Raw genomic sequence first — 57,671 nt, 5'->3', positions numbered from 1 at the left:
ATGAGCGAGTCGGCGGCCATCCGCAAGATTGCCAAAGATGGTCCATGTATTTTCCTGGGACGCAGTGCGGATTATGCTCTGCGCAAATTAGATAACGTTTTCTCTATCTTCGTCTGCGCAGATGATGATTTCCGCGAGAAGCGTGGCCAGGAAGTCTATGATGGCAAGAGCCTCAAGGAACTGGACAAGGAAGATGAGAAGCGCGCCCGCTATTACAACTATTACACGGGCCGCACCTGGGGCGCTGGGGAAAATTACGATCTGGTCGTGAATACCAGCTCCGGTGACTTGGAAAAAATCGCAGATGGGCTGATTGCCTATATGCGTGAGATCAAAGGCTGATTGGGGGAGGCTTTTTTATGGAGGCAGTAGCAGTGGCAGAGAAAAAGAGCAGCATGTGGCCGCGTATTGCATATGCTTGCGGCACCTTTGGCCATGACGTATTTTACGCCATGTTGGCAACGTATTTCATGATTTTCGTGACGAGTAACCTGTTCTCGTCCAACAATCCCAGCCGGGATGCTTATATGATTGGTGTGGTTACGACCATCATCATGGTTCTGCGTGTGGCAGAACTCTTCATCGATCCGTTTATGGGCAATATCATCGACAAGACGAAAACCCGTTGGGGCCGTTTCAAGCCCTGGGTTATCGTGGGTGCGTTCGTAGCAGCCATCACGCTGGCCGCTCTGTTCACGGATTTCGGCGGCCTGACGGTTTCCAATCCGACGCTTTATTTGATTCTTTTTGCAATCGTTTACTTCATTATGGACGTGTTCTACTCCGCTAAAGACGTAGCTATCTGGTCCATGATTCCGGCACTGTCCTTTGATTCCCATGAGCGTGAGATCACGGCCACGGTTGCCCGTATCGGATCTGTGTTCGGCGGTCAGCTCGTTACGATCATGGTTATGCCGATTGTCCTGTATTTCTCCGTCAATCAGAATGGCGGTGCTGGCGATCCGCAGGGCTGGTTTGCCTTTGCCTGCATCGGCGGCGGTATTGCAACGCTGGGCGCAATCATCCTGGGCATTGGTACGAAGGAACAGGATTCGGCTCTGCGTGAAAACAAGGTTGATACTTCTTTTAAAGATGTGTTCAAGGTCCTGGCCAAGAATGACCAGCTGCTGTGGATTGCCTGCGCTTATTTGATTTTGGGCTTAGGTCAGAATATTGTCAATAACTTCAATCTTTACTATTTCATCTATGTTATCGGTGATGCAACGAAATTCTCCATCTTAGGTATCATCAACGTCGTAATCGGCCTGATGGCTGTGGCTCTCTTCCCGGTACTCACGACGAAATTCAGCCGCCGCAAACTGTTCTTCAGCTCTCTGGCTATCATGACGGCTGCACTGATTCTCTATGCACTGTCCGGCACCAATGTTTGGATGGCTCTGGTTGCTGCTGGTCTCTTCAACCTTCCGCAGCCCCTTATCTTCCTGGTGGTTCTCATGACCATCACGGACTCTGTGGAATATGGCCAGTTGAAACTCGGTCATCGTGATGAAGCGGTCTGCCTCTGCGTACGTCCGCTGGTGGATAAACTCTCCGGTGCCGTTACGGGTGGTATCGTAGGTCTGACGGCTGTATGGGTCGGTATGACCGGCGGTGCTACGGCTGCAGACATCACGGCTGGCAGCCTGCTGAAATTCCAGCTCATCATGTTCGCGATTCCGGTAATCCTGCTCGTGATTGCAGCCTTTGTTTATCGCGGCAAGGTTACGCTGACGGAAGAAGAACATGCCCGCATCGTGGAAGAACTGGAAGAAAAATGGGAAGACATGAATAAGTAAGATTACCCTTATGGTTCGTCGTGCAAGGCGCGTGGCGGGGAATACCTGCCCTGCGCTTCGGCAACGGGCTGAAAATATTTTTCCTCTTGGATGAGTCATTAAAAGTCAAAACTCGCTGCGCTCAAACAGCTGACTTTTAATGACTCTTTTTGTGGTGGAGGAAAAATATTTTCTTAACGCCCATTGCCTTACGCTCCGGTCAGGCATTCCCCGCCACGCTTGCTTCCGGTAATGGGAGCGCGTCTGAATTGAGTGAGCGAAAGACTGATAAGGAGCAGGAATTTTGCCGTTCTTTATCGAATTACATTTGTGATAAAAATAAATGTATCTTATATAAAAATAGTCATAGATTAGAAAGGACAGTACATATGACCAATGAGAAAATCCTGACGAAATTAGAATCCTTTGATCCTGAACTCTGCGGGCAGTTGAAGCGGGCGCTCAAGCAGCAGCGCATCACCTTGTCGTTGATACCGACCACGAATGCGGCTTCGCCGTTTGCTGCGTTCCTGAAGGGCAGTACGCTGGGGGATGAGATCATTGACCATCATAAGACGCATCATCGCAGTTCGCTGGAGCGGCTGGCGGTGGCGCGGGCCAAGGAGCTTTATGGGGCAGAGCATGCGATCGTGCGTACCGGCAGTCTGGCGATTGCTTCCCGTGTCGTGATGCTGGCGCTGTTGAAAAAGGGAGACACGGTGCTTTCCTTCAACCTGCGCAAGTCGGAGCATTGCACTGGCGATCTGCAGTATGATTTCGTGAAGTTTGGTGTGGAGCCGGATACGCTGGAGCTGAATTTTGCGAAGGTGCAGGCGCTGGCGCATAAGCATCGTCCGGATATGATCATCTATTCGCCGGTCAACTATCCGCGCAATATTGATTATGCCCAGCTGCGCAGGATTGCTGATGAGGTCGGGGCATATCTATGGATCGACCTGGGGCAGAATTCCGGGCTGGTGGCCGCGGGCAAGATCGCTTCGCCGGTTTCTTATGCAGATGTGGCGACCTTTGCGGCCAGCGATGCCCTGCATGGACCGCAGAATGGTATTATCCTTTGCAAGGAAAAGATCGCGGAGCTTCTGGACAGGACCGTGATTGAGACGGGGCATAGCTCCCTGAAGAAAAATGTACTGGCGTCCCTGGCTTTGGTATTCAAGGAAGCAGATTGCATGGAATATCAGGATTATGCCCAGCAGGTCCTAGACAATGCCCGGGGATTGGAAAATGGGCTGCTCAGTGCCGGTTGCAAGCTCTTGTGCAGTCCGACGGAAAATCATCTGGTGCTGGTGCAACTGCCGGAAGGTACGGACGGGGAAGATGTGGCCGATAAGCTGAAGGAAGCCGGGCTTTTGGTCAAGGCGGAGACATTGATGACTTCCGAGGATAATATCAGCTATCCGATCTTGCGCCTGTCCAGTCTGGACAGTGCGACACGTTTCCTGCAGGCGGAGGAAATGGAGGAGGTCGGCAGGATACTGGGCCAGTTCCTCAATTCGCCGCAGGATGAAGCGGCCATGCAGACCGTGAGCAAGTTCATCAAGAAACTGGTGGAGGATCTGCCACTGTTCGCCGAAGACTGGTTGCCGGAAATGGAGGCATTTGATGACGGCGATGCCGAGATGGCGATGCGGGCGATGATTCACTGGAATATTTAATTCGTGGTGATACTTTTCTTTGGCGCAAAGAAAAGTATCCAAATACCCTTGCGGGCACAGGCGAAAACGCGGACTGAAATCACATCACGTGATTTACGTCCGCAGGCGCCCCTCCATGGGCGCCGGAATGCGATACTAGGGGGAGGGGATATAATGGCTGAGCAGGTTATTCCGGAACGGGGACGGACGGTTAAGGCGGAGATCTTACTTTTTGTGATTCCAATCGTGGTTATCGGGCTTATGTTGATGGCGGGGATTATTTTCCGTTATGTGGGTTCTACCTTTGAGGAGCAATTGACGACCAGTTCCCTGCGGAATGCGCAGGAAGTGGCCAGCGGGGTATCGTCGTGGCTGGATGCGCGGATGCTGGAGACGCAGACAGCAGCTTCTCAGCCAGCGGCCAAGAATCTGCAGAATGCGCCGGAGCTGATGAATGAGAATAATGTCTACCGGCTCAAGCTGATGGAAAAGATTTATCCTGGTGTCTATGACAGTGTGAGCTGGGGGCCGTTTGATGGTTCGGGAGTGCTCTATGGGCAGACCAAATCCGGTTTCAAGGAGATGCATAATGCGGATAAAGCCTGGTATAAGGAGACCATGACGGGAGCCAAGGACAGCTTTATGGCCTCGCCAGTCATATCGCAGGCTACCGGCAAGATCATCGTCAATTCCATCGCTTTGGCCAAGGATAACAACGGCGCCAATGTCGGCATGGTACTGGCGGCTATCTATGTGGATGCCGTGATGGAGAAGGTTAGTAACTTCAAGCTGGGGGAAAAAGGCTATAGCCTGCTGGTTTCCAAAGAGGGTACCTATATTGTCAATCCCGATGAAGCGTCCATCATGAAGAAGAAGATTTCTGAGGACGATGATCCGGCCGTGCGTACGCTGGGGGAAAAGATGCTCTCCGGCGAGGCTGGTGTCTATAAATTCACCCGTGCTGATGGGGAAGATATGATTGCCTTCTATAATCCCATCAAGGCAACAGGTTGGGGCATGGCCACGGTGGCCTATCAGGATGAGCTCTTTGCGCCGGTGGCTACGGTGCTGAAGATCATGACGTTGATTTCTTTGGTGCTGATCGTGCTGATTTCCCTGGGCGTCTGGATCACGGTCAACCGTTCCATGAGACCGCTGGCTGTGATGATGGACGAGATGCGTCTGCTGGCGGATGGCGATTTCCAGGATCGTCCGGCGCAGATCACGGTCAGCAATGAATTAGGTCAGCTGGCCGGGGCTGTGCGCTCCATGCGGCAGGGCGTGCGGAAGGTGCTCTATAATGTCAGTGCTTCCGCCGAAAGCCTGTCGGCGGCGTCGGAAGAACTCAATGCCACCAGCGACCAGTCGGCACAGGCCTCCAATCAGGTGGCCGACAGCATCGTGAAAGTGGCGCAGGGCACCAGCGAACAGTTAGAAGCCGTAAGCTCCACCTCCGAAGCTATCGAAAATCTCAATGACAATATCCAGGGGATTGCCGGCAAGGCCGATGCCGCAGCTGCTAACAGCCGGGAAGCATCCGCTGTGGCCCGGGATAGTGGCAGGACGCTCAACGAAGCCATTGGCCAGATCAAGCGGATTGAAGAATCCACCAAGGAATCCACCAAGGTGGTTACGGCGCTGGGCGAACGTTCCAGCGAAATCGGCCAGATCGTGGATACGATTTCCAGCATTTCCGAGCAGACCAATCTCTTGGCGCTCAACGCTGCTATCGAAGCGGCCCGGGCTGGGGAACATGGCCGCGGCTTTGCCGTGGTGGCCGATGAAGTCAGGAAGCTTGCCGAATCCTCGCAGGAAGCTGCCCATCGCATTGCCACGCTGATCGAAGAGACACGCCGGGATACGGACAGTGCTGTAGCTGGTATGCAGGCGGGCAGTGAGGAAGTCCGCGTGGGCACGGAAAATATCATGTCCATGGGCGAGTCCTTCCGCAAGATCATCGAGATCGTGGAAAATGTATCGAGCCAGGTGCAGGAAATCTCTACGGCCATCACGGGTATGGCCGAGAGCGGGCAGCAGATCGTCAGCAACGTCCGCACCATCGGCGAAACAAGCCGCAGTGCTGCTGAAGAGGCAGAGACCGTATCGGCGGCCACCGAAGAACAGAGTGCCTCCGTACAGGAAATCGCCCATGCCAGCAACGAGCTGGCCAGGATGGCGATGGATCTGCAGAGAGAAGTGCAGAAGTTCAAGGTATAATAATGTTGAGGGAATGTATATGCTAAATCCCGAGGGGGATGTTCCTGCGCTAGTACGCGCTTCGCGTGTAAAACGCGCAGGAACATCCCCCTCGGGATTTGTGTTACGTTTTTGAATTCGTTGTATTTGGGCCGATTAACGGATTTCCGGTAGCAGACCGACTTTTTTCTTGGCCTTGGTCAGCGTCTTGCGGGCGATGTATTCGGCCCGTTCCGCGCCCTGCTTCATGAGTGCTTCGAGGTGCTTGCGGTCCTTCATCAGTTCGTTGTATTTTTCGCGTACGGGTTTGAGCTCATCGGCGACGGCCTGGCCGACTACGGCCTTGAAGTCGCCATAGCCTTTGCCGGCGAATTCGGCTTCGATTTCTGCCATCGTTTTTCCCGTAATAGCGGAATAAATGGTCATCAGGTTGCTGACGCCGGGCTTGTCCTCGCGGAAGCAGACCACGGCTTCGCTGTCGGTGACGGCGCTCTTGAATTTCTTGAGGATGACGTTTTCCTCGTCGAGGATGGAAATCGTCGCCTTGGGATTGGTGTCGGACTTGCTCATCTTGCTCGTGGGCTCCTGCAGGCTCATGACGCGGGCACCGGCCTTCGGGAAGTAGCCTTCGGGCAGCTTGAAAATCTCGCCGTAGTTATGGTTGAAGCGGGTGGCGATATCGCGCGTGAATTCGAGGTGCTGTGTCTGGTCAGCGCCAACGGGTACGTAGTCAGCCTGATAAAGTAAAATATCACCAGCCATAAGTGCCGGGTAGGTGAAGAGGCCGGCATTGATGTTTTCAGGATGCTTGCTGGATTTGTCCTTGAACTGCGTCATGCGGCTGAGCTCACCGAACTGGGAGCAGCAGCTCATGATCCAGCCCATCTCGGCATGGCTCTTGACATGGCTCTGGACGAAGACCAGGCTCTTTTCCGGATCGATGCCGCAGGCCAGGAGCAGGGCGAAAGCCTGCAAGGTCTGCTGCTTGCGCTTGGTGGGATCGATATGGATGGTCAGGGAGTGCAGGTCGGCGATAAAGTAATAGCAGTTGTATTCCTCCTGCATCTTCTGCCAGTTCTTGACGGCGCCCAGATAGTTGCCCAGCGTGAAGACGCCTGTGGGCTGGATGCCGGAGAGGATGATCTTTTTCTCAGTTGCGTTTTCCATGATATTAGCTCCTTTGTTTGCCGGGGAACTAAAAAATCCCCGACAGAAAATATTTCTGTCAGGGACGAATTCTTCGCGGTGCCACCCTGTTTCATGGTCATACCATGCACTTAGCGAGGTACTAGCATACCTCCGACAACTAACGGGTGTCCTCCGTCGCAGCCTACTAGGTCTCAAGACTTTTCAGTGCGCCCTCGGCGGTCCATTTGCCAGCTTGTGTTTTATCCGGATTGCAGCGCCCCGGACTCTCTGAGAAAGCATGACTGACGTTATCTCCGCGTCAACGGTTTCTTATGTGAAAATAATAGCACCAGGAGACTTGTTTTGTCAAGAAAGTGTGAAGGAAAATAAAAATACCGTGGCGAATAATACAGATTACAGGTAATTGCTAATCTTTTACTATGAAATCTTTGCGAGTCAAGCCGATAGGCGCAGGATCGCTTAGATTTCGTGTAAGGGCGTAGTGCAAAACAACGTTTTGCATGGAGTTTATTTCGCTGGGGAGGCGGCCAATTTGGATAGAAAACTGCGGGTACTGATTACGGATGATTCGAAGCTGCTGCGCAAGAAACTGCGCCAGGAGCTGGAATCCTTGGACTGTGAGGTGCTGGAAGCTCAGAATGGCAAGGAAGCAGTGATGCTCAATCTGGAAGAACAGATTGACTGTGTATTCTTAGATATCGTCATGCCGGAAGTGGGCGGCATCGAGGCTCTGCAGGTGATAAAGGAAGTGAATCCGGATCTGCCGGTGGTCATGCTGTCTTCGGCGGGTACGCCGCAGAAACTCATGACTACACTCAAGATGGGGGCCATGGATTTCATCCAGAAGCCCTATACCAGTGAGCAGATCAAGAAGGCTGTGGAGACGGTGCGAAGGAAGGTCGCTGCGAATGACCAGTAATTTCAGCATAGTCCAGTGTATCTTCAACCGGGGAAATTATTCGCAGGAGGAAATGCGGACGATACTTGCGAACGCTGAACTGGATGAATCATCTGCTGCACAATTGCTCGCAGATGATGCGATGGATGTCAGTCCTGTGCGTACGGCGGTGCTGAAGGCCATGGGGGACCGCTATATTCCGGCCTGTCAGTATTATGTCGATTATGTGGAGCTGTTCATCCATTCGTTGAAACAGCTGCTGCATACGGAGGCCGTGGTGGAGTCTGTGCTCTGCGAGGAGGATGAGGCGATGCCCTGTTATGCGACGTCTCAGCGTCTGAGCGGGGATATCAGCATCGTGGGCGGCTTTATCGCCACTGAGCCGGTCTATCTGAAACTGGCAGAGCGCTACAGCGAGGAAGAACTGCCGGAAATGGATGAGATGGCCAGGGACAGTCTGGAAGAATTCATCAATGTGCTCAATGGCATGTTCAGCGTGGAGCTCGGAGAGAAGAAAATCGAAACGGACCTGGAACTGCCCCGCTTCGGGGAGAATGTCACGCCGAAGGGCAGCCATCAATTGCGGCTCAGGGTGCATAGTTCCGTAGGCTCATTTCAGATAGTTATAGCCACAGATGAATTTTTTTGAGGAAAAATCGTCAGGAGAAGCCTGCTTGACCTATTTATGTATAGGCAAGTGGGCTTTTTACGTGGTATAATTATAAAGAGTATTAATGAAATAAAAGGGAGAGCTGAAATATGCTGGAATTGAAGAATATTTCCTTCCATGTGACCGAGGGCGACAGCCAGGTGGATATCATCCAGGACCTGAGCCTGGTCGTGGACAATCGGAAATTTGTGGTTATCACGGGGCCAAACGGCAGCGGCAAATCCACGCTGGCCAAGATCATTGCGGGCATTGAGCAGCCCACTTCTGGCCGGATCTATCTGGACGGGCAGGATATCACCGACAAGAGCATCACGGAACGTGCGCAGATGGGCATCAGCTTTGCCTTCCAGCAGCCGGTGCGCTTCCGGGGCTTGCAGGTTATCGACCTCCTGCGGCTGGCTGCCGGAAAGAAGATTTCCCATATCAAGGCCTGCGACTATCTTTCGGAAGTGGGGCTTTGCGCCAACGACTATCTGAACCGCGAGGTGAACAGCTCCCTGTCGGGCGGCGAACTCAAGCGCATTGAGATTGCGACGATTCTGGCGCGCAAGACCAATCTGTCCATCTTCGATGAACCGGAAGCCGGTATTGACCTCTGGAGCTTCCAGAACCTTATCCGCATCTTCGAGAAAATGCGTCAGGAAATCCAGGAAAGCTCCATCATCATCATTTCCCATCAGGAACGCATCCTGCAGATTGCCGATGAAATCATCGTATTGGCTGACGGCAAGGTGCAGGAGCAGGGGCCAGGCAATGTGATCCTGCCTAAGATCATGGATACCGAAGTCAGCATGCCCATGTGCCGGAAGTTTCAATAAAGGGGGATACACTTGATGGTAAAGATGGATGAAATTCAGAGAAGATTATTGCTCGAAGTGGCAGACCTCCATGATGTGCCGCAGGGCGCCTATAACCTGCGGGCCAATGGCAAGTCGGTAGGGCGCAGCAACAGTGCCAATATCGAAATCACCTCCAAAGAGGACGGCAGCGGCATTGATATCCACATCAAGCCTGGCACGAAGAATGAGAGTGTGCATATTCCCGTGGTCATGAGCGAGAGCGGCCTTAAGGAAACGGTCTATAACGACTTTTATATTGGCGAAGGGGCAGACGTGGTGATCGTGGCTGGCTGCGGCATCGACAACTGCGGTCATCAGGATTCGGAACATGACGGCGTGCACCGCTTCTTCGTGGGCGAGAATGCCAAGGTCAAATATGTGGAGAAGCATTATGGTTCTGGTCAGGGCGATGGCCAGCGCATCTTGAATCCGGTCACGGAAGTGACCATGGAAGCAGGTAGTTCCATGGAAATGGAAATGGTGCAGATCAAGGGCGTGGATTCCACGAGCCGCACCACGAAGGCCAATCTCAAAGCCGATGCCAGCCTGATCGTGCGGGAACGCCTGATGACGCATGGCACGCAGTATGCCTATAGCGAATACGAGGTGTGCCTGGATGGCGAAAACGCCAGCGCTGATGTGGTGTCCCGCGGCGTCGCCAAGGACAAGTCCTATCAGAAACTGGATCTGCGCATTGTGGGCAATGCGGCCTGCCATGGCCATACGGAATGCGATTCCATCATCATGGATGAGGGACGTATCCTGGCGGTACCGTCGTTGGAGGCCAATAATGTAGATGCCATGCTCGTGCATGAGGCCGCTATCGGCAAGATTGCCGGCGATCAGCTCATCAAGCTGATGACCTTGGGACTGACGGAAAAAGAAGCCGAGGAGCAGATTGTCAACGGGTTCCTGAAATAACCTGAAATAATTTTCGGCGAATTTTCTTATAATTCCCTTGTGTTATCGTGTATTTCGCGTTATACTATGTAGAAGATTCTATTTTTTGATAGGAGGGCTAGATGATGAAACACATCAAGACGGTCAACAAACCATCCATGCAGAAGACCCTGAAAACCGGCGGTTGCGGCGAATGCCAGGCTTCCTGCCAGTCCGCGTGCAAGACTTCCTGCACGGTAGGCAATCAGGTTTGCGAAAAGTAAGCAATTGCTTTATTATGGGCCTTCCCCCTGGGGGAGGGCTTTTTACTTTTATTTCTGCTTTGTGTTAGTTAGGAGTTATAATGAAAGCTAAGATTCATAAATTCGTGCAGAATGGTACCTATATATTATTGGATATCAACAGCGGTGCTGTGCACGTTATCGATAAAATGATCTACGATATCATGGATACCTTTGACGGGGAAAATGATGCCGCTGTTGTCGCTGCTTGGCAGGACAGCTATAAGAAGGCAGACCTGGAAGAAGCTCTGGATGAACTCCATGCGCTGATGGATGCCGGTGAACTCTTTGCTCCGGACATTGATGTGCCGCCGACGTTCAAGCAGAAGGGGCTCGTGAAGTCCCTGTGTTTGATGATTGCTCAGGACTGCAACCTGCGCTGCAAATACTGCTTCGGCGATGGTGGCAGCTACGGTCAGGAACGCGCCATTATGAGCCCTGAGACGGGTAAAAAGGCTGTTGACTTCCTTATAAAGAGCAGCGGTCCCCGCAAGCATCTTGAGATGGACTTCTTCGGCGGTGAACCGCTGATCAACATGAAGACCGTCAAGGCGGTGACGGAATACGCCCGCCAGCGCGAAAAGGAAACGGGCAAGAAGTTCAAGCTGACGCTGACCACCAATGGCCTCTTATTGAATGATGAAAACATCAAATGGCTCAATGACAATGACTTCTCGCTGGTGCTGTCTCTCGATGGCCGCAAGGAAGTCCATGATGCCATGCGTCCGGATGTGGGCGGCAATGGTTCCTATGACCGGGCCATCAAGAACTTCCATAAATGCCTGGATTCCCGCAAGGGCGGCGATTGGGACTACCGCGGTGTCTACACCTACCTGCGCGGCACCTACACGAAGAACAATATGGACTTCACCAAGGACGTGCTCTCCATGAATGATGAGGGCTTCGATATCCTGTCCATGGAGCCGGTTGTGCTGAAGGACAGCCCGCTGGGCTTCACGGAGGAAGACCTGCCGCGCATCTATGCGGAATACGACAAGCTCACCGAAGCTTATATGAAACGCCATCACGAGGGCAAGGGCTTCTTCTTCTTCCATTTCAATATGGACTTGTCCAACGGCCCCTGCGTAGCCAAGCGTCTGTCCGGCTGCGGCGCTGGCCATGAGTACTTCGCCGTGGCCGAAAATGGCGACCTCTATCCCTGCCATCAGTTCGTGGGGCGTGAGGGCTATCGTCTGGGCAGCCTCGACGAAGGCGTGACCGATACGAAACTCCCGCAGTACTTCCGCGAGAGCCATGTGCTCAACAAGGAAAAATGCCGTGACTGCTGGTCGAGATTCTTCTGCTCCGGCGGCTGCCATGCCAATGCCGACCTGTTCCATGGCGATATCCGCAAGCCGTATGAGATCGGCTGCGAGATCCAGAAGAAACGTCTGGAATGTGCCATCTATGTACAGGCCATGCTGGAACTCGAGAAGCTGGAAAAAGAAGACGAGTTGGCGTAAGGTATAAATGATATTTATATCATAGCGAAGAAAAGGACAATGCTCAGGCATTGTCCTTTTTTTATTGCATCCTATCATTGCTATTGTTTTTCAGCATTTATAACAAACTTAGCTCTTAAAATCTCTTATTATATCGTTGTTGTGAATTTTTTGAAAAAACATCCCTGCGTTCATCGAATAATTGCTTTAATTTATGATAAAAAGATTGACATTTGCGGGGGAGTTATTGTATTATAGTCTCTGTAAGAACTGAAACTTCTAAAAAATTTAGGGGGTATTTTTCAAATGGCAGTAAAAGTTGCTATCAATGGTTTTGGCCGTATTGGCCGTCTCGCTTTCCGTCAGATGTTCGATGCAGAGGGTTATGAAGTAGTTGCAATCAACGACCTCACGAGCCCGAAAATGCTCGCACACCTGCTGAAGTATGATTCCACGCAGGGTAAGTACAAATACGCTGACAAGGTTGAGGCTGGCGAAGACAGCATCACCGTTAACGGCAAAGAAATCAAAATCTATGCTGAAAAGGATGCAAAAGACATTCCTTGGGGCAAGCATGATGTAGACGTAGTTCTCGAATGCACTGGTTTCTACACTTCCAAAGAAAAGGCTTCTGCACATCTGGCTGCAGGTGCTAAGAAAGTTGTTATCTCCGCTCCGGCTGGTAATGACCTCCCGACTATCGTATACAACGTTAACCATGAAACCCTGACGAAGGAAGACAAGGTTATCTCCGCTGCATCCTGCACGACGAACTGCCTGGCTCCGATGGCTAAGGCTCTGAATGACCTGGCTCCGATTCAGTCCGGTATCATGTGCACGATCCACGCTTACACTGGCGACCAGATGACTCTGGATGGCCCGCAGCGTAAAGGCGACCTCCGTCGCAGCCGTGCAGCAGCTTGCAACATCGTTCCGAACTCCACGGGTGCTGCTAAAGCTATCGGCCTCGTAATTCCTGAACTGAAGGGCAAACTGATCGGTGCTGCACAGCGCGTTCCGACCCCGACTGGTTCCACGACGATCCTGAACGCTGTTGTCAAGGGCGACGTTACGGTTGAACAGATCAACGCTCAGATGAAGAAGGAAGCTACGGAATCCTTCGGTTACAACACGGAAGAAATCGTATCCAGCGATATCGTTGGCATGCGTTTCGGTTCCCTGTTCGATGCTACGCAGACGATGGTTAACCCCGTTGAAGGCGGCACGCAGGTACAGGTTGTATCCTGGTACGACAACGAAAACAGCTACACGAGCCAGATGGTTCGTACGATCAAATACTTCGCTGAACTCGGCTAATAATTTGATTGTAGCGTAAAAACTTCATAAAACGAAGATCTATTGAGGTCCGGCCTATAGAAGTGTATTGGGCCGGACCTCAATTTTTAATGCTGGAGGTTTACAAATGGATAAGAAAACCCTGAAAGATATTGACGTCAAGGGCAAAAAAGTATTTGTCCGCGTTGACTACAACGTTCCGTTCGATGAACATCAGAACATCACCAACGACACGCGTATGGTTCGCACGCTGCCGACCATCAACTACCTGCTCGATAACGGCGCAGCTGTAATTCTGGCTTGCCACATCGGCCGTCCGACTGAAGCTCGTGAGCCGCAGTTCTCCACGAAGCACCTCGTAGCACATCTGTCCGAACTCCTCGGCAAAGATGTAAAATGGGCTGCTGACTGCGTAGGCCCCGAAGCAGAAAAAGCTGCTGCTGACCTCAAGCCCGGCGAAGTTCTGCTCCTCGAAAACCTCCGTTATCACAAGGCTGAAAAGAAAAATGACCCCGAATTTGCCAAACAGCTGGCTAGCCTTGCTGACGTTGCTGTTGACGATGCTTTCGGTGTATCCCATCGCGGTCATGCTTCCAACGCTGGTATCGCACAGTACACGGAAGTGGTTGCCGGTTTCCTGATGGAAAAAGAAATCAACTACATTGGCAAGACCCTCGAAGCTCCGCAGCATCCGTTCGTGGCCATCATCGGCGGTGCAAAGGTTTCCGATAAAATCGGCGTAATCAGCAACATGATTGAAAAGGTTGACAAAATCATCATCGGCGGCGGCATGGCTCATACGTTTGACGCTGCCAAGGGCCTGCCCATCGGCGCAAGCCTCTGCGAACCGGATAAGTATGACCTGGCTCGTGAACTCTTAAAGAAAGCCGAAGAAAAGGGCGTAGAAGTAATCCTGCCGGTTGACCTCGTTATCGCTGACAAATTCGCTGCTGATGCCAACACCCAGACCGTTGATGTGGACAAAGTTCCTGAAGGCTGGCAGGCACTCGACTCCGGCGAAAAGACTTCCGCAAAATATGTGGAAGCGCTCAAAGGTGCTAAGACGGTGGTTTGGAACGGTCCTATGGGCGTGTTCGAATTCGACGCTTTCGCTAAAGGCACCCTGGCTGTGGCAGAAGCTGTTGCTAAAGCAACGGACGAAGGCGCTATCTCTATCGTTGGCGGTGGTGACTCCGTAGCAGCTCTGAAGAAGACGGGCCTCACGGACAAGATTTCCCACGTATCCACTGGCGGCGGCGCAACGCTTGAATTCCTCGAAGGCAAAGAAATGCCGGGCGTAGCAGCTATTGCAGATAAGTAAGAAAAAATAAAGATTATTGGGAGGCTATTATAATGGCTAGAACTCCGATTATTGCAGGCAACTGGAAAATGAACAACACGATCAAGGAAGGCGTAGAGCTTGTTAAGGCTCTGGCTCCTCTGGTTAAGGATGCTAAAGTAGACGTTGTGGTTTGCCCGACGGCTACGGCTCTTTCCTCCGTTTGTGAAGCAGTTAAAGGCACCAACATCCATGTTGGCGCACAGAACGTGCATTGGGAAGCAAAAGGTGCTTTCACGGGTGAAATCTCCACGGGTATGCTCAATGAGATCGGCGTAGATTACGTAGTTCTCGGTCACAGCGAACGCCGTGACTACTTCGGTGAAACGGACGAAGGCGTGAACAAGCGCGCTCGTGCTGCTTTCGCTGCTGGCATCACCCCGATCATCTGCTGCGGTGAAAGCCTCGAAATCCGCGAAGCCGGTACCTACATCGACCATGTAGTTGCACAGATTAACGCTGCTCTCGAAGGCTTCAAAGCTGACGAAGTTGCAAAACTCGTTATCGCTTACGAACCCATCTGGGCTATCGGCACGGGCAAGACGGCTACCTTTGACCAGGCTGAAGAAGTCTGCAAAGCTATCCGCGAAGCTGTTGCCAAGAAATTCGACCAGACGGCAGCTGACGCTATCCGCATCCAGTACGGCGGCAGCGTAAAACCGGCTACGATCAAAGACCTCATGCAGCAGCCGAACGTTGACGGTGCTCTCGTAGGCGGTGCTTCCCTGAAGGCTGAAGACTTCAGCGCTATCGTTAACTTCTAATCTGTGTTTCTTAGAAGGAGCATATAAAAAACATGGCAACTCTTAAAAATGCACCAGTGGCCCTCATCATCATGGATGGCTGTGGCCTCGGTGACAAAACCGACAAGAACAATGCCGTACAGGTAGCCAATACCCCTGTACTCGACGGACTTCTTGCAAACTATAAGACCAGCCAGCTGCAGGCTTCTGGCGAATTCGTCGGCTTGCCTGATGGTCAGATGGGCAACTCCGAAGTTGGTCACACCAACATCGGTGCTGGCCGCATCATCTATCAGCAGCTGACTCGCATCACGCGCGACATCAAGAATGGCGACTTCTTCAAGAACGAAGCCCTGATGTCCATCGTGAACGGCGTCAAAGAGAAGAACGGTGCCCTGCATCTGATGGGCCTCGTATCTCCGGGTGGCGTACACAGCCATCAGGATCATCTCTATGCGCTGCTGGAAATGGCCAAGAAAAACGACGTCAAGGAAGTCTATGTTCATGCATTCCTCGATGGTCGTGATGTGCCGCCCCAGAGTGCTCAGCCTTTCCTCGAAGAACTCGAAGCCAAGTGCAAAGAGATTGGCGCAGGCTGCATCGCAACCGTCAGCGGCCGTTACTATGCTATGGACCGCGACAACCGTTGGGAACGCGTGGTCAAGGCTTATGAAGCCATCACTCATGCCGAGGGCGTCAGCGCTGACAGCGCTGTAGCAGGCCTCAAGGCAAGCTATGACAATGAAGTCAACGATGAATTCGTTGTTCCGTTCGTCGTCAAAGGCTATGAAGGCATGAAGAATGGCGACGGCGCTATCTTCTTCAACTTCCGTCCGGACCGTGCCCGTCAGCTGACGCATTCCTTCGTGGATGAGACGTTTGATGGCTTTGAACGCGACGAAGACCTGAAGATCCCGTTCGCTACCTTCTCCCAGTATGAGGACGGCATGAATGCACTGGTTGCATTCCCGCCGGAATCCATTGAGAACACCCTGGGTGAGATCATCCAGAACAAGGGCATGACGCAGCTGCGCATCGCCGAAACCGAGAAGTACGCACATGTTACGTTCTTCTTCAACGGCGGCGTGGAAGAACCCTACAAGGGTGAGGATCGCATCCTCGTTCCGTCCCCGAAGGTTGCTACTTACGACCTCCAGCCGGAAATGAGCGCTGTGGAAGTTACGGATAAAGTTGTGGAAGCCATCAAATCCGGCAAATACGATTTCATCATCCTCAACTATGCAAACTGCGACATGGTAGGTCATACCGGCGTATTCCCGGCTGTTATCAAGGCTGTGGAAACGGTAGATACCTGTGTAGGCCGTTTCGTGGATGCTATCCGCGAAGTCGGCGGTGAAGTCTGCATCACGGCTGACCATGGTAATGCTGACAAGATGATGGACTATGATAACGACCAGCCCTTCACCAAGCATACCACCAACCCGGTACCGTTCATCGTGGTATCCGACCGCGTCAAGTCCGTCAAGGACGGCGCCCTCTGCGATATCGCACCGACTCTCCTGACGCTGGCAGGCGTAGAGATTCCGGCTGAAATGACGGGCAAGAACCTGGTTGAACTTTAATTAGCAGGACAGAGGCAAGCTCCCTTGAGCAAGGAGGTCAGGCATTCCTGCCTGACCATGCTAGCCCCTTGCCCAAGGCAAGCCCTCTAGTGTTATATTTTAGAAAAAGAGAGGAAACGAACAATGATTGCTTATTCACAAAAAGTGGAAGACATGGCATGCGTAGCCCAGGAAGTACACCATGGTGCTGCTCCCATTCCTGAAGAAGGCAAATGGGTAAAATCCAAAAACGTACAGGACATCAGCGGCCTGACTCACGGTATCGGCTGGTGCGCACCTCAGCAGGGCGCCTGCAAGCTGACGCTGAACGTTAAGGAAGGCATCATCCAGGAAGCTCTCGTTGAAACCATCGGCTGCTCCGGTATGACTCATTCCGCAGCTATGGCAGCAGAAATCCTGCCGGGCCTGACGGTTCTCGAAGCTCTGAACACTGACCTCGTTTGCGATGCCATCAACACCGCTATGCGCGAACTTTTCCTGCAGATTGCCTATGGCCGCAGCCAGACGGCATTCTCCGACGATGGTCTGCCCATCGGCGCAGGTCTCGATGACCTGGGTAAAGGTCTGCGCAGCCAGACGGGTACCCTCTACAGCACGCTGAAGAAGGGCCCCCGTTACCTCGAACTTGCAGAAGGCTATGTAACGAAACTCGGCCTGGACAAGGAAAACCGCGTAATCGGTTACGAAGTTGTTCAGCTGGGCAAAGTTATGGAAGCTGTTCGTGCCGGCAAAGATGCTAACGAAGCTATCAAAGCCAATACGAGCACGAAGGGCCGTTTCGCTGACGCTGTTAAGACGATCGATCCGCGCGAAGAATAAGATCGACCACTTTGCCTTCCACTTAGGGGGCGACGAAGTCGCGGGAGTCCAATGGACTCCCCGGACGTGACAGCCCAAAGGGCTGGCGGATGAGGTGGATTATCGACTATTCGTAAAGTCACTGTAAGATAAGAGAGGAATGAATAGAATGTCATTATTCGAAGGCTATGAACGCCGTATTGACCAGATTAATGAAGTTTGCAAAAAGTATGGTATTGCTTCCATCGAAGAAGCAAAAACCATCTGCGATGAAAAAGGCGTAAAAGCTTACGACATCGTAGGCGACCTGCAGCCGATCGCATTCGAAAATGCAAAATGGGCTTATACCCTCGGCGCTGCTATCGCAATCAAGAAGGGCTGCACGGCTGCTGCTGACGCTGCCAAAGCTATCGGCGAAGGCCTCCAGGCTTTCTGCGTACCGGGCTCCGTTGCTGACCATCGTAAAGTAGGTCTGGGCCATGGTAACCTCGGCGCTATGCTTCTGTCCGAAGAAGCTGGCTGTTTCGCATTCCTGGCTGGTCACGAATCGTTTGCCGCTGCTGAAGGTGCTATCGGTATCGCTCAGACGGCTAACAAAGTTCGTAAGAACCCCCTGCGCGTTATCCTGAACGGTCTGGGCAAAGACGCTGCTCAGATCATCAGCCGCATCAACGGTTTCACGTTCGTTGAAACCGAATACGATTTCAAGGCTGACAAAGTAAACATTGTCAAAGAAATCGCTTACAGCGATGGCCTCCGTGCTAAAGTTCGCTGCTACGGTGCCGAATCCGTACAGGAAGGCGTTGCCATCATGAAACTCGAGAACGTGGATATCTCCATCACGGGTAACTCCACGAACCCGACCCGCTTCCAGCATCCGGTTGCAGGCTGCTACAAGAAAGACTGCATCGAAAACGGCAAGAAGTACTTCTCCGTTGCTTCCGGCGGCGGCACGGGCCGTACGCTCCATCCGGACAACATGGCAGCTGGCCCGGCTTCCTATGGTATGACCGATACCATGGGCCGTATGCATGGCGATGCCCAGTTCGCAGGTTCTTCCTCCGTTCCGGCACACGTTGACATGATGGGCCTCATCGGCGCCGGCAACAACCCGATGGTTGGCATGACCGTAGCCGTAGCTGTAGCTGTACAGGAAGCTATGAGCAAATAATCAAGGCTTGACTGTCTAAGGCAGGATGGCTGAAAAGACTCACAAGTCTCTTTGGAGGTTTGTGAGTCTTTTTTTATTTTTCTGGCCTAGTGGCAGGAATTCAGGTCGTAATGCAGAATTATTACTAGTAGTCAATTGCAGAAAGGGTGTTTGGATTATGAATCGTTTGGGAAAGGCTTTAGGCTGTGCGTTGTTGGTATCGGCATTGGTTGGAGGAGGATCTGTGGCTAGTGCCATGAATGTCACCGGCGTCAGTAAGGCCATGACCATTGGCGATAAAACGGTGACCGCCAGCGATCAGGAGGGGAACAAGGTGAAGTTCGTCACCGATGGCAAGGTTCTGCGGCTGATGAGTGCTGATGGCACGGAGGATTATCTCTCCTTCAATAGTTTTGATGGCATCTACACCGGTGTGAGTTACAGCGTGCGGGCGATTGAGACCGCAGATCCGGCTATGCGCCTTTATGAGATAGCGGCTGACCGTCAGGGCAAGAGCTGTGGTTATTGGCTGGTGGGTAAGCATAGCAGTGGTGCCTGGACTACCTATGTATCCTGGAACAGCTTTGCCAATCTGGGATTCCGTACGGACAGATGGCATCAGCTGAAATCCACCATCGAGAATCAGCAACTGGTCGTCACGAGCTATGACAGCCGTGGCAGGATGGATTGGCGTGCCCAGGTCTTCTGGAATGATAAGGATGGCTGGTTTGGCCTGAAAAGATTTTAAAAAAAGCTATTGACAGAAGTGCCTGCTTTCGCATATAATATATTTTGTCAGTCACGGAAGTGATTGAAACTGCTGATTTAGCTCAGTTGGTAGAGCAGCTCATTCGTAATGAGCAGGTCGTAGGTTCGAATCCTATAATCAGCTCCATTGAGATTCATGGCCCCGCATGCGGGGCCTTTTTGCTGTTTGGATTTCCAGCGGATTGGGCAGGCGGGCAGCGAAAAGATGGCATCAAAAAAGCCTTCCCGGATAGGGAAGGCAAATCCTGCAAGTGGCGGAGTGGAGAGGATTCGAACCTCCGCACCGGTTACCCAGCCTAACGATTTAGCAAACCGTCCTCTTCAGCCTCTTGAGTACCACTCCGTATAGCATGGCGGAGAGGGTGGGATTCGAACCCACGGTGCCGTAAGGCATCACCGGTTTTCAAGACCGGCTCCTTAAACCACTCGGACACCTCTCCACAAAAGCAATATAATCGTAGCAGAAAAATGGAAAAAAGTCAAATGTTATTGCTATTTTTCGGGGGCAAGTGTATAATCATGGTAATGGTTTACTAATGGATAAAACGCTAGATGCACGAGATTTTGCTGGATGCGCGGTAAGGAGTGTGTATCGTGAAGCTTGACAGCTTGAAAATTGTGCTGGCATGTCTGGCAGTAGCTCTCTTTAGCTGATCTGGGGATGGATGGCGAAGAGTCGGAGCAGGGGCCCTTGGGTGCCCCTGCTCTTTCTATTTACATATGTATGTCTGATGTGGTAAAATTTTCACTAGGTGGGCAGGAATCTGCTCTGGTTATGACGAATGGTAAATAAGATTGAGCCTAGGAACCAGATGGTTCCCAAGAGAGGGGAATGATCCATGACCACAGATGATACACTTGTAAAACCAAAAGTCAAGATAAAGGTATTCGGCGTTGGCGGCGGCGGCAACAGCGTACTGATGCGCATGGGCCAGCACAATGCTTTGGATATTGAGCTCTATGCCGTGAATACGGATGCCAAGCAATTGCAGCGGGTAGAAAAAGTCGGTGTGAACTGCATTCAGATAGGTGAAGCACTTACCCGGGGACGGGGCACTGGCGGCAATATCCAGCTCGGCGAACAGGCAGCGAAGAATGACATGGCCAAATTACAGGCAGCCATGAATAGCGCGGATCTGGTCTTTATCACTGCTGGTATGGGCGGCGGCACTGGTACGGGGGCAGCCCCGATCGTAGCCCGTCTGGCCAAGGAAATGGGTATCCTCTCCGTCGGCGTGGTGACCGTGCCGTTCTCTTTTGAAGGGAACCGGAAGAAAAAATCGGCGCAGGATGGCATTACCATGATGCAGTCGCAGATGGATGCGCTGATCGCAGTGGAAAATGACAATCTGTCCAAATTGCCGGAAAATCGCCGGATGTCTTTGGTGCAGGCCTTTGAATGCGCGGATAATATCCTGAAGCAGGCAATCAACTGCGTGGCGGAACTGATCCTGACCACCGGTGTCATCAACGTCGACTTTGCCGATGTCACGACGATCTTCCGCCAGAGTGAGTCCAGTGATGCACTGCTGGGGATTGGTGTCAGTGACCGCAGTGCGGTGGACGCTGTGAAGATGGCAGCCGAGAGCCCGCTCGTGGACAAGGACTTGTCCGGTGCCCGGGGCATCATCCTCAACCTGACCGGCGACAGCACGCTGAGCCTTTATGATGTGGATGAGGCTTCCCGCTATATCGTGAAGCATACGGATCCGGAGGTCAATATCATCCTGGGCACAGTGCAGGATGAGAGTATGAAGGGCAAGGTGCAGGCGACCATCATTGCGACGGATTTTGCCGACAGCGTGGTCATGAAGGCGCCGACGGTCAAGGTGCCGGAAAGTGCCATCAAGCAGGAGACGCTGCAGAAGGAGACCTTCCAGCTGGAAACGCCGTCCTTCATGAACAAGCCAAAGGCAGAGGCAGCCCAGCCCTTTGCGATCCCCGCTTTCAAGCTGGCGGATGGGCTGGACAAGGACAAGCAGTAAGAGAGGAATAGCGATAGATTTGAGTATACATAGATTTTCCCGCACGGAACTGTTACTGGGAAAGCCTGGACTCAGCCGTCTGGCGGCTGCGACAGTAGCAGTGTTCGGCGTGGGGGGCGTAGGCTCCTTTACCGTGGAAGCCCTGGCCCGGGCTGGTGTCGGTCATTTGGTCCTGGTGGACAATGATGAAGTCAGTCTGACCAATATCAACCGGCAGCTCCATTCCCTGAGTTCCACGGTGGGAAGAATGAAGACGGAGATCATGCGGGAGCGTATCCTGGACATCAACCCTGCGGCGCAGGTAACTGTAATCAATGATTTTTATCTGCCGGATCATGCCGACAGATTTTTTATTGGCCGTTATGATTACGTGGTGGATGCCATTGATACGGTGGCGGGCAAGGTCAGCCTGGCAGTGGAATGCCAGAAGCGGCAGATCCCCATCATGTCCAGCATGGGAGCTGGCAACAAGCTGGACCCCACCCGCTTTGCGATCGCGGATATCTATAAGACGAGCGTGGATCCCCTGGCCCGCGTCATGCGCAGGAAACTCAAGGAACAGGGCGTCAAGCGGTTGAAGGTCGTTTATTCTACGGAAGAGCCGCGGCAGGTAATCCTGCCGGCTGATGGCGAGGCCGAGAAGAAGGGCAGTGCCGGACGCACCGCGCCGGGCAGCATATCCTTCACGCCTTCGGTGGCCGGACTCATCATCGCCAGCGAAGTGGTGAAGGATCTGACAGGTAATTTCGGGGAGGCAGAGAGATGAAGATTGCAGTATTAGGCTGCGGCCGCTGGGGCTCCTTTCATGCCTGGTATGCCCAGCGCATCGGCCATCAGGTGATGCTTTGGGGACGGAAGGGCTCCCACCATCTGGCCGACTTGCAGGCCACGCGGAAAAATGAGTACCTGACATTGCCGGATACGGTGGAACTTACGGATGATCTGGCGAAAGCTGTGGCCTTTGCCGAGATTGTCATCATTTCCATCAGCGCTCAGAAGCTCCGGGAATTCTGTCAGCAGCTGAAGGAACTGCCCCATCTGCAGCAGAAGCGATTCGTGCTCTGCATGAAGGGGCTGGAAATCGGCACGGGCAAACGCCTCACGACCATCATGGCAGAGGAATTGGGCACAGAGGTCAGGACCGCCGTCTGGGTTGGCCCTGGCCATGTGCAGGATTTTGTGCGGGAAATTCCCAACTGCATGGTGATTGCCGCCAAGGAAATGCAGCTGACCAAGGAACTGGTGGCAGCTTTTGCCAGCCCCCTGATTCGTTTTTACTACGGCGAAGACCTGCTGGGCACAGAGATTGGCGCAGCGGCGAAGAATGTCATGGGGCTGGCAGCGGGGATGCTCGACGGTCTGAACTATAGCAGCTTGAAGGGGGCCTTGATGGCCCGGGGCACGCGGGAGCTTTCGCGCCTGATCGAGAAGATGGGCGGCGATAAGATGACGGTGTATGGCCTGTCCCATCTGGGGGATTATGAGGCAACCTTGTTCTCTCCTTTTAGCCATAACCGCTGCTTTGGTGAGGATTTCATCCGGGGGCGGAGCTTTGCGAAGCTGGCTGAGGGTGTGTACACGGTGGAGGCCTTGATGGACATTGCCCGGGAGTATCAGCTGGAACTGCCCATCTGTGCGACGGTCTATGCGATCATCCACGAGCATAAGGAACCACAGGAAGAGCTGTTGAAATTATTTTTGCGCGACAACAAGGCGGAACTGGAATGAGCGCTGTTGCCGCCAGGATTAGGAAGGTTTTAGAAAAGGTATAAGGATCGATGAAACAATTCCCCTTTGCGATAAATACAATCAAAGAGCTGCAAGACCGTGTGGAGCAGGTGCGGGAGGAGAGCCGGCAGATGCCGGCCCTGTCCAGTGTGCTGGTGTCGGTGTTCATGGATACCAGCAAGGTACAGATGCTGCATGACATCCAGCAGGGTGTGCAGGCGGTATTTCCCGAAGCGCAGATCATCGGTGCTGTATCCAGCGGAGAACTGGTCAATGGCAAGCTGATGGAGCAGGGCGTGGTGGTCAATTTCACGCTCTTTGAGAAGTCTGCGGTGCGGGTTTTTGCCTATGATTTCCGGGAGAAGAAAAGCAATACTGCTGGCCGGGAACTGCTCTCCGTCCTGCAGGCAGACAAGGAAGCGGCAGCGGTGGAAGTGATTTCTGCCGGTTTTCATCTGGACATCAACCCATTCTTCAAGCAGTTGTCTGCTTCCCGCCGGAAGATCGTCTTCTTCGGTGGGCTGGCCGATGATGGCAGCTTAGGGAAGAACGGCTTGGTCTTCACCCATAAGGATCAGATCCGCCATGGTACAGTGGTGGCGGTCTTCAGTGGCGTGGATCTTCATGTGCAGGCCAAGTCCAGCTTTGGCTGGAAGCCCCTGGGGCGGACGATGACGGTGACCAGGATGGATGGCGATTTTTGCATGCAGGAACTGGATGGCCGTCCGCCATTGGAGGTCTTCGAGAAATATCTGGGCATCCGGAATTCAGAAAGCTTTCTGGTGGAGGCTTTGACCTTTCCCTTTTATTTCGAACGCCATGGCACGACGCTGGCCCGGCATCCCCGCCGCTGCCGCGATGATGGCAGCATGATGTTCGGCGCGGACTTCCGGGTGGGCGAACAGGTGCGGCTGGCCTATGGCGATCCGGGCGAGATCATCGACAATGCCATGTCCCTGCAGGAAAAGATGGCCAGCTTCAAGCCTGAGGCCATCTTCGTGGTCAGCTGCGTGGCCCGTTGGATGCTCCTGGGCAGTGATACGGAAAAGGAACTGGCCATCAGCAAGCATCTGGCTGCTTCGGCAGGCTTCTATGCCTATGGTGAGTTCATGCGCAATGAGAATGGGGAGATCATGGTCTCGAATATGACCTTGGTTACCATCGGCATGCGCGAAGGCCTGAGCATGGGACGGCAGTCCAATCTGGTGCCGCCGCGCCCCAAGCTCAACAAGCATCGCTCACTGATGGCCAGACTGGTGCATTTCATTGAGACGACTTCTCAGGAATTGGAGGAGTCGAACCGGAAGCTCAAGCATCTGGCCCAGATTGACCGCCTGACCGGCCTGTTCAACCGTGGGGAAACGGAGGCCAGCCTGCGAGAGCTCCTGCAGCGTGCGCAGGAATACAATGAACCTCTGTCCGTATTGATGATGGACGTGGATGATTTCAAGGTCATCAATGACAGTTATGGCCATGCCATAGGGGACGATACCTTGAAGAGCATTGCCAAGATCCTGCAGTCGAATACCCGTCGGGGCACGGATGTTCCCGGACGCTGGGGCGGCGATGAATTCTTCGTGGTCCTGCCGGGGTCTGGCAATGAGCGGGCAAGAGTGATTGCAGAACGGGTGGGACGCCTGATCAATGAGCAGGCTGTTCTGCCTGATGGCTCCATTGTCACCACCAGTATTGGCGTGGTGACGGCTGCTTCGGATGATACACCGGATACCCTCTTCAAGCGGGCGGATGGTGCGCTCTATGAGGCCAAGCAGATCCGGGGCAAGAATAATGTGGTTGTGCACTAAACACTAATGGAATAGTGCGTATTGAAGGGAGGAACACAATGGCAGTTTTAGCCGCGATAATTTTCGTATTCATGTACATGGTGATCGTATCGGAGAAGATACACCGCACGGTGGCAGCGATGCTGGGTGCTACATCCATGATCCTTTTGGGCATCCTGTCCCAGGAGCAGGCGCTTCATCATGTTGATTTCAACACACTGGGGCTTCTGGTAGGTATGATGGTGCTGGTTGGCGTTACCAGCCATACGGGGCTCTTTGACTACGTAGCCATCAAAGCGGCCAAGGTGGCCAAGGCGGAGCCGAAGCGCATCCTGGTTTATCTGGCACTCATCACGGCGGTATTCTCCGCCTTCCTGGATAATGTGACCACGGTACTCTTGATGGTGCCGGTGACGTTCAGCATTACCCAGAAACTGCATCTGAAGGCGAATCCGTTCCTGCTCACGCAGATCATCGCCTCCAATGTCGGTGGTACGGCAACGCTTATCGGTGATCCGCCGAATATCATGATTGGCAGCGCGGTCAAGGAACTGACCTTTGTGGCCTTCATTGAGAATCTGGCGCCCATTGCCATCCTGAACCTGATTATCGTGATCTTCCTCGTGGAGTTCATCTACAAGAAGGGACTCCATACCAAGCCGGAGCTGCAGGCTGAACTCATGACCATGGATGAGCATAAATCCCTGAAGGACCGCCGCCTGCTGAAGAAGTCCCTGTTCGTGCTGACATTGGTGATCTTAGGCTTCTTCACGCACTCTTTCACGCATATCGAATCTTCCATGATTGCCCTGACCGGTGGCTTTCTGCTGCTGCTCCTGGCAGGCGGCAGCCATCATCTGGTGGAAAGCGCCATGAAATCCGTGGAATGGGCGACGATCTTCTTCTTCATCGGCCTCTTCATCGCGGTAGGCGGCCTGATTGAAACGGGGATCATTGGCAGTCTGGCCAGTCAGGCTGTGGAACTCACTGGCGGTGATGTGACCGCAACGTCCCTGCTGGTACTTTGGCTCAGTGCCCTCGTCTCGTCGGTATTGGACAATATCCCATTCGTGGCCACGATGATCCCACTGATCCAGAATATGGGTGCGATGGGCGTCAGCAATCTGGAACCCATCTGGTGGAGCCTGGCACTGGGGGCCTGCCTGGGCGGCAACGGTACATTGGTCGGTGCTTCAGCTAATCTGATCGTGGCAGGGCTGGCCGCAGAACGCGGCGTGAAGATCACTTTCATCAATTATTTCAAGATTGGTTTTCCAATCATGCTCTTGACGATTGTGCTGTCAACGGTGTATGTTTATATCCGGTACCTGATTTGACCGGTATATGGCTCATGAATTCCGGTGGGATTTGTGAGCCATATTTTTTTACTAAATGTCTTTATTGGCAGGACTTTGGTGGTAAAAAGCGAAGCCTGTACATTGAAGGAGGAGTTTTTCTTGGCAAAATTTGGTGGACGTGGTTATGGCATGGCCATTCTCTTTGTGGTGATCGGTGCGATTTTAGGTGGAATCCTGGGGCAACTGCTGACAGGCGTGGAGGCTTTGAGCGGTGTGATGCCCTATCTGGTGAATACGTTTCCCGTGTTTGACACGTCAGCATTCACCATCAATCTTTATGTGATCCAGTTGACGATCGGACTGGCTTTTGCGCCGAATCTTATGAGCATCCTGGGCATTGTCATTGCCTTGCTTTTGTTCCGCCGTTACTGAGAAAGGAGTTGTTCTTATGTTTATCTTAGCATCAGGTTCGCCACGGAGGAAGGAACTCCTTCAGCAGATCAATGCCCGTTTTGATATCCGTATCAGCGCTGCGGAGGAACTGTCAGGCGATGGCGTGAGCCCCGCAAAGCTCGTGGAAAAGAATGCAGCGGCCAAGGCACTGGCCGTGGCCCGTCTGCATCCCAATCAGGCGGTGCTGGGCGCCGATACGGTGGTGGCTTTGGACGGGCATACCTATGGAAAACCGGACAGCCGCGAGGATGCAGTGCGGATGCTGAAGGAATTCTCGGGCAGGACGCATGAGGTGCTCACAGGGATTGCCTGGGTGAATAACGAACATCTCTTTACCGATGTGGTGAAGACGGAGGTCGAATTTGCCCAGCTGGCCGATACGGAAATCGAGCGCTATGTGAAGAGCGGGGAGCCTATGGACAAGGCCGGAGCTTATGCTATTCAGGGCGCAGCGGCTGAATTCATCGTGGGCATCCATGGTTCCTTCACCAACGTGGTAGGACTGCCCCTGAACGCGACTGTCCGGTTGGCGCGAAAGGCAGGCGTGAATTTGTATGGCGATTATGGTGAGGGATTTACCCCCTGAGGAGCGCCCCAGGGAGAAACTATTGCTTTACGGCGCGGCGGCACTGAGCAATGCAGAGCTTTTGGCAATCCTCTTACGCAGCGGCACGAAAAAGAAGTCGGTGCTGCGCATTGCGGAGGAGATCCTGGCGCATATCAAGGAGCAGGGGCTTTCAGGCATGGTGCATATTTCCGTGCCGGAGCTGGCAAAGATCGATGGCATCGGCCGGGTGAAGGCCGCAACACTGCAGGCGGCCATTGAACTGGGGCGGCGGCTGTCCATGCAGCAGGCAGCCAGGATCGAGGTCATCAATGGCCCCGCAGATGTGGCCCATTATGCGATGCCCCGTTACCGCTTCGAGCAGAAGGAGCATTTTGCCGTGCTGCTCCTGAATACCAAGAATCATGTCTTGGGCATGCCGGAGGTGTCGGTGGGGAGCTTGTCGGCTTCCATCGTCCATCCCCGGGAGGTCTTCCGCGCGGCCATCGACTATGCCGCGGCCGCCATGATCCTGCTGCACAACCATCCCAGCGGTGATCCCACGCCGAGCCGGGAGGATATCGCTGTCACCGAGCGCATGGTCAAGGCCGGGAAAATCATGGATATACCGGTGCTGGACCATGTGGTGCTGGGGCATGAGCGTTTTACGAGCTTGAAGGAGAAGGGGCTCATACATTAAAGAAAAAAATCTGAAAAAAAAATAGTTTGCCTGTTATCAAAATAACTATCTTGTGTTACAATAAGATAGTTATTTTTTACATTGAATCAATACGCTCTAGAACTTGCAGCGTAGATATATGGTTATCTGAAGGGAGTTTTTTGACAAAATGTGGAGTCTGTTTGGCGGTTTTTCGCACGATATGGGTATTGACCTGGGCACGGCTAACACGCTGGTGCATGTGAAAGGCAGAGGCATTGTGCTGCGTGAACCTTCCGTAGTGGCAATCAAGAGTGATACGGGTGATGTCCTGGCGGTTGGTGAGGAAGCAAAGCAGATGATCGGCCGTACGCCGGGCAACATCGTCGCCATCCGTCCCATGAAGGACGGTGTTATCGCGGACTTTGACGTGACGCAGGCCATGCTCAAGTATTTCATCCGCAAGGCCATGAATACGAAGTCCTTTGTTCGTCCCCGCGTGGTTGTCGGCGTTCCCTCCGGTGTCACGGAAGTGGAAAAGCGTGCCGTAATCGATGCTGCACAGCAGGCTGGTGCCCGTGAAGCTTATCTGATCGAAGAGCCGATGGCAGCAGCTATCGGTGCCGGCCTTCCCGTTGAGGAAGCTACGGGCAGCATGGTTGTCGATATCGGCGGCGGCACGACGGAAATCGCCGTGATTTCCCTGGGCGGTATCGTGGTAAGCTGCTCCATCCGCATCGGCGGTGACGAAATGGACAGCGCTATCGTGCAGTACATCAAGCGCATGTACAACCTCATGATTGGTGAACGCACGGCTGAGGCTATCAAGATGACCATCGGTACGGCCATCGTGACGCCGGAAGCGGACAAGACCATGGAAATCCGCGGCCGCGACCTCGTTTCCGGTCTGCCCAAGACCTTGACCATTCAGGCCAAGGAAATCCGTGAAGCGCTCAACGATCCCATCTACAAGATCATCGATGCCGTCAAGGGTACCCTCGAAAAGACGCCGCCTGAGCTGGCAGCTGATGTTATGGACCATGGCATCATGATGACCGGCGGCGGTGCACTGCTTACGAACCTCGACAAGCTCCTGTCTCACGAGACGGGCATGCCGGTGCTGGTTTCCGAAGATGCGCTCTCTTGCGTAGGCGAAGGCACGGGCCGTTCCCTCGAGAACATCGAGCTGTTGAAGCGTGTGGTCATGACCAGCAAGAAGCTGAGAAGCTGATATAAAAAATGAGTAATCGTGTAAGAAGAGATAAGGAAGACGGACGCAAAGGCTGGGCCATGGTGTTTGTCACCATCAGCCTCTTTTGCATCATATTCTTTGCTGCCCGGGGCCGCTTTCAGGCGCCGGTGAGCAGCCAGGCGGTTTCTTTGGCCTTGTCACCGTTCCAGCAAGCTGTGTCCTGGGTAGCCAATGAGATCCACTATGTGACCAGTGCGGTATGGGAGATATCCACGTTGTATGAGCAGAACAAGATGCTCCGGAACGAAGTGGAGCAGCTGCGTGGCATCAACCTGCAGGCCAATGAGGCACTGGCGGAAAATGAACGCCTGCGGGCCATCGTGGGCTACCAGCAGACCGCCCGTCAGTTCGATATGGTGGCTGCCCGCGTTATCGGCCGTGAGTCCGATACCTGGTCCCGGATGATCGTCATCGACCGGGGAACGGCTAGCGGCGTCAAGGAAGATATGCCGGTAGTGACGCCGCAGGGCCTCGTGGGCCGGGTGGTGGAAGCCGGCCCGAATTCATCCAAGGTACAGCTGATCTTAGATCCGCGTTCGTCGGTGGGCACCATTGTCCAGCGGGCGGAATCCCGGGTAACGGGCATCGTGCAGGGCGATATGGACAATCCCACCATGCCGCAGATGGTGAATATTCCCAAGAATGCGGATGTGGTTGAGGGCGATGTCATCGTGACCTCCGGTTTCGGCGGCATCTTCCCCAAGGGAATCATCGTGGGGCTCGTGAGCAGCCTCAAGAATGACGACGGCGGCCTGCTCAAGATTGGCGTATTGGAATCGGCAGTAGATTTCCAGAAGCTTGAGGATGTGCTGGTAATCACGGCCTCTCGCGAGGCACCGCCGGAACCGATCAAACCGCCGCCGCAGACGCCGGGCACGGAGACAGATCCGCAGGCGCAGGCAGCCGCTAAGGTGGAGGCGTCGAAATGAGTAACTTTGGCAAGCTGGCTGTCTTCGTGGTGATCCTCTATGTGCTGCAGACTTCGTTTTTCCCCTTGATTGCCTATCATGGCATCAGTCCGGATTTCATGCTGCTCTTGACGGTGTCCTATGCTTTCTTGAAGGGCACGGAAAAGGGCACGCTGATGGGTTTTCTCACCGGCTTGCTGATGGATCTGGCCACGGGAACCTTTTTGGGCATCCATGCGTTCACCCATTTGATTGTCGGCAATATCTGCGGGCGTTTTGCCAACCGGGTTTACAAGGAGCAATTTTTCCTGCCGGTGTTCGCATCTTTAGGGGTAACGGCGTTTAACTATTTTATTTTAGCGTTACTTATGGTATTATTAGGTTATCGCTTTAATCCGATCAGCAATGTGCAGGTTACACTGCTGCCCATGCTGATCTATCAGCTGGCGTTTGCCTATCCGGTGCATTATCTGACCTATCAATTGGATAAGAAACTCAGCGCTAAAGAAACAAACTGATTAAGGCACCTGCAAGGGTGTCTTATTTTATGGGAGAGATAATTTTTGGTCGAAAATGACGAATATGGCGGCAGAATAAATGTCCTGGGCTGGCTGTCGGTGCTGGTGATTGCCGTCCTGATCGGGCGGGCGGGCTACCTGCAGATCTATGATGGCGAGCATTATGCCCGCCTGGCGGAAGGGAATCGCATCCGCATCATCCCCACCATGGCACCCCGGGGAACATTTTTTGACCGCAATGGTGAACTGTTGGTGCAGAACCGTCCGGGCTTTGCCGTATCGCTGATGCCGGTGATGACGAAAATCGATCCGGTGGTCGTGGAGCGTCTGTCGGAGCTGCTCAAAGTGCCGGTGGAGGAAATCAACAAGAAGATCGAGGCGCATACGGGCTTCGATCCCATCCGCATCAAGGCCGATGTGACGCCGGACATTGTCACCATCATCGAGGAACAGAAGAATATCTACCCCGGTGTGATCATCGAGGTGCAGCCCATCCGCGACTACATGAACAAGGAAGAAGCGGCGCATACCTATGGCTATGTCAGTGAGATCAACGACATGGAGCTCGAGAAGAAAAAGGATGAGGGCTACAAGAGCGGGGATATCATCGGCAAGTTCGGTCTCGAGAAGATCTACGATAAAGAACTGCGCGGTGAGAACGGCGGCCAGCAGGTGGAAGTCGATGTAACGGGCAAGCCCGTGCAGATCATTGGCAACAAGCCGCCGACGCCTGGCGACGACCTCTATCTGACCATCGACAAGAACCTCCAGACAGCGGCGGAAAAGGCCGTGGATGACCAGCTCAAGCAGATTCATGCCAATGCGGCTGCGGCCGTGGCCATGAATCCCCTGACTGGGGAGATCTATGCGATGGTCAGCCGCCCGGCCTTTGATCCGAACCTCTTTGCCCATGGCATTTCGGCCAAGGATTGGAACAAGCTCAACAACAATCCTTACCATCCGATGGATAACAAGGCCATTACCGGCGAATATCCGCCGGGTTCAACCTTCAAGATCGTCACGGGTACGGCAGCCCTTACCGAGGGGGTAGTGAGTCCTTCCGAACTCATCATGGACAGCGGTCATCATTGGATCATCCCAAAGGGCAATGCCGATGGTGAGGCATTAGGCCTGATCAACTTCCAGCAGGCTATGGCTCATTCCGATAACGTGTATTTCTATGAAATGGGTAACCGCCTGGGCATTGACCGCATCGAGAAATATGCCCGGATGTTCGGCCTGGGCAAGATTACCGGCATTGACCTTCCCTATGAGTCCGATGGCCTCGTAGCCAACCGCCGTTACAAGGAAAAGAACTTCGAGGACGGCGAATGGTATCTGTCGGAAACCTTCGACGCCGCCATCGGTCAGGGCTTCAATCTGGTGACGCCACTGCAGGCGGCCATGGTCATGGGCGAGATTGCCGCTGACGGCAAACGCTATAAGCCGCATCTGGTAAACCGCATCGTGGGGCCGGACGGCAAGACCGTGAAGGAATTTACGCCGGAACTCATAGGCCAGCTGGATGTGCCGATGGAGGATATCCAGTTGGTGCAGGCAGGCCTGCACGATGTTACCAAATACGGTACGGCTGCATCCATCTTCAAGGGCTTCCCGATTGAAATCGCTGGTAAAACCGGTACCGCGGAGAACCCGCATGGCCGTGACCATGGCTGGTTCGTAGCCTATGGTCCTTTCGGGGCACCGAATATCGTGGTAGCGGTCATCGTGGAACAGGGCGGTTACGGTGCTCAGTCTGCCGTGCCGATTGGCCGCAAGATCCTGGAAGCCTGGTTTGGCCTCAACAAGCCGGATCCAGCCAAGCAGCCTGCTGGCGAGCAAAAGAAACAGTAAAGAAAGACTATATTATATAGAAACGAGGGCAGCTATGAGTGAAGATATTGTAAAAATCAAGGGAACTTCCCTTGGCTTACAGCTGAGCTTTGCCCCGGAGGCATCTTTTGAAGAGGTGCGGGAAAATCTGAGGCAAAAACTCGAATCCGGCACAACCTTCTTTTTGCGGGGCACTTTGGTGCTTATCCCGCGGGATGTGTTCATGGGCAGTGAAAGAGATGAACTTCAGCATCTGTTCCATGAGTATGGCCTGATCTGCCGTACCCAGAAGCCGGAGACTGAACAGGCAAAACAGCCGGAAGCGAAGGCTACGGTTCCGCCGGCACCCCAGCCGGCAGTGCCACCAGCCAGCCAGCCTGAGGAATTGAAACCGCAGGAAATGGTAGTGGTCAACAAGACCTTGCGCGGAGGGCAGGAGATTCGCACGAAGTCCTCGGTGCTGGTCTGCGGCAACGTCAATCCCGGCGCGCAGATCATCGCGGGGGGCAGCATCGATATCCGGGGCACCTGCCGGGGCATGGTTCATGCCGGTGCCTACGGTGACAGCACGGCCTTCATCATCGCCGACCACTTAATGCCTACCCAGATCAGGATATCGAACCTGATTGCCCGTTCCCCGGACGAAATGGAAAAGACTGATCGCGCGGAACGCGCGTCCATCAAGGATGGTCAAATCGTAATCGAACCAATAGAAAGGCAGGATAAGACAATATGAGTGAAATCTACGTAATTACCTCTGGCAAAGGCGGTGTTGGCAAGACTACGACCACGGCTAACTTAGGTATGGGACTGGCTATGCGCGGCAAGAAGGTAGTATTGGTGGATACCGATACGGGCCTGCGCAACCTCGACCTCATGCTGGGGCTCGAGAACCGTATCATGTACGACCTGATTGATGTGACGGAAGGCCGCGTGGCCTTCAAGAAGGCTTTGGTCCGTCATAAGAAATATGAGAACCTTTTCCTGCTGCCGACTTCGCAGGTAAAGGATAAGATGTCCGTGAATCCGGAACAGCTTGTAAAGCTTTGCGATGAACTGCGCCGTGAGTTTGACTACATCCTGATCGACTGCCCCGCTGGCATCGAACAGGGATTCAAGACGGCCATCGCTGCTGCCGACACGGCGCTCGTGGTAACCATGCCGGAAATCGCGGCTGTACGTGATGCCGACAAGATCATCGGCGAGCTCGGACGTGCGGACAAGGAAAACATCAAGCTCATCGTTAACCGTATCCGTCCCTCCATGGTGGAAAGTGGCGAGATGCTGGATATGGATGATATCAATGATATCCTTTCTCTGGACTGCATCGGCCAGGTACCGGATGACATCAAGGTCGTTACGGCCGCCAACCGCGGTGAGCCTTGCGTGGCTTCCGATGACAGCCAGGCAGGTCAGGCCTACCGCAATATCGTAGCCCGGATGCTCGGTGAAGATGTCCCCTTTATGGACTTCCATAAAGAGGGCTGGTGGACGCGTCTTAAGCATATGTTCAGAAGATAAGGAGGGGTTATATGTTGGAGGCATTGATGAAAATATTTGGCAAGAAGGAGCAGTCGGGCAAGATCGCCCATGACCGCTTGAAAGTGGTGCTTATCCATGACCGTGCAAATATTTCCCCCGAAGTTATGGATAATCTGAAGAACGACATTATCAAGGTGATTTCTAATTATATGGAAATCAACCAGCATGATATGGAAATCTCCCTGGCCAATGATGATGATTCTGTGGCACTCGTAGCCAATATCCCCGTCAGCAGCATGAAGCATGACAAGGGCTGAGGGAAGAGTTGAACGACAGAAATGACTAAATCCATTTTACGCCGTACGGACCTTACGCTTTTGGCGGCCACGGCCGGCATCATCATCATGAGTCTGGTGATCATCGGCAGTGCCACCCATGTCAATACGCCCGGTGACGAGCGCTATTGGTATGTGGCCCGACAGGGCCTCTTTGCGGCGGTGAATATCGCTTTTGCAGCTTTTCTGATGAACTTTGATTACAAGATGCTGCAGGGCTACGGCAACAAGCTCTATATCTTCAATCTGATCATGCTGCTGGCCGTCATGCTCGTGGGGCAGTCGGCCCTGGGGGCCCAGCGCTGGATTTCCATCGGCCCCATCAGCATCCAGCCGTCGGAGTTTTCCAAGATCATCATGATCGTGTCCCTGGCTACCATGCTCGAGGAGCGCGTGGGCAAGCTCAATACGCTCCATGACCTGCTGCCGGTGGCCGCCTATGTGGGTGTGCCCTTCCTGTTGGTGCTGAAGCAGCCGGACTTGGGAACTTCGCTGGTATTCATGGCCATTTTCCTGGGCATGATCTTTGTCTGCGGCATCAACCTGCGCCTGCTAGGCGGACTCTTTGCGGCTGGCATTGCCATGATGCCGATACTCTGGCATTTCCTGAAGGACTATCAGAAGATGCGCATCATGGTTTTCATGGACCCGAATGTGGACCCGCTGGGTTCGGGCTATCATATCATCCAGTCCAAGATAGCCATCGGTTCCGGCATGCTCTTTGGCAAGGGGCTCTTTGAGGGCACTCAGAGCCAGCTGAACTTCCTGCCGGAAAACCACACGGACTTTATCTTCGCCGTGGTGGGTGAGGAACTGGGCTTTATCGGCGTCGTGTTCCTGCTCCTGCTGTACCTCGTGGTACTTTGGCGTGGCGTGCAGATTGCCAAGGATGCCAGTGATATCTTCGGCCGTCTGCTGGCTGTGGGCATCACGTCCATGCTGGCCTTCCATGTACTGGTCAACGTGGGCATGACCTTAGGCATCATGCCGGTAACCGGCATCCCGCTGCCGCTGATGAGTTACGGCGTCAGCTCGCTGACTACGAATATCATGGCGATAGCGATACTGCTAAATATACAATTACGCAAGAAAAAACTAGAATTCTAGAACTGAAAAGCCTTCCCCTCAAGGGGAAGGCTATATTTAAACTGAATGAAAGATGTATGGAGGAATAAAATAACATGGTACAACTCAATCATGAGGTGCTCCAGTCGGTATTGAAGCCGTCCCGTTATACCGGCGGCGAATGGAATGCAGTGGTCAAGGATTGGGATAAGGTGGACTGCACCTTTGCCTTGGCCCTGCCCGATGTCTATGAAGTGGGCATGAGCAACTTAGGCCTGGCCATTCTCTATGAGATCCTGAACCGCGAGAGTGATATTGCCGCAGAAAGAGTCTATGCGCCTTGGACGGATATGGAAGCGGAGATGCGCAGCCGCAATATCCCGCTGTTCTCCCTGGAAACGAAGCATGAACTCTCGCAGTTCGACTTTTTCGGCTTCTCCCTGCAGTATGAGATGATCTATTCCAACGTGCTCAATATGCTGGACCTGGCTGGGATTCCGCTCTGGGCCAAAGAGCGTGGCGAGGACATGCCCTTTATCGTGGGCGGCGGTCCTTGCGTCTACAATGTGGAGCCGATTGCGGATTTCTTTGATTTCTTCATCGTCGGTGAAGGCGAAGAGGTTATCGTCGAGGTGTCCAAGGCCCTGATCCAGTGGAAAAAGGCCGGCCGTCCCGGCGGCAGACGCGGCTTCTTGGAGCGCCTGCTGACCATGGATGGCATCTATGTGCCGTCCTTCTACGAGCCGAAATACACGGCAGATGGCCATTATGAAAAGCTTGAACCTTTGCACGCCAATGCTAAGTCTGTTATCTATAAGCGCGTCTGCAAAAATATGGATGAAGCCATGAGCGTGGAGCACCCGCTGGTGCCTTCGATGGATATCGTGCATAACCGTGCCATGCTCGAACTCTTCCGCGGCTGCTCTCGTGGTTGCCGTTTCTGTCAGGCCGGCATCTGTTACCGTCCGGCCCGCGAGCGCACCGAAGAGAACCTCAAGCAGATGGCTCGCGGCCTCGTGGACAGCACGGGCTACAACGAGATGAGCCTGACCTCGCTTTCCTCGGCGGATTATTCCTGCCTGGGGCGTCTCGTGGATGACCTGATGCTGGACTTCAAGGACGAGGAAGTAAGCTTTTCCCTGCCTTCGCTGCGTATCGACAGTTTCTCCATCGATCTGGCGCATAAGATGCAGCAGGTGCGCAAGTCCGGCTTGACCTTTGCGCCCGAAGCGGGCACGCAGCGTCTGCGCGACGTGATCAACAAGGGCGTAACCGAAGAAAACCTGATGAACGCCTGCGCTTCGGCCTTCAAGCAGGGGTGGAAGCAGGTCAAGCTCTATTTCATGATGGGCCTGCCGACAGAAACCGATGAAGACGTGATTGGCATTGCCAAACTGGCCAAGAAGGTCGTGGACCTCTATACGGAGATCAAGGGCAAGCGGGGCTGCAAGGTCACGGTGTCCGTATCCTGTTTCGTGCCGAAACCCTATACGCCGTTCCAGTGGTTTGGCCAGCTGCCGATTGAAGAATTCCAGCGCCGTCAGGAACTTTTGAAGGAGCATATCACCGACCGGGCCATCACCTTCAACTACCATGATGCCCGTCTGTCCGTGATCGAAGGCGTATTTGCCCGCGGTGACCGGAGACTTTCCCAGGTGCTCTATCAGGCCTGGCAGGATGGTGCCAAGTTCGATGGCTGGACGGACCTCTACAAGCATGAAGTCTGGATTGAGGCCATGGAAAAATGCGGCATCGATGGCAAGTATTACAGCCAGCGCACCCGTGACTTCAATGAGGCCCTGCCTTGGGATATCACTTCGCCGGGCGTCAATAAGGACTTCTTATTGCGTGAATGGCAGAAGGCCATGCAGGAGGCACTGACCGAAGACTGCCGCCGCGGCAAATGCTCGGCCTGCGGCATCTGCCCGAATTTGGGCGTGCATGTCATGGACTATGCCAAGGAAGAGGCGGCGCGCAACTATCAGTCGCCGGAACTGCCCGCGAAAGTTCACCGCGATCCCAAGGATTCCGGCCGTCCGCGTACGCTCTATAAATACCGTGCGGAAATCACCAAGGGCGAAGACCTGCGCTATGTGTCCCATCTGGACTATGCCAATATCTTCATCCGCGCCTTCAAGCGTTCTGGTTTGCCCATGGCATATTCCGAGGGCTTCAACCATCATATGAAGGTGTCCTTTGCGTCGGCCCTGTCACTCGGCGTGACAAGCGTCGCCGAGTATATGGAGTTCGAACTCCTGAAACCCGTCTGCCAGCCGGAAGTATTCGATAAATTGAAGGCCCAGCTGCCGCCGGGCGTGGAGCTCAAGGAGCTTCGTGAAGTCAAGACCAAGCAGAAAGCTATGATGGCACAGGCTGATGAAGCCAAATATGCAGCTTATATGCCGCTCTATGGGGATTTTGCCCTTGCCGAAGCGGCAGTGAAGAAGTACAATGAAGCCGGTGAAGTGAATTATCAGCGTGTTACGCCGAAGAAGAAACGCGATATTGAGCTGAAGAAGTATATGAAGCAGCCGGTAGCGATTTCCTGCGAAGGGAATGAGTTGATCTTGGCTATTGATATTGCGATTACGGATAGTGGGAGTGTGAAACCTAGCGAGGTTATTGCGGCTTTGGTGGAGCAGTTTGAGATGCCTGTAAAAGCTACAGAGGCGAAGATTGTTCGCACAGCGATGCTTTCTAATGGTAAAAGGCTTGTGGAACTTGTTTAATGCGCTGTTCTGTACTTTTCTTTGGCGCAAAGAAAAGTACCAAAAGAAAACGCGGGCTGAAATCCCATCCGGGGATTTACGCCCGCCTGCGCCCTTCCTTGGGCGCTGGGCAACGATATAGCTTTATCGGTTTGAGGCAGGAGGTAAAGCCTTCCCCTTAAGGGGAAGGTGGCGGCTCTTTTTAGAGTCGCCGGATGAGGTGGAGAAGTAACAATTATTTCGATGATATAAAAACAGGGGAGGTGAATGGATGAAATCTATACTTGTAACTGTCGTACCCGAGGAGATAAAGGTCGCTGTGATGGAGGATGGCAAGCTGTCCTCCATCGAAGTAGAGCGTGCGACTCATAGTCATCTGGTCGGCAATATCTATAAGGGACAGGTGCAGAATGTGCTGCCGGGGATGCAGGCGGCGTTTGTGGATATTGGGACCGGGAAGAATGCGTTCATGTATATCGGCGATGGGATGCCGGCGGATATGAAGCAGGCACTCTCCAAGCCGCAGAAGATCCATATTGGGCAGCAGATTCCCGTGCAGATCGTGAAGGACGCGATCGGTTCCAAGGGGCCGCGGGCGACCACGCATATCACGCTTCCGGGGCGGCATGTGGTGCTTTTGCCCACGGCGGCCTATATCGGGATGTCGCGGCGCATCGAAGAGGAGGCGGAGCGCACCCGGCTGCATGATATCGCTTCGCGCATCTGCCCTGAGGGCATGGGACTGATCATCCGCACTGTGGCGGCCGGGGCCAGCGAAGAAGCCCTGCGGGAGGATGTAGAATATCTGGCCAAGCTCTGGCATTCGCTTATGTCCCGTTTCAAGATGAAAAGCAAGGGAGCCAATCTCCTTTACCGGGATGCGGATCTGATCATCCGCATCGTACGGGATAATCTGACCGCTGAGGTGGCGGAGATGCTGATTGATGACCAGGCCGTCTATCAGCGTGTGCATGATTTCGTGAAGCTGCTGTCTCCGGAACTTTTGCCCAAGATCAAGTTCTATGAGGACAAGGAGCCGCTGTTCAAGGCTTATGGACTTGACGAAGAAGTGGCGAATCTCGGCAGCCGGACGGTGGAACTGCCATCCGGAGGCTTTCTCGTGCTCGATAAGACCGAAGCCCTGACGGTAATCGATGTGAATACCGGCAAGTACACGGGCAGCACGAACTTAGGTGAAACCGTCTATGCCACCAATCAGGAGGCCGCCGAGGAAATCATGCGGCAGCTGCGCCTGCGGGATATCGGCGGCATCATCATCGTGGATTTCATCGATATGGAAAAAGAGGAGCAGAAGGAGAATTTGCTCTTGCACCTGCGGGAGCTGGCCAAGCTCGATCCGACCAAGACCAATATCGTGGATATCACGAGCCTGGGCCTGGTGGAAATCACCCGCAAGAAATCCCGGCAGAACCTCGACAGCATCATCTACAGTGAATGTCCTATCTGTCATGGCCGGGGCCGGGTGGAATCGCCGGAAACGGTCAGCATCCGCATTGCGGCCGATATCCGCCGCATGGAGCATAAATCCCATGCCGAAGATGGCTATGAGATTGAAGTCCATGAGACCGTGGCCGAAGAACTGCGGCACAATCAGCTGCTTATGAACCTGGCGGCTGAATTTGCCATGGATATCAAGGTCACAGCGGCACCGGGCATGCATCCTGAGAATTATTCCATCCTGCAGCAAAACTGAATGAATAGCAAAAGCAGACGGCTGACATTGGTCAGCCGTCTGCTTTTGTTTTCGTAGACTCTTTCATTCGACGTTGTTTTTCCTTGCGCAGGCGTTTGTTTTCATACATGCACTGGTCTGCCCGGCGGGCAACGTCAATTACATGGGAGTCAAGCTGCGCATCGTATACGGCCAGCCCCATGGTCACATGTGCCTGTTCCCAGTCGGAAGCGGCTGCAACACAGAGCTCCTCCCGCTTTTGCCGGAAGAGGCGGAACAGCTCATCCCTGTTCTGGAAATCTTCCCCTCGCAGGAGGACGGCAAATTCATCTCCGCCGATGCGGAACACGGGACTGTGCTTGAACGTGCGGCAGATCAACTGGCTGGCAGTCTTGATATACACATCGCCTTTGTCATGGCCAAATACATCGTTGATGTATTTGAGATTGTCGCAATCAAAGACGCCTACGGCAAATTCCAGTGTCTTTGCGGGATCTTCCATCTGTTCCTGTAATTTCTGTATATAGGACTCATAACTGGCTTTGTTGTGGACGGAGGTCATCGCATCGATATAAACCTGCCGGTTGAGGTGGTTGATATGTTCCTGTGTCTGCTTGATGAGCTGTTTGAAGGTCCGGGTGAGTAGTCCAACCTCATCGTTTTCGTTATAATCCAGTGCAATTTCATAATTGCCGGCTGCTACCTGCCTGGCTGATTCCGTGAGGTCGAGCAGCGGTTTGGTGATGCGCTCGGCAAAGCGCAGCATGATGAAGCTGACAAGCAGCAGGATGATCAGCGCAGCGAAGAGGATGCGCCGGATCAGGGTTTGCCAGCCGCTGTTGATTTCCGCTAATGGAACGGTTACGTAAAGCTGCATGCCATTGCTCAGGGGGAGCCAGACGGCTTCCTTGTTGATACCGTTGAAATGATAGTGGATATGCTGGTCCCCGACAACCTGGTCCGGGGCACCCATCGCGACTTTTTCGCCGTATTGCAGGACGGAATCCATCTGCGGATGGTAGACGACATTGGAATCCGCATCGAGGATGAAGGCATAGCCGTGATCGAAGAGCCTGATCTTGCCTGCTTCCTGAGCCAGTGTCTCATAGTCGATTTCCATGCCGATTACTCCCACGAATTGCTTCTGCCAGTAAATCGGCACGTTGTAGGAAATCACCCGGGTGCCTAGATTTTCGGTATCATAGGGAGGCAGCCAGATGCTCTTGCCGAGCATTTTGGGGATGGTGAACCATTTGGGGGCGACAGGGATATTGGTATTGTATTGGGTCAGGTCGGTTACGGGATGTTCGCGAAAATTGTCTTCGTCTGTTTTTACATACCAAAAGCCTTTTACCGTCGGCGAGAACTCTGGATCGATCCGGAAATAGTAGGTCAGCACACCATGGGTATTGGCGGCAACCTTATTGAACAGCTGACGGGTATGTTCGACCTGATTTTCCAATTGATCGTAAGGCATGTCATCAAAGCTGTCCTGTACAAGCGTAGCGACTGTGTCCGTGGAATGTTCCACGCTGTCAAAATAGGATTCCAGATGCATAGCCCCCGTGGTGCATTTCAGATGCAGCATCTGATCGGTATCGCTCTTGCCCAGCTCCCGAATGGAGAAAACGCCAATCAGCGTCGCAATGCTCAAGGCAATGATGATGGATAGTACCGTCAGCAGGGTGAATCTGGTACGAATGGAATGCATAGGAAAGCCTCCTCTTATAGCGGCATTTCTTCTATGTGTATATTCCATGCAAACAGCAAAAAACCTGCCGAAGGCAGATTTTTATCTTTGTTGCCAATTGCAGCTGTCAGGGTTTTTATAACTTTTTTTAAAAAACATTGCTCTATATTGTCAAAAAAAGTATAATAAACCTAAATGGTTATACTAACTATGAAGTTTGGGATATAGATTGAGAAAGAGGCAGGAAATGGATATCAAGGATATGCGGGCGTTTTACGCCATTGTTGAGGAAGGAAATATCAGTCATGCGGCGCAGAGGCTGGATATTGCCCAGCCTGCCTTATCGCGGCAGATGAAGCGGCTCGAAAGCTCTCTGGGTGTGCAGCTCTTCGAGCGTGGCAGCCGCCGTATCCGGCTTACGGATGCCGGCCGGGTGATGTACACCCGCGTCGAGCATATCCTGGGCATGGTGGATGGCACGGTGCGGGAAATCACGGAGATTGGCTCCGGTATTGCCGGTTCCGTCCGGCTGGGCACGATCACGACCTCCGGAGCACTTTTGCTGCCGGAGCTGATCTCGGAGTTCCATTCCCGCTACCCCAATGTGACCTATCAGATCTGGGAAGCGGAGGGCGCCCGTATCCTGGAACTGCTCGACAACAGGGTGATTGAGATCGGCATCACCCGCACGCAGGTGGATTCCAAGGTCTATGAGTCCATCGTGCTGCCCAATGAACCGTTGGTGCTTATCATGAACAAAGAGCAGGAAATCGGGGCTGACAGCACGAAGGTGGAACTATCAGAACTTAGGGACCAGCCCATCATCGTGCCGCTGCGCTGGCAGTCGGTGTTCATCGCCAACTGCCGCAAGCTGGGCTTTGAACCGAAGATCGTCTGCGTCAGCGACAGTATCGTGCAGGACCTGCTGCTCGCGAAGATGGGCATGGGCATGGCACTGCTGCCGGTGTCCTCCAAGACGCTTTTGACCGATGGCAATCTGATCTACAAGAAGCTGGTGGAGCCGGAGATGAGCACGCATACGGTCATCGCCTGGCTCAAGAACCGCACATTGTCTTCCTCGGCTGAGCACCTGATCGAGCTCTTCCGGGAGATGTTTTTAGGGGCTGGCAAGAAATAGGCCCATATATGGAAAGGGAGCATAGTTTATGGAACTTACGGATGTAGAAGTTGGTTTGAAGAACGTTGTTACCGAAGAGGTCACGCAGGCAAAGACGGCTCAGGCAATGGGCAGCGGTTCTTTGCCGGTCTATGCGACACCGGCCATGACCTGCCTGATGGAAAAAGCGGCCACGGAAGCCCTCGAAAGTCTCGTGCCCGCAGGCTGGACCACTGTAGGCATCAGCCTGCATGTGGCCCATAAGGCCGCGACACCTGTAGGCATGAAGGTGCGGGCGGAAGCCGAGGTCACGGCTGTGGAGGGACGCAAGGTGACCTTCACCGTGCGGGCTTTTGATGATGCAGAAGAAATCGGTGTGGGCACGCACGAGCGCTTTGCCGTGCAGAAGGAGAAGTTCCTGAACAAGGCTCAGGCCAAACATTAATTTTTGATTATAATTCACGGGCAAGGCTTTTCAAACCTTGCCTTTCGTTATATTATGTATGTATATGCAACGAAGCAGGAGGGAAAGTGGATGGTTAAGCCAAAGATTTTTATCGTGGAAGATGAACGGCGGATTGCCCGTTTTTTGCAGATTGAACTGGAGCACGAGGGCTACGAGACGGCCGTAGAGGATAACGGCCGCCGGGCGCTCGACCGCATCATCCAGGGGGATTTCGATCTGGTGCTTTTGGATGTCATGCTGCCGGAGATGGATGGCATGGAAATCTGCCGCAAGGTGCGGGAGATCTCGGAGGTGCCCATCATCATGCTGACGGCCCGGGACGATGTATCCGATATGGTGTCGGGGCTTGACCTCGGTGCGGATGATTACATCACGAAACCCTTTGACATGCAGGAACTTCTGGCCCGCATCCGCCGTGCCCTGCGCAGCCATTACAAAGAACGCCCCGATGATGTGGACGAGAATGAGCGGCTGACGGTCAAAGACCTCATCATGATTCCGAGCCGTTTCGAACTGCGGGTGAAGGGCGAGTTCGTGCAGCTGACCAAGAAGGAATTCTCCTTGCTGGAATATCTGCTGCGCAACAAACGCAATGTGCTGAGCCGCGAGCAGATCCTGCAGGCAGTCTGGGGATATGATTACAACGGGGATACCAATGTGGTGGATGTGTATATCCGCTATCTGCGCTCCAAAATCGATGAACGGTTTCAGGAGAAATACATTCATACGGTACGGGGCATAGGTTATGCTATTCGGGATTAAGGCCTGGCTGCGCCATCCAAGACTGATGCTTGACCGTCTGCGCTATGCCCAGATCTCTACGAAGATTACCTGCTTCTACGCAGCCGTGTTGCTGCTGGTGCTGATCCTGACCAGCACGCTTACAGGACTGGGCGTATATTTTTCCTTCTACCATCAGGCTGAGGTGGAGCTGGAAATGAGCATGAATAATGTGCTCAATGTGTTGGAGCAGGGGCGCTCCATCGATATGGATTTTGGCCGGGATGATGTGGTGTTTCCGGGGGTGGTGCTGCGCATCACGGATATGACCGGACAGGTGGTCTATGAGAATGACAGCCGCTTTCCTCCATTGAAACGAGTGGAGGAACATCGGGTGAAGAATCCGCCGTTCTGGGCCAACAAGAACATGCAGGTGCTGCAGTTCCGCAATGCCACTTTCTATTATGCGCGCATGGACGTGGACTACCGCGGTCAGATCTATCAGATGCATTTCTTCAAGACCATCACGGCGGAGAAGCACTTCCTGGAAACCCTGCAGAAGATCCTGTTCCTGATGACGATCCTGGGCTTCTTCCTGGCACTCCTGGCCGGCTTCTTCGTCAGCCGCCGGATCTTGCAGCCCATCCGGGATATGATCATCACGGCCCGCAAGATCGAAGTGGAGAAGATGGACAGCCGCCTGCTTGTGCCACCCGCCCGGGATGAACTGACGGAGCTGGCAGAGACCTTCAATCATATGCTGAGCCGCTTGGAAGCGGGCTTCAAGCAGCAGCAGCGCTTCGTGTCGGATGCCTCCCATGAGCTGCGTACACCGGTGACGGTCATCCTGGGATATTCCGATCTTCTGTCCCGTTGGGGGCGCGAGGATGCGGAGGTGCTGGATGAGGGGATTTCCTCCATCCGTTCCGAAGCAGAGAACATGCAGCAGCTCATCGAAAAGCTCCTGTTCCTGGCCAGAGCGGACCAGAAACGGCAGGTACTGCACAAGGAAAATATCGAGCTCAGTGAGCTTTTGGCCGATACCATGAAGAAGATGCAACTGGTGACCAAGGACCACACGGTAGAGCTGCTGCGGAATGACGATGGTCTGATGTATGGCGATCTGGTGACCGTGCGGCAGATGTTCCGCATCTTCCTGGACAACAGCACGAAATACACGCCGAAGGGCGGGCGGATCAGCGTAACTTCCCGCTATGTGGAGGAGCCTCAGGGCAAATTCATGCAGGTGGACCTGGCTGATAACGGCGTCGGCATTGCCCCCGAGGACCAGCAGAAAGTCTTTGAACGCTTCTACCGCGTGGATACGTCCCGTACCAAAGCTCAGGGTGTCAGCGGCACCGGCTTGGGGCTGTCTATTGCCAGCTGGATTGCCGAGCAGCATGGGATTGAGATCTCCATGACCAGCGCCTTGGGGCAGGGAACCACGATTCATTTAAAGATTCCATTGATATAAGCTTTCCCTTCTTGGGAAGGCTTTTTTTTATGCAGGCAGGAATTTTTTCATTTGTGTAGAATTTACATAAACATTGAGAAAAGCTGAACTAAGCGGAATGTATGGAGAGGATGAATTTTTAATGAAGGTTTTGGTCACAGGGGTGACAGGCCAATTAGGTCATGATTGTGTAAATGAGTTCCTAAGCCGGGGCGTAGAGGTGCAGGGGGTATCCAGCAAGGACTTCTCCCTGACGGATGGTGCGGCCACGGAAAAATATATCAAAGATTATCAGCCGGATGTGGTCGTGCATTGTGCCGCCTATACCGCAGTGGATAAGGCCGAGGATGAGCCGGAACTCTGTCAGGCCATCAATGCGGAAGGTACCCGCCATATTGCACGGGCCTGTGCTGAAATCGGTGCCAAGCTGGTCTACATCAGCACGGACTATGTGTTCCCCGGTGATGGGGAAGAACCTTACGCTGTGGATGCAGCAAAGGGGCCTGCGAACGTCTATGGCCGCTCCAAGCTGGCCGGGGAAGAGGCGGTGCAGGAAATCCTCACGCAGTATTTTATCGTGCGGATTTCCTGGGTTTTCGGCATCCATGGCCGGAACTTCATTCGCACGATGTTGAATCTGGCTAAGAGCCACAAGGAACTCACCGTGGTGAACGATCAGATCGGTTCGCCAACCTACACCCGCGACCTGGCGGTATTGCTGGCCGATATGGTCCATACGGAGAAGTATGGTGTTTACCATGCGACCAACGAAGGCTTCTGCTCCTGGGCAGAGCTGGCCGCCGAGGTGTTCCGTCAGGCGGGCAGGGAAGTCACGGTTACGCCCGTCGATTCCTCAGCTTATCCTACCAAGGCTGTGCGGCCGAAAAACTCCCGCATGAGCACGGCAAAGCTCACAGAGAATGGCTTCAGGCTGCTGCCCCGCTGGCAGGATGCCGTAGGGCGTTATCTGATTGAATTACAAAATGAAGCGATATTGTGATAATGTCACCATATCATGTCCACCAACTGCGTACACATCCGCAAAATGTGTACGCAGTTTTCTGTTTTTAATGGCAATAGTTCACTGTGAAGAAACATTTTTATCGTATTCTCTTGCAAAAGTGTAAAGTATAGTATATACTAACACTTGTATAATATAGGTGAACGCACTTATCGTAATACAAGATTAATCATGAAGGAGGATGATTAGCATGTTTAGAAAAGTCGGCAGGAAATATATGGAAACTGCCCTGATCAAGCTAATCGCAGTTGGTTTAGTAATTGGTATCATCATCGCGTTGACCGCACCGGGAATGGTGCCTGTGGTCGCGATCTTTGGTGATTTGTTCGTCCGGGCCTTGAAAGGCGTGGCGCCAATCCTGGTATTTGTTCTGGTCATGAATGCCATGGCGCAAAAAACAGCGAATGCCAGTGCTTCCATGAAGCCCATTATACGGCTCTATGTTTTGGCGACGTTTTTTGCTTCCTTGGTGGCGGTGGCGTATTCCTTTGCCTTTCCCACCAGTCTGCAATTGCAGCTGGCCGATGCCAAACTCACGCCGCCCAGCGGTATCCTGGAAGTCCTGCACAATCTCGTGCTGAATGTGGTGGACAACCCCATCCATGCTATTGCGAATGCCAATTACATCGGTATCCTGGCTTGGGGTGTGCTGACTGGTCTGGCTCTGCGCGGTGCTTCGGAGTCGACGAAGGCTGCTTTGGATGATTTTGCCAAGGCGGTGACGAAGCTGGTGCAGTGGGTAATCCGTCTGGCACCGTTCGGCATCATGGGCCTCGTGGCCGATGCCATTGGCACGAATGGCGCCGATGCCATCATGGGTTACTTCCACCTGCTGGCGGTGCTCTTGGGCGCATTCTTCTCGGTAGCCCTGATCATGAACCCGCTGATCGTCTATATGCATATCCATCGCAATCCGTATCCGCTGGTACTGACGACCTTGCGGGAAAGCGGCCTCTATGCGTTCTTCACGAGAAGTTCGGCGGCCAATATCCCCGTGAACATGGAACTCTGTGAACGTTTAGGTTTGCACAAGGATACGTATTCCGTATCCATTCCGCTCGGTGCAACCATCAACATGAGCGGTGCGGCCATCACCATTGCAGTGCTGTCGCTGGCATGTGCGCATACGCTGGGCATTGACGTGGATCTGCCCACGGCACTGCTGCTCTGCATCATCGCCACGGTTGGCGCCTGCGGTGCTTCCGGTGTGGCCGGCGGTTCGCTGCTCTTGATCCCGGTGGCCTGCTCGTCCTTTGGTATCAGCAATGATATCGCCATGCAGGTGGTCGGTGTCGGTTTCATCATCGGTGTGCTGCAGGATTCCTGCGAAACGGCGCTCAATAGTTCCAGTGACGTACTGTTTACGGCCACGGCAGAGCTTAGCCGGAAAGCCAAAGATGGGACGCTGACTGATGCGGATCTGGTGCTGAAGAATTGATGACTATGTGCTAAGGTATATATGCTAAGACGCCCGTGGGCTGGTAATATTTTCCTCCGCTTTGATAAAAAGCATCAAACGCTGCGGAAAAAATCACCAGCCCACGGGCTTATTGCGTATTATAATTCTTTGGCTTATAATAAAAGAAAATGTTCCGTCAGTCATGGACAAAAGAAGGCGACGATATGGATTTACGGGACGCGAGATGGCGCAGGCCATTGATTTACGGGAGTGTTTTTCTATTATTAGCCGGAGGAGCAGGGGCTTATTATGCCGGGGCGGCAGAGGAGCCTCCGCTTGTGCTGCACGAAAACGAGCGGCAGGCAGAAATGCCTGCGGAGCCTCCGGTTATCAAGGGGCTGGCGCGGGCAAATGAGGTACAGGAGCTGCGCAATCCCTTTTCCCTACTGCATGAACGGGAAGGGGACACAGTCACCGGAAAGTTGGATGCTGCCAGGACGGAGCCAAAAGAGAACATAGCAGTGCCGGTTCCAAAGCCGGCAGCGGGGAAAACCACTGCACCGGCAAATAGCGGGAGAAAAACAAATCTTGTCCTCTGCGGCATCGTGGAAGGTGCGGGCGGACGGCTGGCGCTGCTGCAAACGGGAAACAGCACGGTGACAGCTGCCTGTGGCGAGACGGTGGCCGGCTGGCAGGTGACGGAGATCGGCCGTGAATCGGTGACATTGGCAGGTCATGGCCAGGTGCGAAGGCTGCCCCTGACAATGGCTGCTATGGGGGTGAAATGATGAACGGAATACGCAGGAAAATCACGCGGCTGTTTTGTGCCCTGGCCTTGTGCGGACAGGCAAATGTTCTGGCGGCGCCGGTACGCCTGCATGTGGAAAATGCTGCTACCGGTGCCGTGCTGATGTCCGTGGCCCGCATGGGCGGTTTCAACCTGCTGCTGGCAGATAATATCAGCAGCACAGTCACCATCAATGTCAAGGCCGAGCCGGAAAAGCTCCTGGAACTGCTCACAGCATCCAAGGGACTATTGTTGGAAAAATACGATGATGTTTATGTGGTGACTGCTCCTGGCCAAAACAATGCCCTGCGGCGGGTGCATATGTATAAGGCGCAGTATGCCCGGCCGGCTGATCTAGCAAAAATTGCCAATTTATCTCTTTTTGAAGCAGGAAAAAAGTCCCAAACGACGAATTTAAAGAATAGCACAAGAAAAACAAAGGCGGCTTCGGAACAGGAGGCTCCCACAGAAAGCCGTGCTTCGCGTGTCATGGTGGATGAATCCGCGGGTGCGGTATTGTTCTATGGTACGGATGCGGAGGCACAAAAGGTACAGCAGGCTATGCAGCAGGTGGATATCCCAGCCAGGCAGGTCAGCATTGAGGCGGAAGTCGTAGCTGTTTCCCGCAATGCAGCGAAGAATTTGGGCATTGAATGGGAATGGTCGAAACTGCCGCAGTATCCGGAGCACAGCAAGACCTACCGCAATGCCGGCAAGAGTAATGAGCGGGTGGAGGTTGAAACCCGGCGTACTTATAATGGCAAAACGGGCAGTATTCCGGGCATTATCCGCTTCGGGCATGGACCGGAGGGATATCCCTTCGAGTTCTACTTCGGGGCGAAGGTCAATGCCCTCGTGACAGAAGGCAAGGCAAAGCTGCTGGCCAGACCGAATATCACCACCATTCAGGGGCATGAAGCCATCATCAATATCGGCGGTGATGTGCCGGTGCCTACTCAGACTGTGTCGGAAAACAGCACGACGAATACCGTGACCTATCGGCAGGCGGGCATCATCCTGCGCTGCACGCCGCGCGTCAACAGTGACGGCCAGATCACCACTGAGGTGCATACGGAGGTCAGCACGCCGGAGTACGTGCCGGATCTGAAGGCCTACCGTTTCAATCGCCGCAGCGCTGATACCATCGTGCGCCTGCAGGATGGGGAGACCATGGTGATTGGCGGCCTGATCGGCAGTGAGGAGTCCCGGGCCATGAGCAAGATACCTATTCTGGGCGATCTGCCTTTTTTCCGCCTGTTGTTCCGGAATGTCCAGCACAGCCATACGGAATCCGAGGTCATGATATTCCTAAAGGCCCATGTGTTGTGATATAATTGTGCTATAATATGTATGCATAATAGTTATGGTAATTGGTAAAGGGGAATAGATTATGGCCATTAAGATTTTGATAGCAGACGACCATGCGTTGCTGCGACAGGGCATCAAGCGTGTCCTGAACTTCGAGGACGGTTTTGAGGTGATCGGTGAGGCCGAGGATGGCCAGGAGGCAGTAGCCAGAACGCTGATGCTGCAGCCGGATGTGCTACTGCTGGATATCAATATGCCGGGGCTCAACGGGCTGGAAGTGGTCAAGCAGCTCAAGCAGGCAGAATGCGAAACCCGCATCATCGCCCTGACAATTCATGACAGCGATAATTATGTGCTGGAAATGCTCAAGAACGGTGCGCTGGGATATCTGCTCAAAGATGTGGAGCCGGCTGTGCTGATCAAGGCCATCCATGTGGTGAATGCCGGAGATGCCTTCGTTTATCCGGAACTGGCAGAGCGGCTGTTTGGCAGCGCTACGGTGACCGATGATGTGGAGAGCCGGGCACGGGAAATCCTCGACGAGAGTCGCGGCGAACGGCTGACCTCCCGGGAAATGGATGTGCTCGAATGCGTGGCCAAGGGCTTTTCCAATCAGGACATTGCCAAAGCCCTGGGGCTCAGTGAGAAAACCGTCAAGAACCATATGACGAGAGTCCTGCGGAAGCTCAAAGTAGAGGACCGTACACAGGCTTTGGTCTATGTGCTGAAGAACAAGATCATCTCCCTGGAATAAGGGAAAAAAGGGCGCATTTTTCGTGTGAATATCCAAAAGCAGAAGTCTAAAAATTGTAGATTTCTGCTTTTTTTTCGTGCTTGTATAAGGTATAATAGGAATAGTAGAAAAATATGAATCCGATTCGTAATTGAGAGGTATTCACGAAAGCGTGGAAGGTGATCATCGTGCTGTATCCGCTGAATCTCGATCTGACTGATAAAGTTTGCGTGGTCATTGGCGGCGGTCAGGTAGCGGGCCGCAAGGTCAGGGATTTACTGGCTGCCGGAGCAAAGGTTACCATCATTGCCCCCAAGCTGTCGGAGGGCTTGCAGAAATTGGCCCTGAGCGGTCAGCTGGATTGGCAGAAATCTGACTATCACCCGGGCATGCTGCTGCATCTACAGCCGCTATTGGTGTTCTGTACGGCCAATGATAAGATGGCCAATCTTACCGCCATTGCCGAGGCCAAGGAAGTTGGCGCGCTGGTCAATGCGGCGGCGGCACCGGAACGGACGGACTTTTCCGTGCCCTCGAAGGTGGCGCGGGGCGATATGCTGCTGACCGTTTCCACAGGCGGTGGCAGTCCCGCATTTTCCAAGCTCCTGCGTGAGCGGCTGGAGCTGGAATATCCAAAAGAATTCGGAGATTTTTTAGAACGGTTGATGGTATTGCGTCAGGAAGTCAAGGGGAGGCCGGGCGGCAGTCGGGAGCATGAGCGGCTCTGGCGGACGGCGCTGACGCAGCGTGTGATTGATTTAGTGAGAGCTGGTCAGTTAGACCAGGCGGAGGAAGAGGTAAGAAATGGAATTATTGATGCTGGGGCTCAACCACAAGACGGCGCCCGTTGATGTGCGTGAGCGTTTTTCCATTCCCAAAGCGGCTGTAAAGAGCGGTTTGGCCAATTTAGGGGAGTATGAAGGGATTCTGGAAGCGGTGGTATTATCCACCTGCAACCGCAGCGAGATGTATGCTGTGGTGGAGAAGGCAGATCGGGATTTAGCCACCTTGAAGCAGTTCCTCTTCGACCTCACGGGCAATGAGGAAAATATTGACGAATATCTCTATCACTATGCTGATGAAGAATGCATCGACCACCTGTTTCGGGTGGCATCGAGCCTTGACTCGCTGGTATTGGGCGAAGGACAGATCCTTTCGCAGGTCAAGGAAGCCTATGCCATGAGCCGGGAGGCGGGTACGACGAGCACGGTGCTCAACACCCTGTTCCATCGGGCCATTGCCACGGGCAAGCGGGTGCGCACGGAAACCCGCATCCAGTTCAATTCCGTATCCGTGAGCTATGCGGCTGTAGAACTGGCACGCGAGGCCTTGGGCGAGCTTCATGAGGCCAGTGCGTTGATTTTCGGCGCCGGGAAGATGGCCGAACTTACGGCCCAGCACCTCATATCCCATGGCGTGAAGAAAATCTATGTGACCAACCGCCATATCGAGCGGGCGGAACTCCTGGCCGCGCAGTTCAATGGTGAAGCCGTGCCCTTTGAAGAGGCCATGAAGCGGGCCGTGGATGTGGATGTGATCGTGACTTCCACAGGTGCGCCCCACTATGTGATCAAACCATGGGAAACCCGCCAGCTGATGACCAAGCGCAAGGGCCGGCAGCTGTTCCTGATCGATATTGCCGTGCCCCGTGACGTGGATCCGGAAGTCGGGGAAATCAAGGGCGTAACCCTTTACAATATTGACGCATTGGAAGAAGTAGTGGACGAGCATATTGAAGAGCGCCGCCACGAGGCCAAGCGGGCCGAAAAGATCGTGCAGGAGGAAGTGGATTCCATCATGGAGCGCTTCCAGTATCTGTCCTTCCGTCCGTTGATGGCCAGGCTCTCTGACCGCTGTGAGCGCATCCGCGCCCGGGAGGTCAAACGGGCCAGCTCCAAACTGCCGGACCTCAATGAGGAGCAGTGGCGGCAGGTTGAGCATATGAGCCGCATGATCGTGCGCAAGATCCTGCGCATGCCCATGATGAAACTCAATTCCGCCGCAGGCACGGAACAAGAAGAATTTTACATCGAAGCCATGCGGGCGCTTTTTAAACTGGATACGATAGGAGAGACGGCAAACAGTGAAGAACACGATTGTTATCGGTACGCGCAGCAGTAAGCTGGCGTTATGGCAGGCAGAATACGTAAAAGGCCGTTTGGAGGAGGAATATCCGGGACTTACCGTAGAACTGAAACTGATGACCACCAAGGGGGATAAGATCCTCGATGCCCCCCTGGCCAAGATTGGCGGCAAGGGGCTCTTTACCAAAGAGCTCGAAATGGACATGCTGGACGGCGGCATCGATTTAGCGGTGCATAGCCTCAAGGACATGCCGACAGAACTGCCGGAAGGTTTGTGCCTTGCCGCCATCACCAAGCGGTTTGATCCCGGTGATGCCGTGGTCAGCCCCAAATTCAAGACATTTGACGCGTTGCCTTGTGGCGCAAAAGTAGGTACTTCGAGCCTGCGCCGCAAGGCACAGCTTTTGCATGCCCGTCCGGACCTCAATATCTGCGACCTACGGGGCAATGTGAATACAAGACTGGCCAAGCTCGAAAGCGAGAACTTCGATGCCATCATCCTCGCCGTAGCCGGCCTCAAACGTCTGGGCTTCGGCGAGCGCATTACCGAAGTATTGCCGCGGGATATGGTACTGCCCGCTGTCGGACAGGGAGCTTTGGCCATCGAAACCCGCGCGGATGACAAGGAAATGCGGGAAATGCTCGCTTTCCTCAATGACGAAGCCACAGTACACTGTGCCAAGGCCGAGCGCGCCTTCCTAAGCCGCGTAGAAGGCGGCTGTCAGGTCCCCGTCGGCGTCTATGCCGTACCCGCCGAAAAAGAAGAGATTCAGGTAGAAGCCGTGATTGCCTCGCTCGACGGCCAGCGCCTCTACCGTGACAAAATCAGCGGCAAGGTCGAAGACGCGGAAAAACTCGGCGTAACACTGGCCGAAAAACTCCTCGCCGCCGGCGGAAAAGAAATCTTACAAGAATTAGGCTTGTTGACAGAAAAATAAAGAAAAGGGATGACAATATGGCAGGAATGGTTTATTTAGTAGGTGCAGGCCCCGGAGATTACCGGCTTATCAGCATGAAGGCAGTGGATTGCCTCAAGATGGCAGACGTCGTCGTCTATGACCGTCTGGCTGATGACCGCATCCTGCGCTGGGCCCCGGACGATGCCGAATACATCTATGTGGGCAAGGCCTCCAGCAATCACACGATGAAACAGAAAGACATCAATCAGCTGTTGGTGGACAAGGCAAAAGAAGGCAAATGTGTCGTACGCCTCAAGGGCGGCGATCCCTTCGTCTTTGGCCGGGGCGGCGAAGAAGGGCTGCTTTTGCGCGAAAACAATCTGCCCTTTGAAATCGTGCCGGGCATCACATCGGCCATTTCTGTGCCGGCCTATGCGGGTATCCCCGTAACCCATCGGGCGGTAGCGACTTCCTTTGCCGTGGTGACAGGGCATGAAGATCCGACCAAGGGTAAAAGCAATATGCGCTGGGAACATCTGGCCACGGGCGTGGATACGCTGGTATTCCTGATGGGCGTAGCCAACCTGCCGCATATCACGAGCAAATTGATCGAAAACGGCCGCAGTGCCGATACCCCGGCTGCCGTGATCCGCTGGGGAACCAAGCCGGAACAGCGCACGCTTGTGACCACCGTGGGCAAGGCCGCTGAGGATGTGGCCAAGAACGGCATCAAGCCGCCGGCCATCTTTATCGTAGGCGAAGTGGTCAAGCTGCGCGACAGCCTGCAGTGGTTCGATAATCTCTCCCAGCGACCTCTGTTTGGCAAGCGGATTCTCGTAACCAGAGCACGCAGTCAGGCATCCAAACTTACGGCGAAATTGGAGAACCTTGGAGCAGAGGTATTCGAAGCGCCGGCAATTTCTATGGCTGATCCGGCTGACAACTATGCGGCGCTCGATAAGTCCATTGACCATCTGCAGGATTATCACTGGCTGATCTTCACGAGCGCCAATGGCGTAGGCCGTTTTTTTGCCCGCCTGTTCAAGGCCGGCAAGGATGCCCGTGCTTTGGGCTATGCTAAGATTGCCGCAATCGGTTCGGCTACGGCAGAGAAACTCCATCAATACGGCTTGAACGCCGATGTAGTTCCGGCTGAATACCGGGCAGAAGGTGTGCTGGAAGCCCTGAAGGGTAAATTGCCGCCCCATGCGAAAATCCTGATTCCCCGCGCCGCAGAGGCCCGGGAAATCCTGCCGGAAAAACTCAAGGAAATGGGCGCCGAAGTCGAAGTCGCCGCCGCTTACCGCACGGTCTGCGGTCAGGTGGACGGCGAAGCGCTGGCCGCTGAGATCCAAGACGGCCAGTTCGATATGGTGACCTTCACGAGTTCTTCCACGGTCAAGAACCTCGTGGAAATCATCGGTTCGGCAGAACTCTTAAAGGATGTCAAGACCGCCTGCATCGGCCCCATCACTGCCGATACGGCTAAATCTTTGGGCATTGAGCCGGACATCGTAGCAGAAGAATATACCATTGATGGCTTGGTAGAAGCCATTTGCAAATAATAGGAGATGTTAGTCATGTATGAACAGAAACTCCGTCCGCGCCGTATGCGCATCAGCCCCGCTATGCGGGCTATGGTGCGCGAGACCAGCCTGTCGGTGAAGGATTTTGTCTATCCGCTGTTTGTGGTGCCGGGCGAAAAAGTCCGCGAGGAAATCCCCTCCATGCCGGGATGTTTCCATCTGTCGGTGGATGAAGCCGTCAAGACCGCCAAAGAGTGCTGGGAACTGGGTATCCCTTCCGTAGAAGTATTTGGCATTCCCGAATACAAGGATGCTGATGGTAGCAGTGCTTGGGATATGACGAGTCCCGTGCAGCGCGCCATCAAGGCTATTAAGGCCGAGATTCCGGAACTCATGATCGTGGGCGATGTCTGCATGTGCGAATACACTGACCACGGTCATTGCGGACATCTCGAAGGTCATTATGTGGATAACGATGCGACGCTGAAGCTCCTGCAGAAGGTGGCCGTATCCCAGGCCCAGTGTGGTGTAGACATCATCGCGCCTTCCGATATGATGGATGGCCGTGTGGCTGCCATCCGTGAGGCTTTGGACGAAAATGGCTTCCAGAATGTATCCATCATGAGCTATGCGGTCAAATACGCTTCGGGCTATTATGGTCCCTTCCGTGATGCGGCTGACAGTGCCCCGGCTTTCGGTGACCGCCGTCAGTATCAGATGGACCCGGCCAATGCCCATGAAGCTATCAAGGAAGTAGACCTCGATATTGCCGAAGGCGCTGACATCATCATGGTGAAGCCGGCTCTGGCTTACCTCGATGTAGTCCGTCAGGTGCGTGACCATATCCATCATCCGGTTGCTGTCTACAATGTCAGCGGTGAGTACGCGATGGTCAAGGCTGCGGCTAAGAATGGCTGGATTGACGAAAAGCGTATCGTGATGGAAACCCTGCTTTCCATGAAACGGGCTGGGGCAGATATTATCATTACCTATCATGCCATGGATGCAGCCCGCTGGCTGAAGGAGGATGCCAATGCTTAATCTGGAAAAATCTGCCGCCGCCTTTGCCGAAGCCAAGGACCTCATGCCTGGCGGCGTCAACAGCCCCGTGCGTTCCTACAAGAGCGTGGACTGCAATCCGCCGTTCATCGACCATGCTTTAGGCGATAAGATTTACGATATCGACGGCAATGAATACATCGACTATGTAGGTTCCTGGGGCCCGATGGTCGTAGGCCATGCCCATCCCAAAGTCGTAAAAGCTTTGCAGGAAGCCGCCACCCGTGGTACAAGCTATGGTGCGCCGACCTGCATCGAGTCGGAACTGGCCAAGCTCGTGATGGAAGTCTATCCTTCCATCGAAACCATCCGCATGGTCAACTCCGGCACTGAGGCCACTATGAGCGCCCTGCGTTTGGCGCGCGGCTATACGGGGCGGGAAAAGATTGTCAAATTCATCGGCTGCTACCATGGTCATAGCGACAGCCTGCTCGTCAACGCCGGTTCCGGCATGGCTACCTTCGGCGTGCCGAGTTCGCCGGGCGTAACCAAGGGCACGGCTCAGGACACCATTTCCGTGCCCTACAATGATGTGGACGCAATCACGAAGGTGATGGATGAAGTGGGCGACCAGGTAGCCGCTGTCATTGTCGAGCCGGTGGCCGGCAATATGGGGCTTGTTCTGCCCCAGCAGGGTTATCTGCATAAGCTCCGTGAACTTACCGAAAAACACGGCGCATTGTTGCTCTTTGATGAAGTCATGTGTGGCTTCCGCGCTTCCCTGGGCGGCGCGCAGGCAGCCTACGGCATCACGCCGGACCTGACCTGCCTTGGCAAGATCATCGGCGGCGGCCTGCCCGTGGCAGCCTATGGCGGCCGCAAGGACATCATGGCCAAGGTTTCCCCGTCTGGCCCGGTCTATCAGGCTGGCACCCTCTCGGGCAACCCGTTGGCAATGACTGCAGGCCTCGCAACCCTGCAGATCATCACCGCCGAACCCGAAGAGGGCAAGGCCGACTACAGCCGTGAGCTGACTTTAAAGACGAAGAAACTGCTGCTGGGCTGGCTGGAAAAAGCCAAAGAAGCCGGCGTTACCATCCAGGCCCATCAGGCCGGCTCCATGTTCGGCATCTTCTTCAGCGAGAAGGATGTGCTGAACTACGAGGACTCCTGCAACGCCGACCAGGAGAAATTCAAAGTCTGGTTCAAGGCCATGCTCGAACAGGGCATCTACCTTGCCCCGTCCCAGTTTGAAACTCTCTTTATGAGCGGTGCTCATACGGATGAGGACATCGACCGCACCATTGTAGCGGCAGAAAAGGCATTTGCAGTTGTTGCGGCTATGAGATAAAAGAATAAGTACAATAGTGAGGCTTGACTGGTCGAAATTTGATATGCTCCCCTTATGAGAGACAGTAAAAAAATTAAACTGTCATCATTGGGGGGAGTATTTTTTATGTTACACAAGTCAAAAGTGTCAGCGAAAGATAAATTAAAAACTATCCGCAAATACTTAGCTGGAAAAATTGGACAACGAGCCGCAGCTCGTGAGCTAGAGGTAAGTCTTGCCTCCATTCAGCGATGGATTAAGCAGTACGAGGCTGAAGGGGAAGCTGCATTCCTGCCATATGAGAAGAATCGTACTTATACAGCAGAAGTGAAGACAAAAGCGGTTCTTTCCTACTTGAATGGTGAAGGGAGTCTGTTGGATGTCTGTAAAAATTACAAAATTCGCAGTCCTCG

At 53.7% G+C, this 57,671-nt stretch carries 53 protein-coding genes, 3 tRNA genes and 1 other annotated feature (1 of these 57 running past the window's edge); of the genes, 52 read left to right on the top strand and 4 right to left on the bottom strand.

Annotation, left to right across the window (positions count from 1 at the left end; translation table 11 throughout):
* The 4 genes from BLQ59_RS10435 to BLQ59_RS10420 all read left to right on the top strand — a co-directional run.
* Nucleotides 1-342, top strand: the 3' portion of a protein-coding gene (locus tag BLQ59_RS10435) for a cytidylate kinase-like family protein (protein WP_014425560.1). It extends 258 nt beyond the left edge of the window; the window shows 342 of its 600 coding nt (coding positions 259-600); the start codon falls outside the window, past its left edge; its stop codon occupies nucleotides 340-342.
* A 17-nt stretch (nucleotides 343-359) separates the two neighbouring features.
* Nucleotides 360-1,796, top strand: coding sequence for a glycoside-pentoside-hexuronide (GPH):cation symporter (locus BLQ59_RS10430; RefSeq protein WP_256324657.1), 1,437 nt, complete (start codon nucleotides 360-362; stop codon nucleotides 1,794-1,796).
* Between the two features lie 368 nt (nucleotides 1,797-2,164).
* A complete protein-coding gene (locus tag BLQ59_RS10425; RefSeq protein WP_074572839.1) occupies nucleotides 2,165-3,451 on the top strand; it encodes a PLP-dependent aminotransferase family protein in 1,287 nt (428 codons plus the stop codon).
* A gap of 153 nt (nucleotides 3,452-3,604) precedes the next feature.
* Nucleotides 3,605-5,647: a methyl-accepting chemotaxis protein gene (locus BLQ59_RS10420; RefSeq protein WP_074572838.1), complete on the top strand. Its 2,043-nt coding sequence runs from the start codon at nucleotides 3,605-3,607 to the stop codon at nucleotides 5,645-5,647.
* Between the two features lie 135 nt (nucleotides 5,648-5,782).
* Here the strand turns inward: BLQ59_RS10420 and trpS are convergent, their stop codons facing one another.
* Entirely contained in the window at nucleotides 5,783-6,793 is a 1,011-nt protein-coding gene (gene trpS / locus BLQ59_RS10415; RefSeq protein WP_074572837.1) for a tryptophan--tRNA ligase, read from the bottom strand.
* A 57-nt stretch (nucleotides 6,794-6,850) separates the two neighbouring features.
* Nucleotides 6,851-7,086: a binding site (T-box leader), on the bottom strand.
* Nucleotides 7,087-7,307: 221 nt separating this feature from the next.
* On the opposite strand from trpS, the gene BLQ59_RS10410 reads away from it, so the two are divergent.
* From BLQ59_RS10410 to BLQ59_RS10345, 14 genes are all read left to right on the top strand, one after another.
* Nucleotides 7,308-7,694 (top strand): response regulator, encoded by a 387-nt coding sequence (locus tag BLQ59_RS10410; protein ID WP_074572836.1) that lies wholly within the window; start codon nucleotides 7,308-7,310, stop codon nucleotides 7,692-7,694.
* The gene (locus BLQ59_RS10405) at nucleotides 7,684-8,322 is read left to right on the top strand and encodes a chemotaxis protein CheX (RefSeq protein ID WP_074572835.1); all 639 of its coding nucleotides are present in this window, start codon (nucleotides 7,684-7,686) and stop codon (nucleotides 8,320-8,322) included. The genes BLQ59_RS10410 and BLQ59_RS10405 overlap by 11 nt, the downstream gene beginning before the upstream one ends.
* Before the next feature lie 110 nt (nucleotides 8,323-8,432).
* Nucleotides 8,433-9,161 (top strand): ABC transporter ATP-binding protein, encoded by a 729-nt coding sequence (locus tag BLQ59_RS10400; protein WP_074572834.1) that lies wholly within the window; start codon nucleotides 8,433-8,435, stop codon nucleotides 9,159-9,161.
* Nucleotides 9,162-9,176: 15 nt separating this feature from the next.
* A complete protein-coding gene (locus BLQ59_RS10395) occupies nucleotides 9,177-10,103 on the top strand; it encodes a SufB/SufD family protein (protein ID WP_074572833.1) in 927 nt (308 codons plus the stop codon).
* A 104-nt stretch (nucleotides 10,104-10,207) separates the two neighbouring features.
* Nucleotides 10,208-10,345: a six-cysteine ranthipeptide SCIFF gene (scfA, locus tag BLQ59_RS10390; RefSeq protein WP_065813989.1), complete on the top strand. Its 138-nt coding sequence runs from the start codon at nucleotides 10,208-10,210 to the stop codon at nucleotides 10,343-10,345.
* An 80-nt stretch (nucleotides 10,346-10,425) separates the two neighbouring features.
* Nucleotides 10,426-11,826, top strand: a complete 1,401-nt coding sequence (scfB, locus tag BLQ59_RS10385; protein WP_074572832.1) for a thioether cross-link-forming SCIFF peptide maturase — start codon at nucleotides 10,426-10,428, stop codon at nucleotides 11,824-11,826.
* Between the two features lie 285 nt (nucleotides 11,827-12,111).
* Nucleotides 12,112-13,122: a type I glyceraldehyde-3-phosphate dehydrogenase gene (gap, locus tag BLQ59_RS10380; RefSeq protein ID WP_074572831.1), complete on the top strand. Its 1,011-nt coding sequence runs from the start codon at nucleotides 12,112-12,114 to the stop codon at nucleotides 13,120-13,122.
* 106 nt (nucleotides 13,123-13,228) lie between these two features.
* Nucleotides 13,229-14,422, top strand: a complete 1,194-nt coding sequence (locus BLQ59_RS10375) for a phosphoglycerate kinase (RefSeq protein WP_074572830.1) — start codon at nucleotides 13,229-13,231, stop codon at nucleotides 14,420-14,422.
* Nucleotides 14,423-14,454: 32 nt separating this feature from the next.
* Nucleotides 14,455-15,204 (top strand): triose-phosphate isomerase, encoded by a 750-nt coding sequence (gene tpiA, locus BLQ59_RS10370; protein ID WP_074572829.1) that lies wholly within the window; start codon nucleotides 14,455-14,457, stop codon nucleotides 15,202-15,204.
* Nucleotides 15,205-15,236: 32 nt separating this feature from the next.
* The gene (gpmI, locus tag BLQ59_RS10365) at nucleotides 15,237-16,766 is read left to right on the top strand and encodes a 2,3-bisphosphoglycerate-independent phosphoglycerate mutase (RefSeq protein WP_074572828.1); all 1,530 of its coding nucleotides are present in this window, start codon (nucleotides 15,237-15,239) and stop codon (nucleotides 16,764-16,766) included.
* Between the two features lie 123 nt (nucleotides 16,767-16,889).
* The gene (locus tag BLQ59_RS10360) at nucleotides 16,890-17,585 is read left to right on the top strand and encodes an iron-sulfur cluster assembly scaffold protein (protein WP_014425545.1); all 696 of its coding nucleotides are present in this window, start codon (nucleotides 16,890-16,892) and stop codon (nucleotides 17,583-17,585) included.
* 148 nt (nucleotides 17,586-17,733) lie between these two features.
* Entirely contained in the window at nucleotides 17,734-18,735 is a 1,002-nt protein-coding gene (locus tag BLQ59_RS10355) for a GGGtGRT protein (protein ID WP_074572827.1), read from the top strand.
* Between the two features lie 157 nt (nucleotides 18,736-18,892).
* Nucleotides 18,893-19,462 carry a hypothetical protein gene (locus BLQ59_RS10350; RefSeq protein WP_143005337.1) on the top strand — a complete coding sequence of 190 codons (570 nt, stop codon included), beginning with the start codon at nucleotides 18,893-18,895 and terminating at the stop codon, nucleotides 19,460-19,462.
* Nucleotides 19,463-19,533: 71 nt separating this feature from the next.
* Nucleotides 19,534-19,609: transfer RNA gene (locus tag BLQ59_RS10345), tRNA-Thr, on the top strand.
* A gap of 125 nt (nucleotides 19,610-19,734) precedes the next feature.
* On the opposite strand, the gene BLQ59_RS10340 is transcribed toward BLQ59_RS10345, so the two are convergent.
* A tRNA-Ser gene (locus BLQ59_RS10340) sits at nucleotides 19,735-19,825 on the bottom strand.
* Between the two features lie 8 nt (nucleotides 19,826-19,833).
* A tRNA-Ser gene (locus BLQ59_RS10335) sits at nucleotides 19,834-19,922 on the bottom strand.
* Nucleotides 19,923-20,321: 399 nt separating this feature from the next.
* Here BLQ59_RS10335 and ftsZ point away from each other — a divergent pair.
* The 18 genes from ftsZ (at nucleotide 20,322) to BLQ59_RS10245 (ending at nucleotide 39,747) form a co-directional block, all read left to right on the top strand.
* Nucleotides 20,322-21,467, top strand: coding sequence for a cell division protein FtsZ (gene ftsZ / locus BLQ59_RS10330; protein ID WP_074572825.1), 1,146 nt, complete (start codon nucleotides 20,322-20,324; stop codon nucleotides 21,465-21,467).
* A 19-nt stretch (nucleotides 21,468-21,486) separates the two neighbouring features.
* Complete coding sequence (locus tag BLQ59_RS10325) at nucleotides 21,487-22,233, top strand: tRNA threonylcarbamoyladenosine dehydratase (protein ID WP_371118285.1); 747 nt, start codon at nucleotides 21,487-21,489, stop codon at nucleotides 22,231-22,233.
* Nucleotides 22,230-23,195 (top strand): NAD(P)H-dependent glycerol-3-phosphate dehydrogenase, encoded by a 966-nt coding sequence (locus tag BLQ59_RS10320; RefSeq protein WP_074572823.1) that lies wholly within the window; start codon nucleotides 22,230-22,232, stop codon nucleotides 23,193-23,195. The genes BLQ59_RS10325 and BLQ59_RS10320 overlap by 4 nt, the downstream gene beginning before the upstream one ends.
* A gap of 50 nt (nucleotides 23,196-23,245) precedes the next feature.
* The gene (locus BLQ59_RS10315) at nucleotides 23,246-25,000 is read left to right on the top strand and encodes a sensor domain-containing diguanylate cyclase (RefSeq protein WP_074572822.1); all 1,755 of its coding nucleotides are present in this window, start codon (nucleotides 23,246-23,248) and stop codon (nucleotides 24,998-25,000) included.
* A gap of 38 nt (nucleotides 25,001-25,038) precedes the next feature.
* Nucleotides 25,039-26,316, top strand: coding sequence for an ArsB/NhaD family transporter (locus BLQ59_RS10310; protein WP_074572821.1), 1,278 nt, complete (start codon nucleotides 25,039-25,041; stop codon nucleotides 26,314-26,316).
* A gap of 120 nt (nucleotides 26,317-26,436) precedes the next feature.
* A complete protein-coding gene (locus BLQ59_RS10305; protein ID WP_256324656.1) occupies nucleotides 26,437-26,709 on the top strand; it encodes a DUF4321 domain-containing protein in 273 nt (90 codons plus the stop codon).
* A gap of 16 nt (nucleotides 26,710-26,725) precedes the next feature.
* On the top strand, nucleotides 26,726-27,316 hold the full coding sequence (locus BLQ59_RS10300; protein WP_074572820.1) for a Maf family protein: 591 nt from the start codon (nucleotides 26,726-26,728) through the stop codon (nucleotides 27,314-27,316).
* Complete coding sequence (gene radC, locus BLQ59_RS10295) at nucleotides 27,285-27,974, top strand: RadC family protein (protein ID WP_074572819.1); 690 nt, start codon at nucleotides 27,285-27,287, stop codon at nucleotides 27,972-27,974. Before BLQ59_RS10300 ends, radC begins: the two co-directional genes overlap by 32 nt.
* Before the next feature lie 148 nt (nucleotides 27,975-28,122).
* Entirely contained in the window at nucleotides 28,123-29,163 is a 1,041-nt protein-coding gene (locus tag BLQ59_RS10290; RefSeq protein WP_074572818.1) for a rod shape-determining protein, read from the top strand.
* Between the two features lie 8 nt (nucleotides 29,164-29,171).
* Nucleotides 29,172-30,113 carry a rod shape-determining protein MreC gene (mreC, locus tag BLQ59_RS10285; protein ID WP_074572817.1) on the top strand — a complete coding sequence of 314 codons (942 nt, stop codon included), beginning with the start codon at nucleotides 29,172-29,174 and terminating at the stop codon, nucleotides 30,111-30,113.
* Nucleotides 30,110-30,610 carry a rod shape-determining protein MreD gene (gene mreD, locus BLQ59_RS10280; protein ID WP_074572816.1) on the top strand — a complete coding sequence of 167 codons (501 nt, stop codon included), beginning with the start codon at nucleotides 30,110-30,112 and terminating at the stop codon, nucleotides 30,608-30,610. The genes mreC and mreD overlap by 4 nt, the downstream gene beginning before the upstream one ends.
* A 45-nt stretch (nucleotides 30,611-30,655) precedes the next feature.
* Nucleotides 30,656-32,464 carry a penicillin-binding protein 2 gene (mrdA, locus tag BLQ59_RS10275; RefSeq protein WP_074572815.1) on the top strand — a complete coding sequence of 603 codons (1,809 nt, stop codon included), beginning with the start codon at nucleotides 30,656-30,658 and terminating at the stop codon, nucleotides 32,462-32,464.
* Nucleotides 32,465-32,498: 34 nt separating this feature from the next.
* Nucleotides 32,499-33,179 carry a septum site-determining protein MinC gene (gene minC, locus BLQ59_RS10270; RefSeq protein WP_074572814.1) on the top strand — a complete coding sequence of 227 codons (681 nt, stop codon included), beginning with the start codon at nucleotides 32,499-32,501 and terminating at the stop codon, nucleotides 33,177-33,179.
* Nucleotides 33,176-33,964: a septum site-determining protein MinD gene (minD, locus tag BLQ59_RS10265; RefSeq protein WP_074572813.1), complete on the top strand. Its 789-nt coding sequence runs from the start codon at nucleotides 33,176-33,178 to the stop codon at nucleotides 33,962-33,964. Before minC ends, minD begins: the two co-directional genes overlap by 4 nt.
* Nucleotides 33,965-33,975: 11 nt before the next feature.
* Nucleotides 33,976-34,242, top strand: a complete 267-nt coding sequence (gene minE / locus BLQ59_RS10260) for a cell division topological specificity factor MinE (protein WP_073088575.1) — start codon at nucleotides 33,976-33,978, stop codon at nucleotides 34,240-34,242.
* Nucleotides 34,243-34,263: 21 nt separating this feature from the next.
* Nucleotides 34,264-35,367, top strand: coding sequence for a rod shape-determining protein RodA (gene rodA, locus BLQ59_RS10255; RefSeq protein WP_074572812.1), 1,104 nt, complete (start codon nucleotides 34,264-34,266; stop codon nucleotides 35,365-35,367).
* A 74-nt stretch (nucleotides 35,368-35,441) separates the two neighbouring features.
* A complete protein-coding gene (locus BLQ59_RS10250) occupies nucleotides 35,442-38,054 on the top strand; it encodes a TIGR03960 family B12-binding radical SAM protein (RefSeq protein ID WP_074572811.1) in 2,613 nt (870 codons plus the stop codon).
* A gap of 250 nt (nucleotides 38,055-38,304) precedes the next feature.
* Nucleotides 38,305-39,747, top strand: a complete 1,443-nt coding sequence (locus BLQ59_RS10245; protein WP_074572810.1) for an Rne/Rng family ribonuclease — start codon at nucleotides 38,305-38,307, stop codon at nucleotides 39,745-39,747.
* Nucleotides 39,748-39,778: 31 nt separating this feature from the next.
* Here BLQ59_RS10245 and BLQ59_RS10240 read toward each other — a convergent pair whose 3' ends face one another.
* On the bottom strand, nucleotides 39,779-41,437 hold the full coding sequence (locus BLQ59_RS10240; protein WP_074572809.1) for a sensor domain-containing diguanylate cyclase: 1,659 nt from the start codon (nucleotides 41,435-41,437) through the stop codon (nucleotides 39,779-39,781).
* Nucleotides 41,438-41,663: 226 nt separating this feature from the next.
* Here BLQ59_RS10240 and BLQ59_RS10235 point away from each other — a divergent pair, with 226 nt between their 5' ends.
* The 16 genes from BLQ59_RS10235 to BLQ59_RS10160 form a co-directional block, all read left to right on the top strand.
* Nucleotides 41,664-42,554, top strand: coding sequence for a LysR family transcriptional regulator (locus tag BLQ59_RS10235; protein WP_074572808.1), 891 nt, complete (start codon nucleotides 41,664-41,666; stop codon nucleotides 42,552-42,554).
* 28 nt (nucleotides 42,555-42,582) lie between these two features.
* Entirely contained in the window at nucleotides 42,583-42,978 is a 396-nt protein-coding gene (locus BLQ59_RS10230) for a thioesterase family protein (RefSeq protein WP_074572807.1), read from the top strand.
* A gap of 90 nt (nucleotides 42,979-43,068) precedes the next feature.
* Complete coding sequence (locus BLQ59_RS10225) at nucleotides 43,069-43,761, top strand: response regulator transcription factor (protein WP_143005336.1); 693 nt, start codon at nucleotides 43,069-43,071, stop codon at nucleotides 43,759-43,761.
* On the top strand, nucleotides 43,745-45,193 hold the full coding sequence (locus tag BLQ59_RS10220) for a sensor histidine kinase (RefSeq protein WP_074572805.1): 1,449 nt from the start codon (nucleotides 43,745-43,747) through the stop codon (nucleotides 45,191-45,193). Before BLQ59_RS10225 ends, BLQ59_RS10220 begins: the two co-directional genes overlap by 17 nt.
* A 121-nt stretch (nucleotides 45,194-45,314) precedes the next feature.
* Nucleotides 45,315-46,172, top strand: coding sequence for a dTDP-4-dehydrorhamnose reductase (rfbD, locus tag BLQ59_RS10215; protein WP_074572804.1), 858 nt, complete (start codon nucleotides 45,315-45,317; stop codon nucleotides 46,170-46,172).
* A 211-nt stretch (nucleotides 46,173-46,383) separates the two neighbouring features.
* Nucleotides 46,384-47,631, top strand: coding sequence for a serine/threonine transporter SstT (gene sstT / locus BLQ59_RS10210; protein ID WP_074572803.1), 1,248 nt, complete (start codon nucleotides 46,384-46,386; stop codon nucleotides 47,629-47,631).
* 185 nt (nucleotides 47,632-47,816) lie between these two features.
* Entirely contained in the window at nucleotides 47,817-48,380 is a 564-nt protein-coding gene (locus BLQ59_RS10205; RefSeq protein WP_143005335.1) for a hypothetical protein, read from the top strand.
* Entirely contained in the window at nucleotides 48,377-49,708 is a 1,332-nt protein-coding gene (locus BLQ59_RS10200) for a secretin N-terminal domain-containing protein (RefSeq protein WP_074572801.1), read from the top strand. Before BLQ59_RS10205 ends, BLQ59_RS10200 begins: the two co-directional genes overlap by 4 nt.
* Nucleotides 49,709-49,769: 61 nt before the next feature.
* Nucleotides 49,770-50,441, top strand: a complete 672-nt coding sequence (locus tag BLQ59_RS10195) for a response regulator (RefSeq protein ID WP_074572800.1) — start codon at nucleotides 49,770-49,772, stop codon at nucleotides 50,439-50,441.
* A 158-nt stretch (nucleotides 50,442-50,599) separates the two neighbouring features.
* Nucleotides 50,600-51,271, top strand: coding sequence for a precorrin-2 dehydrogenase/sirohydrochlorin ferrochelatase family protein (locus BLQ59_RS10190; protein ID WP_081342536.1), 672 nt, complete (start codon nucleotides 50,600-50,602; stop codon nucleotides 51,269-51,271).
* Nucleotides 51,225-52,541 (top strand): glutamyl-tRNA reductase, encoded by a 1,317-nt coding sequence (gene hemA, locus BLQ59_RS10185; RefSeq protein ID WP_074572799.1) that lies wholly within the window; start codon nucleotides 51,225-51,227, stop codon nucleotides 52,539-52,541. The genes BLQ59_RS10190 and hemA overlap by 47 nt, the downstream gene beginning before the upstream one ends.
* A complete protein-coding gene (gene hemC / locus BLQ59_RS10180; protein WP_074572798.1) occupies nucleotides 52,504-53,442 on the top strand; it encodes a hydroxymethylbilane synthase in 939 nt (312 codons plus the stop codon). The genes hemA and hemC overlap by 38 nt, the downstream gene beginning before the upstream one ends.
* Before the next feature lie 17 nt (nucleotides 53,443-53,459).
* Nucleotides 53,460-54,968 carry a uroporphyrinogen-III C-methyltransferase gene (gene cobA / locus BLQ59_RS10175; protein WP_074572797.1) on the top strand — a complete coding sequence of 503 codons (1,509 nt, stop codon included), beginning with the start codon at nucleotides 53,460-53,462 and terminating at the stop codon, nucleotides 54,966-54,968.
* 15 nt (nucleotides 54,969-54,983) lie between these two features.
* The gene (hemB, locus tag BLQ59_RS10170; RefSeq protein ID WP_074572796.1) at nucleotides 54,984-55,970 is read left to right on the top strand and encodes a porphobilinogen synthase; all 987 of its coding nucleotides are present in this window, start codon (nucleotides 54,984-54,986) and stop codon (nucleotides 55,968-55,970) included.
* Nucleotides 55,963-57,279, top strand: coding sequence for a glutamate-1-semialdehyde 2,1-aminomutase (hemL, locus tag BLQ59_RS10165; protein ID WP_074572795.1), 1,317 nt, complete (start codon nucleotides 55,963-55,965; stop codon nucleotides 57,277-57,279). Before hemB ends, hemL begins: the two co-directional genes overlap by 8 nt.
* Before the next feature lie 105 nt (nucleotides 57,280-57,384).
* Nucleotides 57,385-57,671: helix-turn-helix domain-containing protein (locus BLQ59_RS10160; protein WP_176756682.1), on the top strand; the 287-nt coding region annotated here is incomplete at its 3' end.

The sequence above is a fragment of the Pseudoselenomonas ruminantium genome, assembly GCF_900104055.1.
GTDB lineage: Bacteria > Bacillota > Negativicutes > Selenomonadales > Selenomonadaceae > Selenomonas_A > Selenomonas_A ruminantium_C.
Note: the sequence above shows the minus strand (reverse complement) of the source record. Positions and strands in the feature narration are given on the sequence as shown.

Bases quoted from the DNA above. Each gene is read 5' to 3' on its own strand.
- hemB (WP_074572796.1), top strand. From the start codon at position 54,984: ATGTATGAACAGAAACTCCGTCCGCGCCGTATGCGCATCAGCCCCGCT.
- BLQ59_RS10310 (WP_074572821.1), top strand. From the start codon at position 25,039: ATGGCAGTTTTAGCCGCGATAATTTTCGTATTCATGTACATGGTGATC.
- BLQ59_RS10400 (WP_074572834.1), top strand. From the start codon at position 8,433: ATGCTGGAATTGAAGAATATTTCCTTCCATGTGACCGAGGGCGACAGC.
- BLQ59_RS10420 (WP_074572838.1), top strand. From the start codon at position 3,605: ATGGCTGAGCAGGTTATTCCGGAACGGGGACGGACGGTTAAGGCGGAG.
- BLQ59_RS10430 (WP_256324657.1), top strand. From the start codon at position 360: ATGGAGGCAGTAGCAGTGGCAGAGAAAAAGAGCAGCATGTGGCCGCGT.
- sstT (WP_074572803.1), top strand. From the start codon at position 46,384: ATGTTTAGAAAAGTCGGCAGGAAATATATGGAAACTGCCCTGATCAAG.
- BLQ59_RS10320 (WP_074572823.1), top strand. From the start codon at position 22,230: ATGAAGATTGCAGTATTAGGCTGCGGCCGCTGGGGCTCCTTTCATGCC.
- BLQ59_RS10375 (WP_074572830.1), top strand. From the start codon at position 13,229: ATGGATAAGAAAACCCTGAAAGATATTGACGTCAAGGGCAAAAAAGTA.
- BLQ59_RS10240 (WP_074572809.1), bottom strand. From the start codon at position 41,437: ATGCATTCCATTCGTACCAGATTCACCCTGCTGACGGTACTATCCATC.
- BLQ59_RS10200 (WP_074572801.1), top strand. From the start codon at position 48,377: ATGATGAACGGAATACGCAGGAAAATCACGCGGCTGTTTTGTGCCCTG.
- cobA (WP_074572797.1), top strand. From the start codon at position 53,460: ATGGCAGGAATGGTTTATTTAGTAGGTGCAGGCCCCGGAGATTACCGG.
- BLQ59_RS10425 (WP_074572839.1), top strand. From the start codon at position 2,165: ATGACCAATGAGAAAATCCTGACGAAATTAGAATCCTTTGATCCTGAA.
- BLQ59_RS10405 (WP_074572835.1), top strand. From the start codon at position 7,684: ATGACCAGTAATTTCAGCATAGTCCAGTGTATCTTCAACCGGGGAAAT.
- BLQ59_RS10225 (WP_143005336.1), top strand. From the start codon at position 43,069: ATGGTTAAGCCAAAGATTTTTATCGTGGAAGATGAACGGCGGATTGCC.
- radC (WP_074572819.1), top strand. From the start codon at position 27,285: ATGGCGATTATGGTGAGGGATTTACCCCCTGAGGAGCGCCCCAGGGAG.
- BLQ59_RS10205 (WP_143005335.1), top strand. From the start codon at position 47,817: ATGGATTTACGGGACGCGAGATGGCGCAGGCCATTGATTTACGGGAGT.
- BLQ59_RS10230 (WP_074572807.1), top strand. From the start codon at position 42,583: ATGGAACTTACGGATGTAGAAGTTGGTTTGAAGAACGTTGTTACCGAA.
- minE (WP_073088575.1), top strand. From the start codon at position 33,976: ATGTTGGAGGCATTGATGAAAATATTTGGCAAGAAGGAGCAGTCGGGC.
- tpiA (WP_074572829.1), top strand. From the start codon at position 14,455: ATGGCTAGAACTCCGATTATTGCAGGCAACTGGAAAATGAACAACACG.
- BLQ59_RS10315 (WP_074572822.1), top strand. From the start codon at position 23,246: ATGAAACAATTCCCCTTTGCGATAAATACAATCAAAGAGCTGCAAGAC.
- scfB (WP_074572832.1), top strand. From the start codon at position 10,426: ATGAAAGCTAAGATTCATAAATTCGTGCAGAATGGTACCTATATATTA.
- BLQ59_RS10395 (WP_074572833.1), top strand. From the start codon at position 9,177: ATGGTAAAGATGGATGAAATTCAGAGAAGATTATTGCTCGAAGTGGCA.
- mreC (WP_074572817.1), top strand. From the start codon at position 29,172: ATGAGTAATCGTGTAAGAAGAGATAAGGAAGACGGACGCAAAGGCTGG.
- gpmI (WP_074572828.1), top strand. From the start codon at position 15,237: ATGGCAACTCTTAAAAATGCACCAGTGGCCCTCATCATCATGGATGGC.
- minC (WP_074572814.1), top strand. From the start codon at position 32,499: ATGAGTGAAGATATTGTAAAAATCAAGGGAACTTCCCTTGGCTTACAG.
- trpS (WP_074572837.1), bottom strand. From the start codon at position 6,793: ATGGAAAACGCAACTGAGAAAAAGATCATCCTCTCCGGCATCCAGCCC.
- BLQ59_RS10195 (WP_074572800.1), top strand. From the start codon at position 49,770: ATGGCCATTAAGATTTTGATAGCAGACGACCATGCGTTGCTGCGACAG.
- BLQ59_RS10245 (WP_074572810.1), top strand. From the start codon at position 38,305: ATGAAATCTATACTTGTAACTGTCGTACCCGAGGAGATAAAGGTCGCT.
- rodA (WP_074572812.1), top strand. From the start codon at position 34,264: ATGACTAAATCCATTTTACGCCGTACGGACCTTACGCTTTTGGCGGCC.
- BLQ59_RS10220 (WP_074572805.1), top strand. From the start codon at position 43,745: ATGCTATTCGGGATTAAGGCCTGGCTGCGCCATCCAAGACTGATGCTT.
- BLQ59_RS10290 (WP_074572818.1), top strand. From the start codon at position 28,123: ATGTGGAGTCTGTTTGGCGGTTTTTCGCACGATATGGGTATTGACCTG.
- BLQ59_RS10350 (WP_143005337.1), top strand. From the start codon at position 18,893: ATGAATCGTTTGGGAAAGGCTTTAGGCTGTGCGTTGTTGGTATCGGCA.
- hemA (WP_074572799.1), top strand. From the start codon at position 51,225: ATGGAATTATTGATGCTGGGGCTCAACCACAAGACGGCGCCCGTTGAT.
- BLQ59_RS10360 (WP_014425545.1), top strand. From the start codon at position 16,890: ATGATTGCTTATTCACAAAAAGTGGAAGACATGGCATGCGTAGCCCAG.
- BLQ59_RS10355 (WP_074572827.1), top strand. From the start codon at position 17,734: ATGTCATTATTCGAAGGCTATGAACGCCGTATTGACCAGATTAATGAA.
- mreD (WP_074572816.1), top strand. From the start codon at position 30,110: ATGAGTAACTTTGGCAAGCTGGCTGTCTTCGTGGTGATCCTCTATGTG.
- ftsZ (WP_074572825.1), top strand. From the start codon at position 20,322: ATGACCACAGATGATACACTTGTAAAACCAAAAGTCAAGATAAAGGTA.
- hemL (WP_074572795.1), top strand. From the start codon at position 55,963: ATGCTTAATCTGGAAAAATCTGCCGCCGCCTTTGCCGAAGCCAAGGAC.
- BLQ59_RS10235 (WP_074572808.1), top strand. From the start codon at position 41,664: ATGGATATCAAGGATATGCGGGCGTTTTACGCCATTGTTGAGGAAGGA.
- BLQ59_RS10250 (WP_074572811.1), top strand. From the start codon at position 35,442: ATGGTACAACTCAATCATGAGGTGCTCCAGTCGGTATTGAAGCCGTCC.
- BLQ59_RS10300 (WP_074572820.1), top strand. From the start codon at position 26,726: ATGTTTATCTTAGCATCAGGTTCGCCACGGAGGAAGGAACTCCTTCAG.
- gap (WP_074572831.1), top strand. From the start codon at position 12,112: ATGGCAGTAAAAGTTGCTATCAATGGTTTTGGCCGTATTGGCCGTCTC.
- scfA (WP_065813989.1), top strand. From the start codon at position 10,208: ATGAAACACATCAAGACGGTCAACAAACCATCCATGCAGAAGACCCTG.
- rfbD (WP_074572804.1), top strand. From the start codon at position 45,315: ATGAAGGTTTTGGTCACAGGGGTGACAGGCCAATTAGGTCATGATTGT.
- minD (WP_074572813.1), top strand. From the start codon at position 33,176: ATGAGTGAAATCTACGTAATTACCTCTGGCAAAGGCGGTGTTGGCAAG.